The organism is Achromobacter sp. (assembly GCF_050285565.1).
GTDB lineage: Bacteria > Pseudomonadota > Gammaproteobacteria > Burkholderiales > Burkholderiaceae_B > Achromobacter.
In genome coordinates this window covers 1-56,908 of the sequence record NZ_JBLZXG010000008.1, presented here as the reverse complement: position 1 = coordinate 56,908, position 56,908 = coordinate 1, and the positions used below count along the sequence as shown (strand labels likewise).

The following is a 56,908-nucleotide window of genomic DNA, read 5'->3' as shown; positions in this document are numbered from 1 at the left end:
CCGCCCGTATGTTGCAGCGCGAGATTGAAGCCGTCGCGGATCTCGTTGCCCAGCGCCGCGCCCGGCCCCGACAGCGTGGTCAGCAGCCCCACCTTGATCCTGTCCGCCGCCGCCGCGCCCGTCGCCACCGTCATACAGGCCGCCGCCAACGCCCCCAGCGCGCCCAGGCGCCACCGTTTTCCATTCATGAGCCATTCCCCAGATAGCCGCCGGCGCCGCCGGCGCAATGCTGACAGAATCCGTCTGCCGTCGGTACACCCTGCCACCGATGAAAACTGCCAGCTTACGCGCCACGGCGCGGCCTTCCAACAACCCCCAGCTTAGGGCCGGCGCGCGCCCCGCTCTATCCGAATCGGCCCACGCCTATCCGGGATTCACTTAATTCCAAACGCTTGACGATTGCATTACGCTCGACGGCGATACGGGAGCGTTCCCGTCCCGGAGGCATCCATGCACGGCTGGTCCCGCATCGAGCTGGCGCCATTGCTCAAACGACGCGTCTTCAGTTCCACCCAGCCCGCCGAAACCCGCGAGCGCGTCTCCGAGGCGCTCAAAGATCATCGCCTGACCTGGAAGGGCGGCCGCGTCGACGCCGAACTGAACCGCGCCCGCTTCGGCGCCCTGAGCGTCTGTACGCTGCGCTACGGCGCCGAAGTCCACATCGAACCCGACCGCCTGCAGGATTTCATGCTGGTGCAGGTGCCGCTACGCGGCCGTGCCCGCATCGAGTGCGGCGCCGACTGCGTCGACGCCCACCCCGACTGCGCCGCCGTCATCGCCCCCAACCGCGCCCTGAAACTGCACTGGGAAGCCGGCTGCGAACAACTGCTGCTGAAGATCCCGCGCGGCAAGCTCGAAGCCATCGGCCACCGCGTCTTCGGCGACGCCGCCGCCCGCCCGCTGGACTTCAGCCCCGCCCTGCGCCTGGACACCCCCGTCGGCGCCGCCTGGCGCAGCATGATGACCAGCCTGATCCACCTGCTGCCCACCCTGGACGACGGCGCCCCAAGGCCCCCCGCCGCCTGGCTCGAACACCTGGAAGACACGCTGCTCCTGCACCTGCTCTACAACCAGCCCAACACCTGGCAACGCCACGCCGGCCTGGCCCCCGCCCTGCCCCGCCGCATCACCCAGGCCGAAGCCTACATGCGCGCCCACCTGTCGGCCCCCCTGACCCTCACCGACATCGCCCGCGGCGCCGGCGCCAGCCCCAGCGCGCTGACACGCCTGTTCCAACAACACCGCGAAACCACCCCCATGCAGGCGCTACGCGTCCTGCGCCTGGACGCCGCCCGCGAAAAACTGCGGCAAGGCGCCTGCGAAAGCGTGACCGAGGTGGCCGTCTCCGTAGGCATCAGCCACCTGGGCAGATTCTCCGAGTACTACCGCGACCGCTTCGGCGAACTGCCCCGCGAAACGTTCCAGGCCGGCAAATAGCCAGCCACCTGGCGCCATGCGCCAAACCCGCAGCCACGGGCACATAACCACTAACGTAGTTAAATCAACACATACGTGATAACGCGACCACCGCAAGCGCGCAGCGTCAGCCGCCCCCGCAAGACACCACGTAAGCTTCAAAAGGCCGCCCGCGCGGCCGCCTTGAAGCGGGCCCCGCAAACTGCTCTGAACAAGAATTACCGCCGCCAAGAACGCCAAGAAACGCGCCCTCCCCGGCATCCGCCATTAATTCTCATCGTGAGCGGGTGACGGGGCAGGCGGGGGATGGCGGGGCGTGTAGATGCGCCCGACGGAATCTGAAGGAACAGCCGAAGGCTGTGACGAAGATGAGGAAGGGGCAGTCCGGAGCGAAGGCTCCGGACCGCAATCGTAGCCCCGCCATCCCCCGCCTGCCCCGTCACCCGCGGCTAAAGAACCCAACCCAGCGCGCATCACCCGCCAGGCCGGCCCACATTCAAGCCGGCACAACAGCCGTCACTTCAATCTCCACCTTGGCCCGATCCTCCACCAGATCCGCCACCTCCACCGCCGTCATCGCCGGAAAATGCCGCCCGATCAATTCACGATAATGCTTGCCGATCTCCGGATAAGCCGCCACATAGGCATCCTTGTCCGTCACATACCACGTCATCCGAACGATATGCTCAGGCCTGGCCCCACCCTCGGCAAGAATCGCCACGATGTTGGCCAACGTCTGCCGCACCTGATCGGCCAGATCATCCGACTCGAACTGCTGCTGCCCGTTCCAGCCCACCTGCCCGCCCACGAACACCAGCTTGCTCCCCACCGTCATCTCGGTCAGGATCCCATTCGAATAGCCCCGCGGCGCCATCCAATCCGGCGGTTGCAGAATCTTCATAACGTCTCATCCTATTTTCAAAAAACAAACACCAGGGTGGCCCCCGCCGAACTCACTCGGCGGCAACCAGATAATCCTGCATGCGCTCGCGCAGATCCGCCGGCAACGGCATCGACTTCATCGTGCGCAGGTCCACCGTCACGATCGTCAGCGTCGCCGACAGCCGCAACTGCCCGTCCGGCCCCTCGAACCGCACCAGCGCCTTGAACGACGCGCCGCCGATGCGCTGCACCTGCAGCGTCTGGCGCAGCTTCTCGTGCCAGCGGCTCGGCGCGCTGAAATCGCACGTCACCGACGCCATCGGCGTGCCAATGTGGCGCTCCACGTGCAGCGCGTGAAATGGCAGCCCCATGCCCTTGTCGAACCATTCCTCGACAAAGTCATTGATCATCTCGAAATAGCGAGGATAGAAAACGATGCCCGCCGGATCGCAATGACGGAAGCGGACTTCGACCTGGCTGATGAAAGGTGCTGCCATGGCATTTCCTTGATGCAAAAAAATCACGCCATCTTGCGCAGCGCGAAACGCTGCAGCTTGCCCGTCTCGGTGCGCGGCAGCGCGGACACGAACTCGATGGCGCGGGGATACTTGTAGGGCGCGATATTGGCCTTGACGAACTGCTGCATCTGCGCCACCAGCGCGTCGCTCGGTTCAAAACCCGGCTTGAGCACCACGAAGGCCTTGACCAACTGACCGCGCTCCTCGTCGGGCGCGCCGACCACGCCGCATTCGGCCACCGCCTCATGGCGCAGCAGCGCGTCCTCGACCTCGGGGCCGGCGATGTTGTAGCCGGCCGAGACGATCATGTCGTCGTTGCGCGCCTGGTAGAACAGATAGCCGTCGTCATCCTGCACGAAGGTGTCGCCCGGCAGGTTCCAGCCATTCTGCACGAAGCGCCGCTGGCGCTCGTCGGCCAGGTAGCGGCAGCCGGTCGGCCCCTTGATCGCCAGGCGGCCCACCGTGCCGTTGGGCACCGGGTTCATGTCGTCGTCCACGATCTGCGCGATGTAGCCCGGCACCACCCGGCCGATGGCGCCGCGGCGCACCGACTCGGGCGGGCTGGAGACGAACACGTGGATCATCTCCGTGCCACCGATGCCGTCGATCATCTCGATGCCGCTGGCCTGCTTCCACAACTGCCGCGTCGCATCCGGCAGCGCCTCGCCGGCCGACACGCTCTTCTTGAGCGAGGACAGGTCGAACTTGCCCACCAGCGCCGCCATCTGGCGGTAGAACGTGGGCGCGGTGAAGACAATGGTGGCGCGGAAATCCTGGATCAGTTGCAACAGACTGTCCGGCGTCAGGCGCTCGGCCAGCACGGTGCTGGCGCCGACCCGCAGCGGAAAACACAGCAATCCGCCCAGGCCGAAAGTGAACGCCAGCGGCGGCGTGCCGCAGAAAATATCGTCCGGGCCCGGCTTGATGACGTGCTTGGGAAACAGGTCGCACATCGCCAGCACGTCGCGGTGAAAATGCATGCAGCCCTTGGGCGCGCCGGTGGTGCCGCTGGTGAAGGCGATCAGGCAGACGTCGTCGGCGGCCGTGTCGCAAGCCTTGAAGTCGTCCGGCTTGCCCGCGGCCAGCGCGTCCAGCGCATCCGGCGCGGCGTCATTGAAATACATGATCTGCGCCAGGCCCGGGCAATGATGCTCGTGGTCCGGCTGGGCGCAGAACTGCGCCTCTTCCTTCAGGCGCACGTCGCACAGCACCGCCTGGATCTGCGCCTTGTCGATGATCTGCTTAAGCTCCTTGGCGCGCAGCAGCGGCATGGTCGGCACCGTCACCAGGCCGGCCTTGATGGCGGCCAGCCACGAAGCGGCCATCATCCGGTTGTTGGGGCCGCGCAGCAGCAGGCGGTTGCCCGGCACCAGCTTCATGTCCTCGACCAGCACGCGGGCGATGCGGTTGGTCAACCCGGCCAGCTCGCGGTAGGTCATGGCGGCCGGCTTGCCGTCCTGCGCCCAGCGCAACGCGATGCGCTCGCCATGGCCGCGCTCGACCATGGCGTCCACCAGTTCCACCGCGCAATTGAAGCGCTTGGGATAGGCCACGTCCGGGCCGTCCAGCAGGAATTCTGGCCATTGTTCGCCCGGGGGCAGATTGTCCCGGGCGAAGGTGTCGATGTGGGCGGATACTTCCATGCAATTCCCCTTGCTGGTGCGGTGTGGTTGTGCCGAAAGCGCAAGCTCGATGGCTTCTTCAGGCTTTCAGCAGTTCGCGGGCGATGATCAACTTCTGCACTTCCGTGGCGCCTTCGTAGATACGCAGCGCTCTGATTTCCCTGTAAAGCTTCTCCACCGGCATCCCCGACACCACGCCCGCGCCGCCGAACATCTGCAGCGCGCGGTCGATCACGGTCTGCGCCGATTCGGTGGCCGTCATCTTGGCCATGGCCGCTTCGCGCGTGGTGCGTTGCTTCTGCACGTCGCGCATCCACGCGGCGCGGTAGGTCAGCAGCGCCGAGGCGTCGATGGCGGTGGCCATGTCGCCCAGCGCGGCCTGCGTCAGTTGCAGGTCGGCCAGGGTCTGGCCGAACATGCGGCGCGACTTGGCGCGCGCCAGGCCTTCGTCCAGCGCGCGGCGCGCAAAGCCCAGCGCCGCCGCGGCCACCGAGGCGCGGAAGATGTCCAGCGTCATCATGGCCAGCTTGAAGCCCTGCCCCGCTTCGCCCAACCGCTGCGACACCGGAATGCGGCAGTTTTCGAAGGTGATGGTGGCCAGCGGATGCGGCGCGATCAGCTCGATGCGCTCCGAGACCTCGAACCCCGGCGTGTCGGCATCCACCACGAAGGCGCTGATGCCGCGCGCCCCCGGCGCCTCGCCGGTGCGGGCGAACACGCAGTAGAAGTCGGCGATGCCGCCGTTGGAAATCCAGGTCTTGGCCCCGTTGAGCACGTAGTGGTCGCCATCCAGCCGGGCCTCGCAGGCCAGCGCGGCCACGTCCGAGCCGGCGTCCGGTTCCGACAGCGCGAACGCCGCGATGGCCTCGCCGGCCGCCACGCGCGGCAGGTAGCGCTGACGCAGCGCGTCCGAACCCATCAGCGAGATCGCGCCGCTGCCCAGGCCCTGCATGGCGAAGGCGAAGTCCGCCAGGCCCTCGTGGCGCGCGAAGGTTTCGCGCAGGATGCAGACCGAACGCGAATCCACCTCGGGCAGCGCGCCGCCCCAGGCGCCGCCGGGGCCGCCGGCGACCGCATAGCGCAGCCAGCCGGCCTGGCCCATGGCCTTGACCAGCTTGCGGCAGGCCGCGTCGGCATCGTGGTGGTCGACGTGGCCCAGGGCGCTCTCGCACCAGCCGTCGACCTCATGCGCCAGTTTGCGATGGGCGTCGTCAAAGAACGGCCAGTCGAGCCAGCTTGCGTCGCGCATCATCAGTTCCCCTCGAAGACGGGTTTTTGCTTGGCGACGAACGCCTCGTAGGCACGATGGAAATCGCGCGTCTGCATGCAGATCGCCTGGGCCTCGGCTTCGGCCTCGATGGCCTCGTCCACGCCCATGTTCCATTCCTGGTGCAGCAGTTTCTTGGTCACGCCGTGAGCGAAGGTCGGGCCCGCGGCCAGTTGCGCGGCCAGCTTGGCGGCGGCGTCCATCAGCGCGTCCGACGCATGCAGGGCGTTGAAGAAGCCCCAGCTTGCGCCTTCCTCGGCCGTCATGGCGCGGCCGGTGTACAGCAGTTCGGAGGCGCGGCCCTGGCCGATCATGCGCGGCAGCAGCGTGCAGGCGCCCATGTCGGCGCCCGCCAGGCCCACCCGCGTGAACAGGAAGGCCGTGCGCGCGGCCGGCGTGCCCAGGCGCATGTCGCTGGCCAGCGCCACCATCGCGCCGGCGCCGGCGCAGACGCCGTCCACCGCCGCCACGATGGGCTGCGGGCAGGCGCGCATGGCCTTGACCAGGTCGCCCGTCATGCGGGTGAAGTCCAGCAACTCGGGCATACTCATTTTGGTCAGCGGCCCGATGATTTCGTGCACGTCGCCGCCCGAGCAGAAGTTGCCACCGGCGCCCGTCACCACCACCACCTTGATGTCGGTCGCGTACACCAGCGCGCGGAACAGGTCGCGCAACTCGGCGTAGGAATCGAAGGTCAGGGGGTTCTTGCGCTCGGGGCGGTTGAGCGTGATGGTGGCGACCTTGCCGTCGGCCGACACCTGCCACAGGAACGTGCGCGCCGGGTAGCCGGCCAGCGGGCGCTTGTGGTGCTTCATGGTGTGCTCTTCGGGCTGCGTGCTCATGCTGTCTCCGTTCTGGAATCGTGGGGTTGGTCGGGCCGGCTCAGCCGGTCATCACTTCGCCGCCGTCGACGGCGATGGCCTGGCCGTTGATGGACGCGGCAGCCGGCAGCGCCAGCCAGGCGACCGTCTCGGCCACTTCGTCGGGCTGCACCAGGCGGCCCTGCGGGTTGCGCTCGGCCAGCTTGGCGCGGGCGGCTTCCGGCGTCATGCCGGTCTTCTCGACGATATTGGCGACCGCGCCGCGCACGATGTCGGTCTCGGTGTAGCCGGGGCAGACGGCGTTGACGGTGACGCCCTTCTGCGCCGTCTCCAGCGCCAGCGAGCGGGTCAGGCCGATCACACCGTGCTTGGCCGCGCAGTAGGCGCTGACGTAGGCATAGCCGATCAGGCCGGCGGTGCTGGCCACGTTGATGACGCGGCCCCACTTGGCGGCCAGCATGCCGGGCAAGGCGGCCTGGATGCAGTGGAAAGTGCCGGTCAGGTTGACCGCCAGCATCGACTGCCACAGCGCGGCATCGGTACGATCGAAGCGCTGGCTGACGGCCTGGCCGGCGTTGTTCACCAGCACCAGCACCGGCCCGAGTTCGGCCTCGGCCTGGGCGAAGGCCTGGCGCACCGAGGCCTCGTCGGCGATATCGGCGCTGACCGCCTGCACCTGGCCCAGGCTGGCCAGGCTGTCGACGGCCGCCTCCAGCGCGCCGCCGTCGCGGCCCAGCAGCGTGACGCGGGCGCCGCGCGCCAGCAGCGCGCGGGCGCTGGCCAGGCCGATGCCGCGGGCGCCGCCCGTCACCAGCGCGTGGCGTCCGGCCAGGGGAAGGGAGGACGGGCTCATTTGATGTCCAGTTGCGCCATGGCGGCGGCGCGTTCGAAATTGGTTTCCAACTGGCGTTTGCCGGCGAAGTACTGGCTCGGCCAGGCCACATCACGATAGCCCACCCGGGCCGCTTCGCGCAGCGTCCAGGAGGCGTCGGCCAGATGGGGACGGGCCAGCGCGCACAGGTCGGCGCGGCCCGAGGCGATGATGCCGTTGGCGTGGTCGGCCTCGAAGATGGCGCCCACCGCGATGGTGGGGATGCCGGCCTCGTTGCGCACGCGGTCGGCGAACGGGGTCTGGAACATGCGGCCGTAGACCGGCTTTTCGTCCTTGCTGACCTGGCCCGACGAGCAGTCGATCATGTCGGCGCCGGCGGCCTTGAAATGGCGCGCGATCTCGACAGCGTCATCGGGGGTGATGCCGCCCTCGACCCAGTCGCTGGCCGAGATCCGCACCGACATCGGCTTGTCCTCGGGCCAGACGGCGCGCACCGCGCGGAACACTTCCAGCGGGAAGCGCAGGCGGTTTTCCAGGCTGCCGCCGTATTCGTCGTCGCGCCGGTTGGTCAGCGGCGAGATGAAGCTGGACAGCAGGTAGCCGTGGGCGCAGTGCAGTTCGAGCCAGTCGAAGCCGGCGGCCTGGGCGCGGCGGGCGGCGGCCACGAAGTTGTCGCGCACGTCGTCCATGTCGGCGCGCGTCATGGCGCGCGGCGTCTGCGACACGCCTTCGATGTACGGCAGCGCCGAGGCCGACAGCAGCGGCCAGTTGCCTTCGGCCAGCGGGTGGTCGATCTTCTGCCAGCCCAGCTGGGTCGAGCCCTTGCGGCCGGCATGGCCCAACTGCACGCCGATGCGGGCGTCGCTGTTGCCGTGGACAAAGCCGACGATGCGGGCAAAGGCCTGCTGCTGCGCGTCGTTCCACAGGCCCGGGCAGCCCGGGGTGATGCGGCCGTCGGGCGAGACGCAGGTCATTTCGACCATCACCAGGCCGGCGCCGCCCATGGCGCGCGCGCCCAGGTGCACCAGGTGGAAGTCGCCCGGCACGCCGTCGGTGCAGGAATACATGGCCATCGGCGACACCAGGATGCGGTTCTTGAGCGTCACGCCGCGTGCCCGGTACGGCGTCAGCATGGGCAGCGGCGGCCGCTGGCCCGCCGGCGCCTGCGCGCCCGCATGCTCGGCGATCCAGCGCTCGAAGCCTTCCAGCCAGGCCGGATCGCGCAGCCGCAGGTTTTCGTGCGAGATGCGCTGCGAGCGGGTCAGCAGCGAATAGGCGAATTGCTCGGGTTCGAGTTCGGCGTAACGCGCCACGTTCTCGAACCACTCGGTGGAGTTGCGGGCGGCGTTCTGGATCTTCAGCACTTCGACGCTGCGCACTTCCTCGTAGTGCTTCAGGCCGCGCTCGACGCTGCCTTCGGCGCCGCTCAGGCAGCGCGCCAGTTCGATGGCGTCTTCCAGCGCCAGCTTGGTGCCCGAGCCGATGGAGAAGTGCGCGGTGTGCGCCGCGTCGCCCATCAGCACCACCGGCACGGCGCGCTTGCCGCGGCTGGTTTCCAGCTGGTTCCAGTGGACCCAGGTGTTGCAGATGACGCGCGGGAAGCGGATCCAGATGGCCGAGCCGCGCAGGTGCGCGGCGTTGCTGATGAGCGCGTTGCCATCGAGCCACGGCGCGAACAGCTTCTCGCAGTAGGCGATGCCCTCTTCCTGGCTCATCTGCTCGATGCCGGCGGCCTGCCAGGTTTCTTCGGGCGTCTCGACGATGAAGGTCGACATGCCGTCTTCGTAGCGGTAGGCGTGGGCCTGGAACCAGCCGTGCTCGGTCTTCACGAAGGCGAAGGTGAAGGCGTCGAACACCTTCTTGGTGCCGAGCCAGACAAAGCGGCAGCGGCGCTGGTCGATGTCCGGGTGGAAGGTGTCGGCGTAACGGGTGCGGATCTGGCTGTTGATGCCGTCCGAGGCGATGACCAGGTCGGCGTCGTATTGGCGCGCGATGGCCTGGTCGTCCTGCACGAAGTTCTCGAACACCAGCTTGACGCCAACGTCTTCGCAACGCGCCTGCAGGATGTTGAGCAGCTTCTTGCGGCCGATGCCGATGAAGCCGTGGCCGCCGCTGCGGATGCTGCGGCCCTTGAAATGGATGTCGATGTCGTCCCAGTGGTTGAAGGCGTCACCGATGGTCTGGGCGGAAACCGGATCGGCTTCGCGCAGGTTCTGCATGGTGGCGTCCGAGAACACCACGCCCCAGCCGAAGGTGTCGTAGGGCCGGTTGCGCTCGATCACGGTGACTTCGTTGGCCGGATCTTGCAGCTTCATCAGCAGGCCGAAGTACAGGCCGGCGGGACCACCACCAATGCATACGATTTTCATTGCCGTAACGCTCCAAGAAGTGCGGCCCGGAAGCTGGGAGGGTCGCTGCTATTTTTAGGCCTTGATAGTTTAGGCTTGAAATATATACCTGGAATGGGAGGATCGCAAATGGGGGAAACGTGGGGGGGGTGATTTCTGGGGACGGGCTTGATGTGCGCGGGAGGGTGGCCGTTGGGGCGGTTGGTGGAGGCTTGCAGCGGGATTGAGCTTCGCAGGCCGCCCCTCGGCCGCGCGGGCGGCCACGCCGGGCATCTGTGCATCTGAAAGTGTGGTGGTTGCGCTGCGCGCTGGCGGCGAGCGGTTTTCTAGTGACTCCGCTCCGAAGGGGGAGGCGGTAATGGCGGCGCGGTGGGGACTGGCTTGCGCGTGACGAGCGCTTGCGCCGCCGACAACAGTCGTGGTGCCGGCAGCCACGCAATAGCGCCGGCTTGCGCCCCCCCACACGCGCGAGCGTCATCATCCCGACGCAAGACACCACGTAAGCCGCAAAAGGCCGCCCGCGCGGCCGGCTTGCGGCGGGCCCCGCAAGACCCTACCCTCCACCCCGCTGTGCGCCCAAACGCCAAGCACACCGCTCGCCCCAGAGACCGTCATTACGTCTCATCGCGAGCGCGTGGCGGGGTCGGTGGGGGATGGCGGGGCGTGTAGATGCGCCCGAGGGAATCCGTAGGGAGCCGAAGGCGGACGAGGATGACGAAGGGGAAGTCCGGAGCGAACGCTCCGGACCGCAATCGGAGCCCCGCCAGCCCCCACCGACCCCGCCACGCGCGCCTCAAGAACCCGCTTCGACGCAAGCAAGCCTCACCCCCGCGCCCGCAACCACCCCTCAAGATCGTTGGCCGGCAACGGCGGCGAAAACAGAAACCCCTGCCCCGCCGCGCACCCCTGCTCGATCAGAAAGCGCCGCTGCTCCTCATTCTCGATCCCTTCGGCCACCACCGGCAGACTGAGGCTCTCCCCGATCCGGATCACCGCGCTCGTCAACGCCCGAGCCGCGTCATCGCTCTCCAGGCCCTGAACGAAACTGCGATCCAGCTTCAGCTCGTCCACGATCAGCCGCCGCAAGTGACCCAGGCTCGAATAGCCCGTGCCGAAGTCGTCCATCGACAGCCGTACCCCCAGGCGATGCAGCTCCGCGATCGTGCGCAGCGTGCCCGCCGTCGCGTCCAGCACCACCCCTTCGGTGATCTCCAGCATCAGATCCGACGCCACCAGCCCGAACTCCGCCAGCGTCGCCGCGATCATGCGCGGCAGGTTCAGATTGTGGAAATTGGTCGCCGACAGGTTGACCGACACCGACGGCACCCGCAGCCCGTTATGCCGCCAAATGGACAATTGCGAGCAGGCCTCGCGCACCGCCCAGTCGCCCAGGTCGCCAATCAGTCCGCACTCCTCGGCCAAGGGCACGAACCGGGCCGGCGAGATCTCGCCCAGCGTCGGATGGCGCCAACGGGCCAGCGCTTCCACCCCGTACAGGCTGCCGTTCCTCAGACCCACCTGCGGCTGGTAATGCAGCCGCAGCGCGCGGCCCTCCAGCGCGTCGCGCAGCGCCGCTTCCAGCGCCAGGCGTTCCTGGGCCTGGCGATTCATCTCCGCGCTGAAGAACGAAATGCGGTTGCGCCCGGCCGTCTTGGCCTGATACATCGCCATGTCGGCGTGGCGCAGCAGCGTATCCATGTCGCGGCCGTTCTCCGGGAACACGCTGATGCCGATACTCACCGATGGATTGAGCGTGACGCCGCCCACCACGAACGGTTGCGCCAGCGATACCAGGATGTGCTCGGCCGCCGCCGTCAGGCGGCCGTGCTCGAAATCAGGCATCAGCATCACGAACTCGTCACCCGACAGGCGGCCGACGATATCCGTGGCGCGCGCCAGGCGGCGCAGGCGCTGGGCGATGTCGCGCAGCAGCGCATCGCCGATGGGGTGGCCGAGCGTGTCATTGACCTGTTTGAAACGATCCAGGTCTAGGAACAGCACCGCCACGCGCTTGCGCTCCGGTTCGGCGCGGGCGATGGCCTGCTCGGCCTGCGCCAGCAGCAGGTTGCGGTTCGGCAGCCCGGTCAGTTCGTCGTAGAACGCCAATTGGCGGATGCGCGCGCGGGCCTCTTCACGCTCCAGCGCCAGGGCGCACAAATACACACACACATCGACCAGCCGGTGATGGAAATCGTCCGGCAGGCGGCGCTCGCGGAAATAGAAGCCGAACGTGCCAATCACCCGGCCGTCGCTCGACTTGATCGGCGAGGACCAGCAGGCCTTGATGTCCTCCGGCAGCGGCAGGTGGCGATAGTCGTCCCACAGCGGGTCGGTGGCGATATCGGGCACGATCACCGGCCGGCCCAGGAACGCCGCCGTGCCGCAGGCGCCCACCTGCGGGCCGATGGTCATGCCATCCAGGGCTTCGTTGTACGCCGGCGGCATGCTCGGCGACGCCAGCGGCCGCAGCTTGCCCGCCTCGTCCACCCGCAGCACGGTGGCCGCGACTTCGGGCGCCAGGCGCTCGACCTCGCGGCAGACCATGTTCATCACCTCGACCACCGAGGCTTCATTCACCATCGCCTGCAGCACCCGGCGCTGCAAGACCTCGTGCACCTTGGTGGGCGTGATGTCGGTCAGCACATCGACGATGTTGACCAGCGAGCCGCGCTCGTCGAACACCGAGTTGGCCATCACCGACACCCACAGCGGCTTGCCAGCCCGGTCGTAGACCAGCACGTCCTTGTGATAACCCTCGCGGCAGGCGATGCGGCGGTCCAGTTCCTCGCGCGTGCCGCCGTCGGGGCGCCCGCCGGCCAGCAATTCGCCGAGTTCCTGGTCGCGCGCATCGGCGCGCGAGAAACCCAGCATGCGCTGGAAACCATCGTTGACATAGACAATGCGGCCGTCGCGGCCGGACACGGCCACGGCGTTGCCGGTTTCGTTGATGCCCAGCAACAGCAGGCGGATTTCCTCCTGGCGTTCGGCATCGGCGATCGAACGGCGCGAGATCACCGCGATGCGGCGCACCTCGCCGCTTTCGTCGCGCATCGGCAGATAGGTAGCCTCGATCCACAACGACGCGCCACCCTGCTTGAGATAGCGGCAGGTGCCCGAGAAGAACTCGCCCCGGCGCAGCCGGGTCCAGATCTGTTCAGCGCTGGCGATGCCCTTGCCTTCGTCCATGCTGTCGCACAGTAAGTCATGGCGCAGGCCGGCGATATCGGCGCGGTTGTAGTCCAGCGCGGCCAGGAAGTTGTCGTTCGCGCTCAGGAGGAAGCCGGCGGCGTCGAAGTCGAACAGCAGCAACGCCCGGTCCATCGTCGCCAGATAGTTGCTCACCTGCCACGCGGCGCCATGCGGGGCCACGATCGAACCGCCTGGATGAGAATCAAGCATAAGGAGCTCCATACCGGAAGACTGCGGTTCCGGGTTCATTCAGCGCCGGGGAAAGCCAAGTGCGACACGATCACGTCCGCCCTGCTTGGCCAGATACAAGGCCTCATCCGCCCGGCTGAGCGTTTCCGAAAAGGTCTCTCCGAGTTGGTGATAGGCCATGCCAATGCTGACGGTCAGGCGCAGCACCTCGGCGCCGACTTCGATGGCCAGACCGCGAACCGCGCCAACCAGCCTGTCCATCACGCCCTGCGCCGTCTCGGGCGGGGTCGCCGGCAGCAACACCAGGAATTCCTCGCCGCCCCAGCGGCCGCACAGGTCGTATTCGCGCAGGCTGTCGCGCATGGCGCCGGCCAGTTCGACCAGGGCGCGGTCGCCGATCTCGTGGCCATGGCGGTCGTTGACCGCCTTGAAGTGGTCAACGTCCAGCATGGCGACCACGAAGGCCTGGCCGCCGCGGGCGGCGCGCTGCACCTCCTGCTTGATCATCTCCATCAGGGCGCGCCGGTTCAGCAACCCGGTCAGCGGATCGCGGCGCGAGGTCTCTTCCAGTGTCGCGTTCAGGTCGCGCATCATGCTCTGGTAGTGATCGGAGATGCGCGCAATGCGCGCCAGCCGCCGCAACTGGCGGTCGAACTGCTCGCACAGCCCCATTTCGCGCTGGTGCGCCATCGACTGATAGGCGTCCGAGAGGTGGGTGATGCGCTCGATCCGCGCCATCTGCTCGGTGGTGTGCCGCCACAGGTCCTGCAAGGCATCGCGCAAGGGGTGCCCGGCGTAGGCCGGATCCGCCAGCAGGGCGGCGATGCGTTCGTCCAGCTCGGCGTTGCCGGGCTTCATTGGCGGCCGACGACCGAAAACGGGAAGGAGCAGTCTTCCTTGAATTCCTCGGCCAGTTCGCCGACGCGCTCATTGCGCATGTCGTAGAACCAGGTCACGCTGACACTGCGGCCCTTGGCGTGGGCGGCTTCCAGCAGATCGAAGATGTCCATCACGGACTTGATGCTGCTGGTGTTCAGATACAGCAGTTCGAGTTCCAGGTTGAGCGGCGCGCTGCCGCTGAGCAGATAGGCTTCCACCCACTCGATCACGGGGCCGAACAATTCGAAGGAGTTCTCGGGGTAGGAGTCGCCGCGCATCACCAGCACGCCGGCGGCGGCGTCGGCAGTGATGGCGGGCGTGGACTGGGTCCCGGGAATGTCTAGGTCTTTCATCAATGACTCCGAAAATGGTCTAAGGCTCGGGCGCGCCGGTCAGATCACGACGCTCAGGCTGAAGAAGGCCCGGCCCTCGCCCGCCGCGGGCGTCAGGCTGGCTTCCAGCGGCGCGCCGGCGCGACGCGCGATATCGATCAGGCCGAGGCCCGCGCCCGAGGCGACGCCGGGCGCGCGCGGCTTGTGCAACTGCGTCTTGTATTCCGCCTTCAGGGCGGCCTTGTCCAGCGCGGCCAACTGCTGGATGCGCGCCACCAGGCAGCGGCCGTCCTCGGTCTTGACCAGATTGCCGGCCGACACCACGTAACGGCTTTCGTCGCGGCGCCCGATCACCACGGTGGCGCAGGCGTCGGCGTCGCCATTCTGCGCGGCGTACTGGCGGATGTTCTGGATCATCTCGATATAGACCGAGAACACGTCCATGGCTTCGGCCGGCCGCGCGTGTTCGGCGTTCAGGTAGTTCTTCAGCGCATTGCCGATTTCCTCGATCAGGCTGCGGGAGATCGGCCCGTTGAAGCACAACAGCGTTCGATTCTGGTCGAACCGCTCGCCCAAGGCGTAGAGATCGGAGGCATTCATGGGAGTTACCGCCCTGATAACGATTATTCGAAACGGAAAGACAACAAGGTAATGTCGTCGCGCTGCGGCCTTTCACCCTGGTATCGGGCCAGGGCTTCGGTAAAGGCCGCCGCCTGGTCGGTTAACGGCTGCCGCGCGTGTCTCTTGAGCATTTCGGCGAAACGCGTGTTGCCGAAGCCGAAGCCATGCTCGCCGCCGGCCTGGTCCAGGAAGCCGTCGGTCGCCAGGTAATACGTCCAACCCGGCTCCATGCGCAACTCGATGTTCTGGTAAGTGCCGACCCGCTTGTCGCCCAGCGCGCGCTTGCCGCCCGGCACTTCCCGCAGGGCCTCGCCGTCGCTGGCGTACAGGCTGATCTTGGCGCCGGCATAACGCAGGCTGCCGGATTGGCGGTCAATATATACCAGCCCCGCGTCGGTGTTGGTGGCCAGGGCGCGCGGCAACTGCGCGTCGGCGAGCATGGCGCGGATGGCGCTGTCGGTGCGCGTCAGGATGCCGGCCGGGTCAGCCGGGCCGGCCTCGGTGATGGCCAGGTCGATGGCGGCGCGCGCCAGCATGGTCATCAAGGCGCCCGGCACGCCGTGGCCGGCGCAGTCCATGATGCCCAGCAGGCAGTTGGCGCCGTCCGAGCGGAACACGTAGAAGTCGCCGCCGACCACGTCGCGCGGTTTCCACAGCACGAAATGGTGGGCGCCGAGCGACTGGGTCAGCTGGCGGTCGGGCAGGATGGCGCGCTGGATCAGGCTGGCGTAGTCGATGGAATCGCCGATCTTCTTGTGCGCGGCCGCCATGGCGCGGTTGGCGTCTTCCAGGGCGCAAGTGCGCTCGCGCACCTTGCTCTCGAGTTCGGCGGTGTGCTGGCGCACCTTGTCGGCCATCACGCCGAAGGCGCGGCTCAGATCGCCGATCTCGTCCTGCCCGCCCGGCGGCAGACGCACGTCGTAGCTGCCGTTGGCGATGGCGCGGGCCGACTGCTGCAGACGGCGCAGCGGCCCCAGCATCAGGCGCTCGATGGCGTAGCCGAAGCACAGCAGCAGGGCCGCGAACAGCAGCACCAGGCCGATCGCGGCCGGCCACAGCCAGTCGGTGTCCAGCACCCGGGCCGCGCCCAGGTCGACCACCGTCAGCACGTGCCAGCGCAGCTCGGGCATGTAGGCCACCGACACCAACTGGCGCACCCCGTCGATCGAGACCCACGCCGACTGCACCGATTGCGGATCGGCCTGGGCCGCGTGCAGGGCCGAGCGCAGCGCGTCGCGGCCGCTGCCGGGGTCGACCAGGTTGAACACCCTGCCGCGGCCATTGGCACCGTCGGCGCCGCCGGCCCCCGAGTTGTAGGCGATCAGCGTCGGATCCATGTGCGCCTGGATCGCGCCGTCCTCGTCGACGATGATGGGCGTCACGCCCGGCTGGCCGCTGTTGACGAAGTCGCGCAGGAAGCCGCCCACATCGAGACCGGCGCCGGTCAGGCCGATGACCTTGTCGCCGTCGCGCACCTGCACGTTGATCCAGACCCGCGTGGTCTTGAGCTTGAGATCCGGGTTGACGTTGATGTTGTAGCGCGCGCCTGACTTGAGCGAGTTGTAGAACCAGCCATCGTCGGCCGCCTCGCGGCTGAGCGTGTAGCGCGGCGCTTCCGACAGCGGCTGGTCATCGTTGAAGTAATAGTGGCCGGTGGCCGCGCTGGCGATGAAGTAGGCGCGGCCCAGCAGGTCGCGGCGATAGCCGTCGGCCTCGCGGAAGAACAGCTCGCGCGCGGCCGGATCGCTCTCGTTGCGCAGCCAGCGGCGCGTCACCTCGCTGTCGGCCAGGCGCTGCGACAGCGCCAGCTCGCGCGACACCGGCGCCAGAATGCGCTGGCGGTTCAACTGCGTGAAGTTGTCGGCGAAGGCGCGGCCGAAGTGGTCGCGCACGCCGTCCAGCACCTGCCAGCCGATCAGCGCGGCCGGCGCCAGCGCGACCAGGCACGCCAGCAACAGCGCCATCAATGATTTTTTGCGCAAACCCCATTTCGCCATGCGAAGTCTTCCCTGACAGCTTGATAAGACGTGACGCATCCACGCGGTACGCACGGCGCGCTAAGTGTAGAGAACCCCGGGATGAATGGAAACAGGCGTAAACGCGCGGATTTGCCAAAGGTCAGCCTATTGCCGGCCGATTCGGGCAAACCCCGCGTTTATTGCGTTTTATATCGAAAGAAAAGCCGCGCCGTGCGTTGCAACTGCGGCTTTCGCGCTACACGCCCAGGTAGCGTTCCCACAATCCGCGGTCGGCATCGAGCGCCGCGGAGTCGCCCGTCCAGACCACCTTGCCGCGTTCCAGGATGACGTGGCGGTCGGCCAGGCTCAGCAGGCGCTCGACGTATTTGTCGATCACCAGGATGGTCTGGCCGGCCTGGCGCAGGCGCGCCAGGCAGTTCCAGATTTCCTCGCGGATCTTGGGCGCCAGGCCTTCGGTGGCCTCGTCCAGGATCAGCAGGCGCGGGTTGGTGACCAGCGCGCGGCCGATGGCCAGCATCTGCTGCTCGCCGCCCGACAACTGGTTGCCCATGTTGCGGGCGCGCTCGCCCAGGCGCGGAAACAGCTCGAACACGCGCTCCGGCGTCCAGGGTTCGCCGATAGCGGGATTGCGCGCGGCCACGAAGGCCGTCAGGTGCTCGCGCACCGTCAGGTTGGGAAAGCACTGGCGCCCCTCGGGCACGATCGCCACGCCGGTGCGGGCGATGCGGTCGGGGCTCCAGCCGCTGATGTCCTGGCCGGCGAAACGGATCCTGCCGCCGCGCAGCGGCAACTGGCCGAACAGCGTGCGCAGCAGCGTGGTCTTGCCCATGCCGTTGCGCCCCAGCAGCGTCACCACCTGGCCCGCGCCGATCTCCAGGTCCACACCGAACAGTACCTGGCTGGCGCCATAGCCGCTCTGGGCCGATTCAATGCTGAGCATCAGGCAGTCTCCTGGCGCGCGGGCGCCGTCTCATCGTCGCCCAGGTAGGCCTGGCGCACGTCCGGGTTGGCGCGGATCTCATCGGGCGTGCCGGTGGCGATCACGCGGCCGTACACCAGCACCGAGATGCGGTCGGCCAAGCGGAAAACCGCCTGCATGTCGTGCTCGACCAGCAGCATGGCGGCGCGGCCGCGCAGCGATTCGATCAGGTCGGTCAGGCGCAGGGTCTCGTCGGGGCCCATGCCGGCCATGGGTTCGTCCAGCAGCAGCACGCGCGGGCGCGCGGCCAGGGCCAGGGCGAACTCCACCTTGCGCTGCTCGCCGTGCGGCAGGGTGCCGGCGGCGCGGTCCAGCAGGCTGGCGTCGATGGCGCATTCGCGCGCCAGCTCGCGGGCCTGCTCGTACAGGGCCGACTCGGCCGCGCGCGGCCGCCAGAAGCGGAAGCTGCTGCCGGCATGGGCCTGCACCGCCAGCACCAGGTTGTCGAGCACGCTGGACTGCTTGAAGATGTTGGTGATCTGGAACGAGCGCGACAGGCCCGCCGCCACCCGCTGGTGCGCGTTCATGGCGGTGACGTCGCGGCCGTCCACCGCCAGCGAGCCGGCATCGGCCGCCAGCGTGCCGGACAGCAGGTGGATCAGGGTCGACTTGCCGGCGCCATTGGGGCCGATCAGCGCATGGATCTCGCCCGGGTTCAGGCAGATCGAGACATTGTCGGTGGCCACCAGCGCGCCGAAGCGGCGCACCAGGTTGCTGGCCTGCAGCGCAGGCGCCTGCGAGGAAGAATGCGTCTGGTTCATGATCCCGCCTTGCCGGTTTGCGCGGCACGGCCGCCGAACAGCGGGCCGAGCAGGCCCACCAGGCCGCGCGGCGCGCCGAACACCACGCCCAGCAGCAGCACGCCCAGCGGCAGGTGCCAGTATTCGGTCCACTGGCGCAGGACTTCCTCCAGCACCAGCATCACCACCGCGCCGGCCACGCCGCCGTAGCGCAGGCCGATGCCGCCCACCAGCACCATGATCAGCAGATTGGCCGACTGGGTCCAGTGCATCAGGCTCGGGGAGATGAACAGGTTGTGGTTGGCCAGCAGCGCGCCGGCCAGCCCCGCCACGGCGCCGCTGAGGGTGAAGGCGGTGAGCTTGATGCGGTACACCGGATAGCCCATGGATTCCATGCGCGACTCGTTTTCACGGATGCCTTGCAGCGCGGTGCCGAAGCGCGACAGCGTCACCCGCCCGAACAGCCACATCATCACCGTGAAGATCACCAGCACCAGGTAGTAGAACGCCACGTCGTTGGCCAGGTCGATGCCGGGCAGCACCGAATAGCCCGGCAGGTTCAGGCCGTCCTCGCCGCCGTACTGGCGCAGCGAAATGAAAATGTAGAACAGCATCTGCGCGAACGCCAGCGTGATCATGATGAAGTACACGCCGCGCGTGCGCAGCGAGATCGCGCCGGTGATGAAGGCCAGCAACGCCGCCAGCAGCATCGCCACCGGCCAGGACACCAGCGCCGAACTCACCCCCGACATCGCCAGGATGCCGACCGCGTAGGCGCCAGCGCCGAAAAAGGCCGCGTGGCCCAGCGCCACCATGCCGCCGTAGCCCAGGATCAGGTTCAGGCTGGTGGCGGCCAGCGCGTAGATCAGCACGCGCCGCACGAAGGAAATGTAGAAGTCCAGGCCGAGCGCCGGCGCCACCAGCGGGAACGCCGCCAGCGCGGCCAGCAGGGCCAGGGTCCAGAGAGTCGAAGAGGTCCGCATGTTCAGCCTCGCGCCGGAAACAGGCCGGAAGGCCGGAACACTAGGACCGCCGCCATCAGCACGTAGATGGCAATGGCCGCCAACGTCGGGCCGACGCTGGAGGCGACCGCCGGCGAGAACACCTGGCGCAGCAGCATCGGCAGGAAGGCGCGCCCGGCCGTATCGACCATGCCCACCAGCAGCGCGCCGACGAAGGCGCCGCGGATCGAGCCGATGCCGCCGATGACGATGCACACCAGCACCAGGATCAGGATCTCCTCGCCCATGCCGACCTGCACCGAGGTGATCGGCCCCAGCAACGCGCCGGCCACGGCCGCCAGCATGGCGCCCAGCACGAACACGCCCAGGAACAGCAGCGGCACGCGCACCCCCATCAGGGTGGCCATCTGGCGGTTCGAGGCGCCGGCCCGCACCAGCACCCCGGCGCGAGTGCGCGTCACGAACCAGTACAGCCCCACGGCCGAGGCCACGCCGAACACGATGATCATCAGGCGGTAGGCGGGATACAGCAGATCGGGCAACAGGCGCACCGGCCCGGACAGCAGCGCCGGCATGTTCAACATGACCGGCGCCGGGCCCCAGATCATCTTGACCAGATCATTGGCGATGAGAATGACGGCGTACGTGCCCAGCACCTGCGCCAGATGGTCGCGCAGCGCCAGGCGGCGGATCAGCGTCAGTTCCAGCGCCACCCCGACCAGGCCGGTGGCGACGGCGGCCACCAGCACGGCGGCGGTGAAGGATCCCGTGCGCTGCATGGTTTCGGCGGCGACGTAGGCGCCTGCCATATAGAGCGAGCCGTGCGCCAGATTCATGATGTCCATGATGCCGAACACCAGGGTCAGCCCGGCCGCGATCAGAAACAACATCAACCCAAACTGCAGACCGTTCAACAATTGCTCGACGATGAGCGTGAACGTCATGAAAATCCCCTCTGCGGTAGACCCACCCCGGAGCGCTGCGCGCTTCCCCCTTCAAGGGGGCGTCGCGACGGATCGGCGAAGCCGGATCCGTGCGACCCCGCGGGCGGGGCCACATTGCATGTAGCCGTTCTTGGTTCTTTACAGTTTGCAGTCGCCGACGTAGACGTCCTGGTACTTGTCGAACACCTTGCCCACCAGCTTGTTGGTGATGCGGCCGCTGGCGTCCTTGTCGACCACGCGCAGGTAGTAGGCCTGGATCGGGTAGTGGTTCTTGCCGTAGGTGTAGCTGCCGCGCACCGAGGGGTAGTCGGCCTTGGCCAGCGCCTTGACGATGGCCTCGCGGTCGGAGGCCTTGCCGCCGGCCTGCTTGACGGCGGCGTCCATGGCCATGATGACGTCATAGGCCTGGGCGGCGTACACCGACGGGTAGCGGCCGTTGTATTCCTTGCGGAAGGCGTCGACGAAGGCCTTGTTCTGCGGCACATCCAGGTCGTGCGCCCATTGCGCCGTGTTGTACATGCCCAGCATCGGCTCGCCCACGGCCTGGATCACGTCCTCGTCGGCCGAGAAGCCCGGCCCGATCAGCTTGACGCTCTGCGACAGGCCGGCCGACACGAACTGCTTGACGAAGTTGATGCCCATGCCGCCCGGCAGGAAGATGTAGACGGCGTCCGGCTTGGCGGCGCGGATCTGGGCAATCTCGGCGGCGTAGTCGATCTGGCCCAGCTTGGTGTAGACCTCGTCGCCCGGGGCGGTCTTGTAGCCGCGCTTGAAGCCGGCCAGCGCGTCCTTGCCGGCCGGGTAGTCCGGCGCCATGATGAACATCTTCTTGAAGCCGCGGTCGGCCGCGACCTTGCCGGCGGCTTCGTGGAAGGCGTCGTTCTGGTAAGACGAACCGAACCAGTAGTTATTGCACTGAGCGCCGGCGAACTGGCTCGGGCCCGGATTGTTGGACAGGTACGGCACCTTGGCGGCGAACAGCGCGGGGCCGACGGCCAGCGCCACGTTCGAGCCGATCGGGCCGGTGAAGAAATCGACCTTGTCGCGCTGGATGTAGCGCGTGACCAACTGGCGGGCCTGGTCCGGGTTGCCGCCCATGTCGGTCTGCAGGAATTCGGCGGGCTGGCCGCCCAGCTTGCCGCCCAGTTGCTTGATGGCCAGGTTGAAGCCGTCGCGGGCCTCGGCGCCCAGGGCCGAAAACGGGCCGGAAATGTCATTCGCGATGCCGACCTTGACCGGATCGGCGTGCGCCAGTGCCGGAACCAACGCGGCGGCGGCAACGAGGGAAGTGATGAAACGCATGGTGGTGTGCTCCGTGCGCGAGCCGCGCAGAGGGTGTTTTTCTAGGACTGCGATTCGAAGGACTTCTATGCCCGGCCAGCCGCCCCGCTCAGGCGGCGCGTCAGACCGGCGCCCGCGGCAGCCGATCCCGGGGTGCGGCATGGGGAGAACTGGCGTGGTTCATAGTTTAGGTTTAAAGTATCCGGCAAAACAAGTCTAGGGTTTTTACCAGTGACACAAGAATACCGCCCGATCCACGCCTTCCCGGTAAGCTCCCGACCATGACAGACGCACCCGACCTGGAATCCCGCGCCGCCCCCGACGACCACCACGCGCTGCGTCTGTGGCTGCGCATGCTGACCTGCGCCAATCTCATCGAAGGCGAGATCCGCAGCCGGCTGCGCAACGAATTCGACACCACCCTGCCCCGCTTCGACCTGATGGCGCAATTGCAGCGCGCCCCCAAGGGCATGAAGATGGGCGAATTGTCGCGCCACATGATGGTGACCAACGGCAATATTACCGGTATCACCGACCAGCTCGAAAAAGAAGGCCTGGTGGTGCGCACCAAGGTCGAGTCCGACCGCCGCAGCTCGCTCATCAAACTGACGCCGCAGGGCCGCAAGAGCTTCGCCAGGATGGCGCGGGCGCACGAATCATGGGTCAAGGCCATGTTCGGCGAGCTGCCGGAGGCCAGCCGCAACGCGCTGTTCCAGGCGCTGGGCGAGCTGAAGTTGCAGGTGGTGGCCACCCGCTCGGCCAGCGCCAAGGACTGAACCGGCACCGGCGCCGTACCGGCCGGCCGCCATAAAAACCAAACCGGTTTGGCGCATAATTGCCGCCATGATTCCGGTATCTCTTCCTGGCGGTAATTATTACGTGTTGATGGCAGTGTCGCTGGCCTGCCTCTCCACGCTGCTGACCTGGCTGGCCATCCTGGCCACCAGCCGCGGCGCCCGGCTGTGGCTGGGCGACCATCGCCGCGGCGGCACCCTGCTGATGGCGCTGCTGGCCGTGGTCGGCGGCATCTTCCCCTACCAGCAACTGAGCCAATGGCTGGTGGCCCAGCGCGAAGCGCGCCTGGGCGCCAGCCTGAACCTGGTGCTGGCCCAGCCCACCCGGCTGGCCGGGCTGGACATGCCGGCCGGCACCGCGCTGCGGCTGGCCACGCCCGGAGAGCCGGCCTCGTTCGACCGCGCCACCTTCCCCGAAGGCCAGCCCGTGACGGTACAGGGCGTCAGCGCCACCCGCCTGTTCCACTACCCGGCCACCTCCCGCCAACCCGAAACCCTGTCCGTCGAAATCGCCCGCGACCAGGCCCTGGACGGCTGGCTCTGCGCCCACGGCCACCGCCTCGAATTCGTCCTGCTGGGTGGCCAGCCGCGCTTCGCCAGTTGCCATCTGGCCATCGGCAACACCCTGAACCAGCAGCCGATTCCGCCCGGCGCCTGGCTCAAGGTCGACGAGGCGGCGCGGGGCGCCGCCCCCGATCCGGCCAGCCCGGCGCCGCGCTGGCTGCTGCGCGCCGAAGGCAGCGAGCCGCTGTCGGTGGCCGGCCTGCCGCTGCTGAAGGTGGACATGACGCTGGACGCGCAGCGCCGCCTGCTGGCGTTCGAGGGCCTGCTGAGCCGCGAGAGCGCCTTCGGCGGCGTCACCTACCCCACCGGCACCCGCGTGCTGACCGCCAGCCCGCGCGTGCCCGGCGTGCAGCCCGGCGACCTGCTGTTCTCGCCCTCGCGCGGCCGCGCCGCGCGCCAGGCCGACGGCAAGGAGATCGCCGCCGGCATGTCGGTGTTGCAGGCGCCGGACGGCACCATGCGCCGGGTGCTGTCCAACCGCGAGGCCGGCGTGCTGGACGTGGCGGCCATGCGCACCGCGCCCTGACAGCCGGCTTTCACGCGGCCGCCGCCGGCGGTCGCAAAGCAGTGGGATAATACGAAGCTTTCCCCCGCGCGCCGCCTTGCCCTGGCGGCGATTTCCGTCCTGCTCATTCATGAGACGAAGTCATGGCCGTTAACCTGCAGATCCCCTCCGAGTCCGAAATTTTCCCTGTTGCCGGCGTTGAAATCGGCGTTACCGAGGCCGGCATCCGCAAAGCCAACCGACGCGACCTGACGGTTTTCCGCCTGGCCGAAGGCAGCAGCGTGGCCGGCGTCTTCACCCGCAACCGCTTCTGCGCCGCGCCCGTGCAGGTGTGCCAGGCGCACCTGGCCGACGGCGGCCCGATCCGCGCGCTGGTCATCAACACCGGCAACGCCAACGCCGGCACCGGCGCCGAAGGCCTGAAGAAGGCCCAGGACACCTGCGCCGAACTCGGCCGCCTGCTGGGCGTGCCCGCCGCCCAGGTGCTGCCGTTCTCGACCGGCGTGATCCTGGAACCGCTGCCGCTGGACCGCCTGTTCGCCGGCCTGCCGGGCGCCATCGCCAACCTGGGCGCCGACCACTGGTTCAGCGCCGCGCACGGCATCATGACCACCGACACGCTGCCCAAGATCTCGTCGCGCCGCGTCCAGATCGGCGGCAAGACCGTCACCTTCACCGGCATCAGCAAGGGCGCCGGCATGATCCGCCCCAACATGGCGACCATGCTGAGCTTCCTGGCCACCGACGCCGGCATCGCCCAACCGCTGCTGCGCAAGCTGGCGGTGGAAATCGCCGACGCCTCGTTCAACCGCATCACGGTCGACGGCGACACCTCCACCAATGACTCGTTCATCATCGTCGCCACCGGCAAGTCCGGCGTCCAGGTCAATGCCGAGTCCGACGCCGCCTATGCCGCCGTGCGCGAGGCGCTGACCGCCGCCGCGCTGGAACTGGCGCAGAAGATCGTGCGCGACGCCGAGGGCGCCACCAAGTTCATGACCATCCGCGTCGAAGAGGCCGGCAGCACCGAGGAAGCCCTCAAGGTGGCCTACGCCGTGGCCCACTCGCCGCTGGTCAAGACCGCCTTCTTCGCCTCGGACCCCAACCTGGGCCGCATCCTGGCCGCCGTGGGCTACGCCGGCATCGACGACCTGGACGTGTCGAAGATCCGCCTGTGGCTCGACGACGTGCTGGTGGCCAAGGACGGCGGCCGCAACCCCGCCTACCAGGAGGCCGACGGCCAGCGCGTGATGAAGCAGGCCGAGATCACCGTGCGCATCGCGCTGGGCCGCGGCCAGGTGAACGACACCGTCTACACCTGCGACTTCTCGCACGAGTACGTGTCGATCAACGCCGATTACCGTTCCTGATCGAGACCCGCCATCCGCCCGGCTGACCCCGGGCGCGGGATCCCGGCAAGGGCTTGCCGGGCCCCGCCGGATGGCGGCAGCAATGAAATCCAGTGGCTGCGCCTTACCCATCGCCGGTCACTGCCCCCGGGGAATCCGTGGCATCACCGCGGTCCCTGGCAGGTGACAAGCGTTGAGCGGCGCGCGTCCCCACGACGCCTGACGGCGGGATACGCGCCCTCTTCTTCCGACGATGCCCGCGAATGCGACGCGGGCCCGGTGCCGGGCCCGCCCGTTCGCTCTTCCAGGATCACACCGTGACCGCGACCGAATTCTCCACCCTCCTCCAGCGCGCCGAGCGCGTCCTGGCCCAGCTCGAAGCCTGGCTGCCGCCCGCGCCTCCCGACATCGACTGGAGCGCCCACGCGTTCCGCTGGCGCAAGCGCGGCTCGCGCGGCTGGCTCGACGCCGTGCGTCACGTGGCCCGCATCGAACTCGAAGACCTGCAACACATCGAACGCCAGAAAGGCATCATCGACCGCAACACGCGGCAATTCATCGACAACAAGCCCGCCAATAACGTCCTCATGACCGGCGCCCGCGGCACCGGCAAAAGCTCGCTGGTCAAGGCCATGCTCAGCGCCTACGGCGACCGCGGCCTACGCCTGATCGAAGTCGACAAGTCCGACCTGGCCGATCTGGCCGACATCGTCGAACTGGTGGCGCCGCGCCCCGAGCGCTTCATCGTATTCTGCGATGACCTGTCGTTCGAGGAAGGCGAGGCCGGCTACAAGGCGCTCAAATCCGTGCTGGACGGCTCGGTGGCGGCCTCGGGCGACAACGTGCTGATCTACGCCACCTCCAACCGGCGCCACCTGATGCCGGAATACATGAGCGAGAACCTGCAGGCCAAGCACCAGCCCGACGGCGAAATCCACCCCGGCGAAACCGTCGAGGAAAAGATCTCGCTGTCCGAGCGTTTTGGCCTGTGGCTGTCGTTCTATCCCTTCAAGCAGGACGACTACCTCGATATCGTCTACCACTGGCTGCGCGAACTGGGCTGCCCGCCAGACCAGATCGAGCCGTCCCGCACCGAGGCGCTGCAATGGACGATCGAGCGCGGCTCGCGTTCCGGCCGCGTCGCCTATCAATTCGCCCGTGACTGGGCTGCCCGCCATGTCTGACAAAATCATCGATGTCGCCGCCGGCCTGATCCTGCGCCCGGACGGCATGCTGTTGCTGGGCCAACGCCCCGAAGGCAAGCCCTGGTCGGGCTGGTGGGAGCTGCCCGGCGGCAAGCTCGAACCCGGCGAGACCGTGCTGCAGGCGCTGGCGCGCGAACTGCAGGAAGAGATCGGCATCCGCGTGACCCAGTCGCGGCCCTGGGTGACCTACGTGCACGCCTATCCGCACACCACGGTGCGGCTGGCGTTCTGCCACGTCACCGGCTGGGAAGGCGAGCCGCGCAGCCTGGAAAACCAGCGCCTGGAATGGGTCGATCCGGCCAACGCGGCGGTGGTCGGCGACCTGCTGCCGGCCACCCTGCCGCCGCTGCGCTGGTTGCAGTTGCCCACCGCCTACGGCATCAGTTCCATCGGCGCGCGCGCCGGCCTGACGGCGTTCCTGGGGCGGCTGGACGCGGCGCTGGCGCGCGGCGTCAAGCTGGTGCAGTTGCGTGAGCCGCAATGGCCCGACGGCCCGGCCTCGGCCTCGCTGCACGAAGCCTTGCGGCAGATCATCAAGCGCTGCCATGCCGCGGGCGCGCGGGTGCTGGTCAACAGCGCCCATCCGGCCGCCTGGTGGCGCGAGGCCGACGGCGTGCACCTGCGCGGCGCCGACGCCGCGCGGCTGACGGCCCGGCCCGAGCTGCCGGCGGGCGCGCTGGTGGGCGTGTCGGCGCACGACAACGCCCAGGTGGTGCATGCGCGCGAACTGGGCGCGGACTTCGCCGTGCTCGGCCCGGTGCTGGACACGCCCAGCCATCCCGGCGCGCCGACGCTGGGCTGGGATGGCTTCGTCGCCGGCAACCGGGATGCCGGCATCCCCGTGTTCGCGCTGGGCGGACAATCCTCCCAGACGGTCTCGCAGGCGCTGCGCCACGGCGCGCACGGCATCGCCGGCATCCGCGGGCTGCTCTGACGCAGGCGGGACTGGCCCGCCAAGCCCCCGGCCGGATGGCCGGTTCACCGGCGCCCGTCCGCGCCCCCTCACCATCAAGGAGCCAGCCCATGTCCCGACGCGAGAACACCGAGCGCCAGATCCTGCAGGCCCTCGAAGATCAGATCAAGGAAACCGGCATGGGCGGCGTGGGCATCAACGCCATCGCCAAACGCGCCGGCGTCAGCAAGGAACTCATCTACCGCTATTTCGACGGCATGCCCGGCCTGATGCTGGCCTGGATGCGGGAACAGGATTTCTGGACCCGCAACCCCGACCTGCTGGCGGCGGACGAGTCCAGCCAGCGCAGTCCCGGCGACCTGGTGCTGTCGATGCTGCGCGCGCAGATCGACGCGCTCGCCGGCAACGAGACACTGCGTGAAGTGCGGCGCTGGGAACTGATCGAACGCAACGAGGTGTCCGCTCCGCTGGCGGACCGCCGCGAACGCGCCGCGCGCGGTTTCATCGACCGCATCGACGGCCTGACGCCCGACATGGACGTGCCCGCCGTCGTCAGCGTGATGCTGGCGAGCGTACTGTATCTGATGCTGCGCGCCAAGACCGAAAGCCATTTCCTGGGCGTGCCGCTGCGCTCACCGGAAGGCTGGCAGCGCATCAGCGACGCCCTGGAACACCTGGTCAAGCACGGATTCCCGGACGCGCTCAACCAGCAATCCCTGGCCCGCCTGGAGGCGCGCCGCCAGCCGCCACGGCCGCCCGCCGATCCCGCGCCCTGACGGCCCGCCGCGCCGTCCCGCTTACCTGGCGGGGGCCGGCGGGGCGGCCGGCGCGGCCAGCCCGTCCCAACCGCCGCCCAGCGCGACAATCAGGTTGACGCTGGCCACCAGGCGGTTGCCGTACAGGCCGAGAGCGTTGCGCTCGCTGTTGAGCGCGGTGGCGTCCACCACGGCCACGCTCAGGTAATCCACCAGCCCGGCCTTGTACTGGTTCTGGATCAACCGCAGCGATTCGCGCGCCGATTCCAGGGCGCGGCGCTGCACGGTCTGCTCGTTCTCCAGCACGCGCAACTGGATCAGGTAGTCCTCGACCTCGCGCAGCCCGGTCAGCGCCGCCTGCCGGTAGGCCGCCGCCTGCGCGTCGTAGGACGCGCGCGCCTGCTCGACCTGCGCCTGGCGCGCGCCGCCGTCGAAAATCGTCAGCGCCAGCGCCGGCCCCAGCGACCAGAAACGCGCTGGCGCGGTCAGCAGCTCGGCGAACTGGCCATTGCGGAAACCGCCGTCGGCCGACAGGGTCAGGCTGGGGAACCAGGCCGCCTGCGCCACGCCGATCTGCGCATTGGCGGCGGCCGCGCGGCGCTCGGCGGCGGCCACGTCGGGACGGCGCTCCAGCAGCTCGGATGGCAGGCCCACCGGAATCTGTGGCAACTGCAACGAGAATGGCGCCGGCGGCAGACTGAAGTGCGACGGCGCCTGGCCCATCAGCACGGCGATGGCATGTTCGTACTGGCCGCGCTGCCAGTCCAGGTCGATCGACTGCGCGCGCGTGCTTTCGACCTGGGTGCGCGCCACGGCCACATCCGACTGCCCCGCCACGCCGACGTTGTAGCGGTTCTGCGTTAGTTGCAGCGACTTCTCGTAGGCCGCCACGGTGGCGTCCAGCAGGCGCTTCTGTTCGTCTAGCACGCGCAATTGCAGATAGGCCTGCACCAGCGCGGCCTGCGCGCTCAGGCGGGTCGCGGCCAGGTCGGCCAGGCTGGCCGCGGCGCTGGCCTCGGAGGATTCGACGCTGCGGCGCACCCGGCCCCACACGTCCAGCTCCCAACTGACGCTGCCGGTCAGCGAATACTGGTTCGAGACGTTGCCACCGCCCGAGGACGACGCCGATGACGACCCGCCACCGCCGTTGCCGGAACGGGTCACGCCGGCGCCGGCGCCCACGGTGGGGAAAAACCCGGCGCGCGCCCCGCGCACCAGGCCCAGCGCCTGGCGGTAGTTGGCCTCGGCCTGGGCGATGGTCTGGTTGGAGGCGTTCAGGCGCTCGACCAGGCCGTTCAGCGTGGCATCGTCATAGACCCGCCACCATTGGCCGCGATCGGCGTCGTCGCGCGGCTCGGCCCGCTTCCAGCCCGGCACCTCGTCCTGGCCTTCCTTGTAGGCGGCGCCCACGTCCAGCGCCGGCCGCTGGTAGTCGGGGCCGACGGCGCAGGCGGCCAGCGCCGCGCACAGCGCCAGCGTGATGCCGGCGCGCGGCAGGAAGGCGTGGAAAAAAGGCTTGGTGTTGCGGATCATGGTTGTTCTATCGAAGCGGCCCCGCCACGCCGGGCGCGCCCGCGCGCGGCCCAGAGGCGGAAACGGTCAAGGTAGAGATAGACCACCGGAGTGGTGTACAGCGTCAGGATCTGGCTCAGCACCAGGCCGCCCACGATGGTAATGCCCAGCGGCTGGCGCATCTCGACGCCGGCGCCGGTCGCCAGCACCAGCGGCAGCGCGCCGAAGATGGCGGCCATGGTGGTCATCATGATGGGGCGAAAGCGCGTCAGGCAGGCCTGGAAGATGGCTTCGCGCGGCGCCATGTGCTGGTTGCGCTCGGCCTCCAGCGCGAAGTCCACCATCATGATGGCGTTCTTCTTGACGATGCCGATCAGCAGGAACACCCCGATCAGCGCGATCAGCGTGAAGTCGGTGCGCACCAGCAGCAGCGCCAGCAGCGCGCCCAACCCGGCCGACGGCAGGGTCGACAGGATCGTTAGCGGATGCACGAAGCTCTCGTACAGGATGCCCAGCACGATATACATGGTGACCAGCGCCGCCAGGATCAGCCACGGTTGCTGCGACAGCGTCTGCTGCAGCACCGCCGCCGTGCCCTGGAAACCCGCCTGGATCTGATCCGACGGCAGGCCGATGCGCGCCACCGCGGCGTCGATGGCGGCGGTGGCCTGGCCCAGCGACACGCCCGGCGCCAGGCTGAACGAGACCGTGTCGGCCACGAACAGGCCCTGGTGCTGCACACTGAGCGGCGCGTTGGCGTTCTCGAAGCGGGCGAAGGCAGCCATCGGCACGCGCGTCCCGGCGGCGGTGATCACCTCGACCTGCTTGAGCGACTCGATATCCTGCGCGAACTTCGGGTCCACCCCCAGCACCACGTGATACTGGTTCAACGGCCCGTACATCACCGACACCTGGCGCTGACTGAAGGAATTGTTGAGCACGGTGGAGATCGTCGCCATGCTCACGCCCAGCCGCGTGGCCGCGTCGCGATCAATCACCAGATTGATTTCGCGGCCCTTGTCCTCGACATCGGTATCGACGTCGGTGATCTCGGGAATCTTCGCCATGGCCTGCTGCACCTTGGGCATCCAGGTGCGCAGCAATTGCAGGTCGCCGGACATCAGCGTGTAGTCGTACGAGCCCTGGCTCTGGCGGCCGCCGACGCGGATGTCCTGCTGCGCCACCAGGAACATGCGCGCGCCCGGCATGTTCTGCAAGCGCGCCCGCAGGCGGTTGATGACCTGTTCGGCCGAGACCTTGCGCTCGCCCAGCGGCTTGAGCTGGATCTGCATGAAGCTGCTGTTGCTGCCGCCGCGCCCGCCCGCGTAGCCGGTCATGCTCTGCACCGCCGGATCGGCCAGCACCACCTTGCGCAACGCCTCCAGCTTGGGCACCGTGGCCTGGAACGAGGTGCCCTGATCCACCCGGAAAAAGCCCAGCAACTGGCCGGTATCCTGCTGCGGGAAGAAGCCCTTGGGCACGGCGGTGTATAGATACACGTTCAGGCCCACCGCCGCCGCCAGGACCAGCATCATCAGGCGGCCGTGCGCCAGCGCCCACGCCAGGCTGCGCCGATAACCGTCCTGCATCCAGGCGAAACCGCCCTCGGCCCAGCGCGCCAGCCGGCCCGGCGGCTTGGGCTCCTTGGGCTCGGCCTTGAGCAGGCGCGCGCACATCATCGGCGTCAGGGTCAGCGACACCACCAGCGACACCATGATCGACGCCGACAGCGTCACCGCGAACTCGCGGAACAGGCGCCCCGCCACGCCGCCCATCAGCAGGATCGGGATGAACACCGCCACCAGCGACAGGCTCATCGACAGCACCGTGAAACCCACCTCGCGCGAGCCGCGCAGCGCCGCCCGCATCGGCGTCATGCCATTCTCGACATGGCGCATGATGTTCTCCAGCACCACGATGGCATCGTCCACCACGAAACCGGTGGCCACGATCAGCGCCATCAGCGAAATGGTGTTGAGTGTGAAGCCGCACAGGTACATGACGCAGAAGGTGCCGATCAGCGACACCGGCACCGCGACACTGGGAATGATGGCCGCGCGCCAGCGCCGCAGGAACAGCAGCACCACCAACACCACCAGGCCCACCGCGATGATCAGCGTCAGCTCGGCCTCGTGCAGCGAGGCGCGGATGCTGGGCGTGCGATCCTGCGCCACCGTCAGCTGCACGTCGGCCGGCATCAACGCCAGCAGCACCGGCAACTGGGCCCGCACGGCATCGACCGTCTCGATGATGTTGGCGTCGGCCTGGCGCCGCACGATCATCAGGATCGCGTTGCGCTGGTTGTAAAAGCCGGTCTGGTACAGATCCTCGACCGAGTCCTCGACCTTGGCCACGTCCGCCACCCGCACCGGCGCGCCGTCGCGCCAGGCCACGATCAGCGGCCGGTACTGTTCGGCGCGGCTGAGCTGGTCATTGACCATGATCTGCCAGTGGTAGCGGTCGTTCTCCAGCACCCCCTTGGGCCGGTTGGCGTTGGCATTGGCCAGCGCGGTGCGCACCTCGTCCAGCGACACGCCGCGATTGGCCAGCGCGCCCGGCAGCACGGTCACGCGCACCGCCGGCAGCGAACTGCCGCCCACCGTGACCTCGCCCACCCCGTTCACTTGCGACAGCTTCTGCGCCACGATGGTCGAGGCCAGGTCATACATCTGCCCCTGGCTCAAGGTATCGGAGGTCAGCGCCAGCGTCATGATGGGCGCGTCGGACGGATTGAATTTGTGATACGTGGGGTTGCTGCGCAGGCTGGTGGGCAGCAGCGAGCGGGCCGCGTTGATGGCCGCCTGCACGTCGCGCGCGGCGCCATTGATGTCGCGCGACAGATCGAATTGCAGGGTCACGCGGGTCGAGCCCTGCGTGCTGCTGGAGGTCATCTCGGTCACGCCGGCGATGCTGCCCAGCGAACGCTCCAGCGGCGTGGCGACGCTGGAGGCCATGGTTTCGGGACTGGCGCCCGGCAGACTGGCCGACACCGAAATGGTGGGGATGTCCATCTGCGGCAACGGCGCCACCGGCAGCAGGAAGAACGACAGCATGCCCGCCAGCACGATCGCCAGCGACAGCAGCGTGGTCGCCACCGGCCGCACGATGAAGGGCGCCGACAGAATCACGGCGCTTCTCCGGCGCGCGCCTCGCGCTGGCCGCGCCAGCGCCGCGACAGGCGATCGAACATCAGGTAGATCACCGGCGTGGTGAACAGCGTCAGCACCTGGCTCAGCAGCAGGCCGCCCACCATCACCAGACCCAGCGGCTGGCGCAGCTCGGCGCCGGTGCCCGAGGACAGCATCAGTGGCAGCGCGCCGAACAGCGCGGCCAGCGTGGTCATCAGGATCGGCCGAAAGCGCAGCAGCGCCGCCTCATGGATCGCCGCGCGCGGCGACAGGCCGCGCTTGCGCTCGGCGTCGAGCGCGAAGTCGATCATCATGATGGCGTTCTTCTTGACGATGCCGATCAGCAGGATGATGCCGATGATGCCGATCATGTCCAGCTCGGTGCCGCTGATCAGCAGCGCCAGCAGCGCCCCCACCCCGGCCGACGGCAGCGTCGACAGGATGGTGATGGGGTGGATGTAGCTTTCGTACAGCACGCCCAGCACGATGTACATGGTGACGATGGCCGCCAGGATCAGCCACAGCGTGCTCGACAGCGAATTCTGGAACGCCAGCGCCGCGCCCTGGAAGCGCGTTTCGACGCTGGCCGGCATGCCGATCTCGGCCTCGGCCGCGGAGATCGCCTCGACCGCGGCCGACAGCGAGGCGCCGTGCGCCAGGTTGAACGACACCGTGACCATCGGGAACTGGTCGAGCCGGTTCACCGCCAGCACCGTCTTGCCTTCGGTGATGCGGGCGATCGACGACAGCGGCACCTGCGCGCCCGTGGAAGTGGGCACGTGGATCTGGCCCAACGCCGCCGGATTCATCTGGAACTGCGGCTGCACCTCCAGCACCACGCGGTACTGGTTGGACTGGGTGAAGATGGTGGAAATCAGGCGCTGGCCGAAGGCGTCGTACAGCGCCTCGTCCACCATCGAAGCCGTGATCCCCAGGCGCGAGGCGGCGTCGCGGTCGATCTCGACCCAGGTCTGCAGGCCGTCGTCCTGCAGGTCGTCGGTCACGTCCTTCAGGCCGGGCACCTGGCGCAGCCGGTCGATCAGCCTGGGCGCCCATTCGCTCAGCACCTTCAGATCCGGATTGGACAACGTCATCTGGTACTGGGTGCGGCTGACCCGGTCCTCGATGGTCAGGTCCTGCACCGGCTGCATGTAGACCGTCAGGCCGTCCTGCTTGCCGAAGGCCTCCTGCAGCCGCGCCATGACGGTCGGCAGGTCGCCATTGCGTTCGGACTGCGGCTTGAGCGCGATCTGCATGCGGCCGGCGCTGAGGGTGGCGTTGCTGCCGTCCACGCCGATGAACGACGACACCGCCTGCACGTCGGGGTCGGCCAGCGCCAGCCGTGCCGCCGCCTGCTGGCGCTCGGCCATGGCGGTGAAGGATATGGATTGCGGCGCCTGCGTGATGGCCTGGATCAGCCCGGTGTCCTGCTGCGGGAAGAAGCCCTTGGGCACCAGGATGTACAACAGCACCGTCAACGCGAAAGTGGCCAGCGCCACCAGCAGCGTCAGCGGCTGATGGCGCAGCACGCGTTGCAGCATGCGGTCGTAGGCGGCGATGGTGCGGTCGATGAAGGCGCCGGTGATCTGATGGAAGCGGCCATGCTTCTGTTCGGATTCGGCGCGCAGCAGGCGCGCGCACATCATCGGTGTCAGCGTCAGCGACACCACCAGCGAAATCAGGATCGACACCGCCAGCGTGATGGCGAACTCGCGGAACAGCCGCCCCACCACCTCGGTCATGAACAGCAGCGGGATCAGCACCGCGATCAGCGAGAAGGTCAGCGAGATCAGCGTGAAACCGATCTGCTCGGCGCCCTTGAGCGCGGCCTGCAGCGGCGTCTGGCCCTCTTCGATGTGGCGGGCGATGTTCTCGATCATGACGATGGCGTCGTCCACCACGAAACCGGTGGCGATGGTCAGCGCCATCAGCGTCAGATTGTTGATGGAGAATCCCGCCAGGTACATGATGCCGAACGTGCCCACCAGCGACAGCGGCACCACCACGCTGGGAATCAGCGTCGCCGTCAGGCTGCGCAGGAACACGAAGGTCACCATCACCACCAGCGCCACCGCCAGCAGCATCTCGAACTGCACATCGGCCACCGAGTCGCGGATGGTCTGGGTGCGGTCGGACACCACCGCCACGTCCAGCGTGGCCGGCAGCGCGGCGCGCAGTTGCGGCAACAACGTCTGGATGCGGTTGACCACGTCGATGACGTTGGCGCCGGGCTGGCGCTGGATGTTGAGCAGAATGGCCGGCTTGTCGCCGGCCCAGGCGGCCTGGCGCGTGTCCTCGGCGCCCTCGACCGCGCGCGCCACGTCCGACAGGCGCAGCGGCGCGTTGTTCTTGTAGGCGATGATCAGGTCGTTGTAGTCGGTGGGTGACTTGAGCTGGTCATTGGCGTTGATGGTGGTCGAGCGCAGCGGCCCGTCCAGGTTGCCCTTGGGCTGGTTGACGTTGGCGCCCACCACCGCGGTGCGCAGGTCGGTCAGCCCCAGGCCGTTGGCCGCCAGCGCCTGCGGATTGACCTGCACCCGCACGGCCGGGCGCTGCCCGCCCGCCACGCTCACCAGGCCCACGCCCGGAATCTGCGACAGCTTTTGTGCCACCCGCGTGTCCACCAGGTCGCGCACCTGCGGCAAGGGCATGGTGGGCGAGGTGATCGCCAGCGTCAGCACCGCCGCGTCGGCCGGGTTGACCTTGTTGTAGGTCGGCGGCACCGGCAGGTCGCTGGGTAGCAGGTTGGACGCCGCGTTGATGGCGGCCTGCACCTGCTGCTCGGCCACATCCAGCGGCAGCGTCAGGTTGAACTGCATGGTGATGACCGACGCGCCGCCCGAGCTGGTCGACGACATCTGGTTCAGGCCCGGCATCTGGCCGAACTGCCGTTCCAGCGGCGAGGTCACCAGCGACGTCATCACGTCGGGACTCGCGCCCGGATACAGCGTGGTCACCTGGATGGTGGGATAGTCGACTTCGGGCAACGCCGACACCGGCAGCAGGCGGTAGGCGATGAAGCCGGCGATCAGGATGGCCACCATCGACAGGGTGGTGGCCACGGGCCGCAGGATGAACAGGCGCGACGGGCTCACGGCGCGGCCCCTTGATCAGCGCGTGGCGGGCGTGGTGCCCGCCGGCGCGCCCCCGCCCAGCGACTTGTCCTGGGCGGCGGGGATCACCTCGTCGCCGCCCACGACCTCGACCTTGGCGCCGGCGCGCAGCCGGTCGGTGCCTTCGGTGACCACCCGGTCGCCCGGCTGCAGGCCTTCGTTGACGGCCACCATGCCATTGTTGACGGCGCCCAGCTTGACCTGCCTGACCTGCACGGTGTTGTCCGGCTGCACCAGGAACACGAAGGCGCCGGCCGACCCCTGCTGCACCGCCGCCGTCGGAATCGCGGTCACGCCCTTGCGCGTCAGCACGTGCAGGCGCACGTTGACGAACTGGTTGGGAAACAGCGCGTCGTCCTCGTTATCGAACTTGGCCTTGAGCTTGAGGGTGCCGGTGGCGACGTCGATCTGGTTATCCAGCGTCTCCAGCGTGCCGCTGGCGATGCGGCGGGTGTCGGCGCGGTCGTAGGCGTCCACGGCCAGCGTCCTGCCCTGCGCCAGTTCCGCGCGCACCTGTGGCAACTGCGTCTCGGGCAACGTGAACACCACCGAGATCGGCTGGGTCTGCGTGATCACCACCAGGCCATTGGTATCAGCGCTGGACACCAGGTTGCCGCGGTCGACCTGGCGCAGGCCGAGCCGGCCGCTGATCGGCGCGGTGATGCGGGCGTAGTCCAGTTGCAGGCGGGCATTGTCGACATTGGCCTGGTCGCTCTTGATGGTGCCTTCGTACTGGCGCACCAGCGCGGCCTGGGTATCGACCTGCTGCTTGGCGATGGAGTCCTGCTTGAACAGGGCCTGGTAGCGCTGCAAGTCGCGGCGCGCGTTTTCGAGCAGCGCCTGGTTCTGCATCTGCGTGCCGCGGGCCTGATCCAGCGCGACCTGGAAAGCACGCGGGTCGACCTGGGCCAGCAGATCGCCAGCCTTGACCCGCTGGCCTTCCTGGAAGGCCACGTCGACCAGTTCGCCGCTGACGCGGCTGCGCACGGTGACGGTGTTGTAGGCGGTGACGGTGCCCAGGGACTTGAGGAAAATGTCGATGTCCTGGGTGACGGCGTTGGCCACCCGCACTGGCACGGCCAGGTTGGCCATGGCGGCCGCCATGTTGGGCCGCCCGCCCGCGCCCGGCCGTGCGCCGCCCGCGCCGCCCGGCTTGGCCGCCGGCCGCAGCGCCAGCCAGGCAACGCCGGCCACCACCAGCAATAGCACCGCCAACCCGATGATTCTGCGGCGGGTCCAACGGGAGGTCGACGAAACGGGACGGCTATCGGACATGGAAACGGTTCCGGCACTGACGGAGAAAGCCGTATTGTGACCCAGGCGGTCACCATTTCCGTCATTGCCCGTTGCCGCTGAAATAGGCCGCAACAGGAATCGGGGCAGGATCGCCGCGTGGCGCCATGCCCGGACGCCCGCGCCCCCGGGTCAGGAATTGCAGAGCGTCATCTGGAAAGGAATGCTGCGAGCCACCTGCTGGGGCTTGAATTCGCCGTCCTGGGTGGAAAAGCGGATCCAGATCATGTACTTGTTGGCGCTGATCTCGGGGAACACCCCCTGGGCCTGATCCACCCATACGCGCAGCAACTGGTACTGCTTGCCACCCAGCATCTGCTGGTAGGCGCCCTGCTCGGCGACGATGTCGGTCTTGCGGCCGGACTCGCGCAGCAGGCGCAGCGCCATGGTCAGGCCGTCGAACAGGGGGATGAGGGGCGCCAGCCAGGCCTGCAGGTCGGCGCAGCGCGCGGCCTCGGGCTTGTGCTGCCAGGCGTAATACGACGGCATATCCACCTGGGTGGCGCCGCCGGGCACCGACAGGCGGCCGCGCAGGCTGGTGAGCCATTCGTTCTCGCGCAGCGACTGGCCGGTCTTGCCGGGCGCGGCGAGGGTCGAGGAGACTTTCTCGAGTTCGCGCAGCATGCCTTCGAGCGCGTCCTGCGCCACCCCGGGGTGATCGCGCAGGCCCACCAGCGCCACGCGCTGGCGTTCGAGATCCTGCAGCACCGCGCCCTTGACGTCGGTGCGCTCGCACACGTCGAGCAGATCGAACAACGAAGTGACCGCGACCTGGTGCAGGCGTGAATCTCCTTCGCGGGCAAAGAAGAACAACCTGTCGAACAGGTATTCGAGCCGCAGGTAAGCGCGGATGCGCTCATTGAAGGGATATTCGAAAACAATCACGCTTGTAAACAGGCCCATCGGAGGTCGGCCCGCGGGCCGAGATTATTCAGGGGTGCCGGCCAAGCCCGGGGCTTGCCGGCCCGTGGTGGCCGCCAGGGCTAGCCAGCGGTCATGCAGGGTCTTCGCCTGCGCGCGCAATTGCTCCGGCGAGGTCGCGCCGCCATTATCGATGACGTCATCCGCGACTTCGAGCCGGCTCGCCCGCGCAGCCTGTGCCGCCATGATACGCCGGATGGCAGAGTCCGTCAGCCCGCTGCGCGACCGCACGCGCGCCACCTGGGTGTCGGGATCGCAATCGACCACGCAGATGCGGTCGACGCGATCGCGCCAGCGCGCGATCGACTCCACCAGCAGCGGCACCACGAACACCAGATAGGCCCCGCGCGCGGCCTCGGCCTGGCGTTCGGTCTCCAGACCGATGGCCGGGTGCAGGATGGCTTCCAGCCGCAGGCGCACCCGCGGATCGGCGAAGGCGCGTTCCCGCATCCAGTCGCGGTCGAGGGCGCCCGCCGGCGTCAACGCGTCGGGCCCGAACTCGCGTTCGATGGCGGGCATGGCCGCGCCGCCGGCCGCCGTCAAGGCGCGCGCGATCTCGTCGGTATCGACCACCGACGCGCCCCACTCGCCCAGCATGTCGGCCACGCGCGACTTGCCCGAACCGATGCCCCCTGTCAGACCGATCTTGAACATGCTCTTCATTCCTTCGCGGCCGCGATCCGGCCCGACCGGCGCGCCGCGCGCGCCTTCAATGCAGCAACCATCCCAGGCCCTGCTCGCCGCCCAGCAGCAGGACCGCCACGCCCGCCAGCGCCAGGTAAGGCCCGAACGGCAAGGCCTGGCCGCGACGGGCCCGGCCACTGAGCGTCAGCGCGCCGCCCACCACCACGCCCGCCACCGACGCGGCCAACAGCAGCATCGGCAACGCGCCGACGCCGAACCAGGCGCCCAGCGCCGCCAGCAGCTTGAAGTCGCCGTAGCCCATGCCCTCGCGCCCCGTCAGCAGGCGGAATGCATGAAAGATAACCCACAGGAACAGATAGCCGGCCACCGCGCCCACCACCGCCATCGACAACGGGGTAAAGGCATCGAACAGGTTCACCAGCAGGCCGGCCCAGGCCAGCGGCAAGGTGATGGCGTCCGGCAGCAGGGTCGATTCAAGGTCGATCCAGGCCAGCGCCACCAGCGCCGCCGACAGCCCCATGGCGCACAACGCGATGGGAGTGGCGCCAAAGCGCCAGGCGCAGGCGGCGAACAGCGCGCAGGTGATCGCCTCGATAGCCGGATAGCGCCAGCCGATCGGGGCCCGGCAGGCGCCGCAGCGGCCGCGCAACGCCAGCCAGCCCAGCAGCGGCAGGCGCCGCCAGCCGGTCACGGGCGCTTGGCAGTGCGGGCAATGCGCGCCCGGCGCCCACAGGCCATAGTCGGCGGGCGGCCTGGGTTTGCCCGCCGCCTCCTGGCATTGGGCCTGCCATTCGCGCTCCATCATGCGCGGCAGCCGGTGGCTCACCCGGGTCAGCCAGCCGCCGACCACCAGCCCGGCCAGCGCGGCCAGCGCCACAAACAGCGCCAGCGGCAGCGGAAAGACGTGCCACAACGTACTCATGCCGACCCTCGCGGCGCGGCGCGGCGGAGCCGGCGCCTGGCTACGGCGTCGGACAGGCGGGCGGACAGCCCGGAGCCGTGTCGTAATTTGTGCATAAAGTGCCGGCAACGCCTTTCAGGTAAGGGGGAGAACGTATCGAATCTTCGCATAAGTGCGTAAAATCGGAGACAGACTCAATTTACGGATCAGCTGCCATGACCGCGCGCGTCGAACTCCTTACCCGCCCCCGCAAACTCGGCATCGTGGGGCTGCTGCTCGCGGGCACGGCGCTGGGTGCCGCGGGCTGCGCCCAGCAACGCACCGAAGGCTATTACGATCCTCCGGCCGAAAGCACCGTGACCGACGCCCAGTACCAGGGCTCCGGCGCCGGCTACCGCACCGTGCTGCGGGCGCCCTCGCAGGTACAGATCGCGCTCAAGCCGGACCAGAAGAAAACCCCGAACCAGGCCGCGGCCAGCCAAGGCGTCACCACCGAGGACGGCCAGGCCGTGCCGGAAGGCGCCGACAGCGGCGGCGCGGCCACGGCCGCTGCCACCGCGGCGCCCGCTCCGGCCGCCACGCACAGCGCCGCCGCCAACAGCCTGGTGCCGCAGCCGCAGACCTACATGGGCACCCTGCCGTGTTTCTCGCCCGCCATGCAATGCACGGCGCAGCGCGTGACCCTGACACTGGCCCCCAACGGCCGCTGGCGCGGCCGCACCGCCTACCTGGAAAACGACCCCAACAAGGCTGCCCCGGTGGTCGAGCAAGGCTGCTGGGACGCCACCGACGAGCGCCCGCCGCGCGTCATCCTGCTCGACGGCAAGGGCAATGTGCGGGTCGAGTTCATCGTGGCCGCCAACAACGTGCTGCGGGTGCGCTCCATCGGCGGCCAGACGCCCAACCTGAACTACAACCTGACGCGCCAGCCGGATCTGGATCCGATCGACGAGCTGGCCAAGGCCAGCGCGCCCCAGTGTCCCTGAACCCGGCCGGCCGGGCCATGCCCCCGGCCTGACCGACCGCTTGCGCCAAGGGCCTGCCGGATCTCACGTCCGTCAGGCCCTTGTGTTTGTGGCCGGCCGTTTGTGGCCGGCCGCGCGCGCCGCACGCTCGAAGTTGCCCGCGCGGGATGTCCTGATGTAAGTGCCTACTTAGTCCAGAAGCCTTTTTTGATGAGTGCTGCGGAGCAATCCGCGATGACGACGGCAACCGGCGCGGGGCGGGCCGTGTACGCGCTGGCGCCTGCCGGCGCGCCCCCGGCGCGCGTGTCGGCCACGGCGCTCCCGCCCAGATGTCCGTAGGCGCACAGCCGGCAGGCCAACTGCATGGCATTGCGCACCTGTAGCTTGGCGAAGATGCGGGCGCGATGAGCTTCGACCGTGCGCAGGGAGATCCCCAGGTCGATGGCGATGACTTTGTTCGGGCGCCCGGCCACGACATAATGGACGATTTCGCGCTCGCGCGGCGTCAGGCTGGACAGGAGGGCGGCGAGATCGGGACGGGGAACGGGCATGGAACGGCTCTGCAATGAAAGATTGCAGAGAGTCTGCCCGGCCGCCGCCGGCGCCGTAAGCTGGCAATTTTGCCAGGGTGGCGGCGTGGCCCGCGGCAAACGGGCCCGCGCCGCCGCGCGGCCTCAGGCCGTGTAGGACAGTTCCAGGTTGTCGATCAGGCGCGTCGCGCCCAGGCGGGCGGCGGCCAGCACCACCACCGGCTCGCCGGCCAGCAGGTCGGCGGCTTGCGGGCGCTTGAGATCGCGCTGGCGCCGCAGCGCGATGTAGTCCACCTGCCAGCCGCGGCGGGTCAGGGTCTCGGCGGCCTCGCGTTCCAGCGCGGCGGCGTCGCGCTCGCCGGCCGCCAGGCGCTGGCCGACGTTGTGCAACGCGGCGTACAGGGCCGGGGCCTCGGCGCGCTCGGCGTCGCTCAGGTAGCGGTTGCGCGAGGACAGCGCCAGGCCGTCGTCGGCGCGCACGGTCTCGTGCGCCAGCACTTCCACCGGCAGTTGGAACTGGCGGCACATATTGCGCACCACCATCAACTGCTGATAATCCTTCTTGCCGAATACCGCCACCCTCGGCTGCACACAGGAGAACAGCTTGAGCACCACGGTGCTGACGCCGGCAAAGAAACCCGGACGGAACTCGCCTTCCAGGATGTCGCCCAGGTCGTCCGGCGGCTGCACGCGGAAATTCTGTGGCTCGGGATACATCTCGCGCTCATGGGGCGCGAACAGCACGTAGACATCGCGCGCGCGCTCCAGCTTCTCGATGTCCGCGGCCAGGGTGCGCGGGTATTGGTCGAAATCCTCGTTGGGGCCGAATTGCAGCCGGTTCACGAAGATGCTGGCGACCACCGGGTCGCCGTGCTGGCGCGCCAGTTTCATCAGCGCCAGGTGGCCTTCGTGCAGGTTGCCCATGGTGGGCACGAACGAGACGCGGTTCTGACCGCGCAGGTGATCGCGCAATTCCTGGATGGTATGGACGACTTTCAAGGGGGGATCTCCGGGGTTGGGCGCACAGCCCGGGGGGGAATCGGATCAGGCCGCGACCGCCGCGACGCTGGTGTAGGCCAGGCGCACGTAGATCGGCGCGTAGGGCTCGGCCTGGGTGATTTCCAGCAGCGACTCGCGCGCCAGTTCCAGCATGGCGATGAAGTGCACCACCACCACCGCGGCCGGCGCGCCCTCGCGCACCCGTTCCATGAACAGGTCGCCGAACTCCATGAAGCGCACGTCGTTCAGACGCCGCAGGATGTGCGTCATGTGGTCGCGCACCGACAGTTGTTCGCGGGTGATGTGATGATGCTGGTTGAGCTTGGCCCGCTTCATGATGTCGGCCCACGCGGCGCGCAGGTCGTCGACGCTGACCTCGGGCAGCATGCGCTCGACGCTCAGGTCGGCGACCGCGTGGCTGCTGACGAAGTCGCGGCCCAGCTGCGGCAGGGCATCGAGCTTCTGCGCGGCCAGCTTCATCTGTTCGTATTCGAGCAGGCGGCGCACCAGTTCGGCGCGCGGATCCTCGGGCTCTTCGCCGGTATCGGTCTTCTTGACCGGCAGCAGCATGCGCGACTTGATCTCGATCAGCATGGCCGCCATCAGCAGGTACTCGGCGGCCAGCTCCAGGTTGTGGATGCGGATCTGCTCTACATACGACAGGTACTGCCGCGTGACATCCGCCATGGGGATGTCCAGCACGTTGAAGTTCTGCTTGCGGATCAGGTAGAGCAGCAGGTCCAGCGGCCCCTCGAAGGCCTCGAGGAACACCTCCAGCGCATCCGGCGGAATGTACAGATCCGTCGGCATCTGGAACAGCGGCTCGCCGTACAGGCGCGCGAAGGCGACGCTGTCAACGGTGTCGGGCGTGCTGTCGACGGGCGGTTCCACTAGGGCGGCCAGGGCATCGCCCGGGACGGAGGGGGGATGGGCCATGGCTGCCGCAACGGGTTCAGTCGGCCTGATACACGTACGGCTTTTGCGGCACGCGGGCCGCGCGGAAGCCTTCCAGCAGTTCCGCGTCCTGCGGCTTGTCCCACAGACGGGCGCGGCCTTCGCGCTGGCGCTCTTCGGTGCCGGGGTGCGACTGCTTGTAGTCTTTGAGGAACTTGGTGATCTCGGATTCGTAGTTGGTTGCCATGGCACCAATTTCAGTGGGTTTCGGATACCCGGAGTTTACTGCACGCCGGCCCGAGACCCGGCGTTACAATCTTCCGGGTCCCACCGCCCCCCTCCGCCATGTCCGCCGAATCCGCAGCCGCAGCCAATCCCGCTCCTCCCTCGACCCCGGACGCGGTGCGCGCGGCGCGCATGATTCCCTTCATCGTCGGCTGCGCGCTGTTCATGCAGATGCTGGACGCCACGGTGGTCGCCACCGCCCTGCCGGCCATGGCGCGGGCCCTGGGTTCGACCCCGGTGCGGCTGAACGTGGCCATCACCTCGTACCTGCTGTCGGTGGCGGTGTTCGTGCCGGTCAGCGGCTGGGCCGCCGACCGCTACGGCGCGCGCCGCGTGTTCATCGCCGCCATCGGCCTGTTCACCCTCAGTTCCGTGGCCTGCGCCCTGTCGCAGGACCTGCCGCAACTGGTCATCTCGCGCGTCGTGCAGGGCATGGCCGGGGCCATGATGGTGCCGGTGGGCCGCATCATTCTGCTGCGCACCGTGCCCAAGCAGGATCTGCTCAAGGCCATGTCGTTCCTGTCGATCCCGGCGCTGCTGGGGCCGGTGATCGGGCCGCCGCTGGGCGGCTTCATGGTCACCTACATGTCCTGGCACTGGATCTTCCTGATCAACATTCCCATCGGCGTGCTCGGCATTGCGCTGGTGCTGCGCTACGTGGCCGAGATCAAGGAAGAATCGGCGCCGCGCCTGGACTGGGTGGGCTTCCTGCTCAGCGCCGTATGCCTGGCGACCCTGGTCAGCGGCTTCGAGGCCATCGGCCGCGACGTCATGCCGCTGCCGCTGCTGCTGGGCCTGATCGCGGTGGGCATCGCCTGCGGCCTGCTCTATGGCTGGCACGCGCGCCGCACCGAACACCCCATCATCGACCTGGCGCTGATGCGCATCCCGACCTTCGCCATCTCGACGCTGGGCGGCAACCTGTGCCGCTTCGCGGTCGGCGCCACGCCCTTTCTGCTGGCCATGCTGCTGCAGGTGGGTTTCGGCCTGTCGCCGTTTTCGGCCGGTCTGATCACCTTCGCCAGCGCGGCCGGCGCGCTGCTGATGAAATTCGTCGCCACCCCCATCGTCAGGCACTTCGGCTTTCGCCGCGTGCTGACCGTGAACGCGGTGCTGACCGGCGCCTTCATCGTGGTCTGCGCCACCTTCACGCCCACCACGCCGGTGTGGCTGATGATCGCCATTCTGCTGATCGGCGGCTTCTTCCGCTCGTTGCAGTTCACCGGCGTAAATACGCTAACCTATGCCGACATTCCCCCGGCCAGGATGAGCCGCGCCAGCAGCTTCGCCGCCATGGCGCAGCAACTGGGCATCAGTCTGGGCGTGGGCGTGGCGGCGGTGACGCTGAACATCAGCATGACCCTGCGCGGGGCCGACACACTGGCGGTGGGCGACGTGATCATCGGCTTCATCGTCATCGGCCTGCTGTGCGCGGCCTCGGTCTTTTCCTTTAGACGCCTCGACCCGCTGGCCGGGGCACACCTGAACGGCGCCAAACAACGTGACGACGAATGAATTTATCCTGGCCCTGGATCAGGGCACGACCAGCTCCCGCGCCATCGTGTTCGATCGCGACGGCGTGGTGCGCGGCATCGGCCAACGTGAATTCCGCCAGCACTACCCGCGGCCGGGCTGGGTCGAGCACGACCCCGGCGAAATCTGGCACAGCCAGCTCGACGTGGCGCGCGAAGCCTTGCGCAACGCCGCCGCCAGCGCCGCCGACGTGGCCGCCATCGGCATCACCAACCAGCGCGAGACCACGCTGATCTGGGATCGCGCCAGCGGCCGCCCGCTGGCCCGCGCCATCGTCTGGCAGGACCGCCGCACCGCGCCCATGTGCGACCAGTTGCGCCAGGACGGCCACGCCGATTTCCTGCAAGCCCGCACCGGGCTGGTGCTGGACGCCTACTTCTCGGGCACCAAGCTGGCCTGGCTGCTGGATCACGTGCCCGGCGCGCGCCAGAAGGCCGAGCGCGGCGAGCTGGCCTTCGGCACCGTCGACACCTGGCTGATCTGGCAACTGACCGGCGGCGCCGTGCACAGCACCGACCCCAGCAACGCCTCGCGCACCATGCTGTTCGACCTGCACACGCAGGACTGGAACGACGAGATCCTGGCGCTGCTGAACATCCCGCGCAGCGTGCTGCCGTCGCTCGCGCCCAGCAGCGCGGTGGTGGGCGAGTCGTTGCCCGAGTGGCTGGGAGGCTCGATTCCCATCGCCGGCGTGGCCGGCGACCAGCAGGCCGCCACTTTCGGCCAGGCCTGCTTTGCGCCCGGCATGGCCAAGAACACCTACGGCACCGGCTGCTTCATGCTGATGAACGTGGGCGACAAGCCGGTGCAATCGCGCAACCACCTGCTGTCGACCGTCGGCTGGGGCCTGCCGGTCGCGGGCCAGGACGGCTGGCGCCCGGCCTACATGCTCGAAGGCGGCGTGTTCGTGGCCGGCGCCGCGGTGCAATGGCTACGCGACGGCCTGGGCATCATCCAGCGTTCCGAGGAAATCGAATCGCTGGCCGCCAGCGTGGCCGACACCGACGACGTCTTCATGGTGCCGGCCTTCGCCGGGCTGGGCGCGCCGCACTGGGACCCCTACGCCCGCGGCACCCTGGTGGGCCTGACGCGCGGCACCACCCGCGCCCACATCGCCCGCGCCACGCTCGAATCGATCGCGCTGCAAAGCGCCGAACTGCTGACCTGCATGAACGGCGACAGCGGCATCGCGCTGACCGAGCTGCGCGTGGACGGCGGCGCGGCCCGCAACGACCTGCTGATGCAGATGCAGGCCGACCTGCTGGGCGTGCCGGTGGTGCGGCCCCGAGTGCCCGAATCGACCGCGCTGGGCGCGGCCGGGCTGGCCGGCCTGGCGGTCGGCTTCTGGTCTGGCCAGGACGAGTTCGCCTCCAAGTGGCAGGCCGAGCGCACCTTCGAGCCGGCCTGGCCGGACTCGGTGCGCGAGGCCCGCATGCGGCGCTGGCGCCAGGCGGTGGAATTGTCCAAGGGCTGGGCCAACACGGCCACATAGGCGGCGGCCGGGCGCTCCCGCCCCGCGCCACCGCCACCTGTATCACCGGCGGCTCACGGCCGCCGTGCCCGCGCCTGCATCACCCGCAACGCCATGCGATAGCCGGCGAACACGTAGAACGCATTGCTGTTCATCAGCAGCCAGGCGCCCGCGCCGCCCAGCAGCGCGACCACCGGCCCCACCGCCCGCATGTCGCCCTGCGACCAGGCGATCAGGCCCAGCGCGCCCGCCTCCGCCAGCGTCAGCGCCACGCGCTTGAGCAACACCAGGCCCAGGCTATGACCGCCCATGAATGCCACCACGCCGATCGCCAGCGCCAGTGCCGTGACGGCGCAGGCCAGCACCAGCGCGAAGGCCGCCAGCGCCGGCCCGGCCGGCCGCAGCAGCAGGCTCAACAGGCCAATGCCGACGCCGAGGCCGCCGGCCATGGTCAGCACCGCCAGCGCCAGCGGCGACCACAGCCCCGGCGGCGCGGCGCGCGCGTCCATCTCGGCAACGAAGCGGTGCATGGCGGCGGACGCGTCCGCCGCGGCGTCCTCGCGCAGCGCCGCCTCCAGCCGCCGGCATTGTGCGATCAGCGCATTCAACCCGGGGCCGGACGATGGCATCACAGCCTCGTCACGCCCGGGGCGTGTTCGGCCACCGTATTGCGCAAGGCCGCCATGGCCTCCTGCACGGCGGTCGGCCGGAACGCATCCTCGCGCCAATACATGGCCACCGAGCCGAAGCCCGACAGCCGCACCGGAATGATGCGCATCGCCTTCATCTGCGTGAAGCGCAGCGCGGCGCGGTGCGAGGCCACGCCGATCATATCGCTGTTGTTGATCAGGGTGAGGTTGATGGTGACCGAATTGGATTCGACGTGATCGGCCGGCGGCGCCTGGCCGGCCGCGGCCAGCGCGGCGTCGACCGCGTTGCGGATCGGGGTGCCCTTGGGCCACAGGATCCAGCGGTACGACAGCAGCTCGGGCCAGCCCGGCTGCTCCCGCGCGAACAGCGGATGGCGCGGCCGCGCCACCAGGTGGATCGGCTCCAGGTACAGGGCCTCGAAACGGATGGCGGGATCATGGTGCTCGGGGGCCGAGCGGCCCACCACGATGTCCAGGTCGCCCTGCGCCAGTTGCGCCAGCAGGCGGTCGGTGGTGCCCTCGACCAGTTTCACGCGCGCTTGCGGCATGCGTTCGAGCAGCTTCATCACCGCCAGCGGCACGGTGTCCGACGCCGACGCGCCCGAGGCGCCGATCACCACCCGGCCACCGCCGCCCTCGCGCAGCGCGGCCATGTCGGCGCTGGCGCGATCCAGTTGCGCCTCGACCCGCTGCGCGTGCGCGATCAGCACGTCGCCATGCGGCGTCGGCCGCAGGCCGCGCGCGTGGCGCTCGAACAGCGGCAGGCCGATGTCGTCTTCCAGATCCTTCAGCCATTTCGACAACCCCGGCTGGGTGGTGTTGAGCATCGCGGCCGAATGGCTGATGTTGCGGGTCTGGGCCAGACTGAGCAGCATTTTCAGATTGCGCAGGCGCAACCGGTGAGTCCAGTCCATGGAATCCCCTTGTCTCTTTTATCCATATTGTTATTGGTATGGATAATAAGATAATTTCATTTCAAAACACATAGCTCGTTCCGCATAATCGTCTCCCTATCAGGCCTCGCCGCGCCCGCCGCGACGGGCCACAGAAGCCGGCCCCGACGCCGGCCACCAGGAGACAACCATGCCCGACGGTCACCCCCCCGGCGCGGATCGCGCCGCCTATTACGCGCGCATCGCCCAAAAGCACATGGCCCCGTTATGGGAGTCGCTGCACAACCTGGTGCCGCGCCAGCCGGCGCCGCGGTGCGTGCCCGCCATCTGGAAATACGACGAGGTGCGCGACGACGTGCTGGCCTCCGGCTCGCTCATCAGCGCCGAGGAAGCGGTGCGGCGCGTGCTGATCCTGGAGAATCCCGGCCTGCCCGGCCAGGCCAGCATCACGCAGAGCCTGTATGCCGGCCTGCAACTGATCCTGCCCGGCGAGATCGCGCCCAGCCACCGCCACACCCAATCGGCCCTGCGCTTCATCGTCGAGGGCCGCGGCGCCTACACCGCCGTCAACGGCGAGCGCACCACCATGCATCCGGGCGACTTCATCATCACGCCGTCCTGGACCTGGCACGACCACGGCAACGCCGAGACCGTCGACGGCGGCGAGCCGGTGGTCTGGCTCGATGGCCTGGACATCCCGCTGCTGCGCTTCCTGGACGCCGGCTTCGCCGAGAACTATCCGTCGGCCACCCAGCCCGTCACCCGCCCCGAAGGCGACAGCATGGCGCGCTACGGCCATAACATGGCGCCGGTGCGCCACCGCGCCGCCGGCGGCACCTCGCCTATCTTCAACTACCCCTACGAGCGCAGCCGCGAGGCGCTCGACGCGCTCTACCGCCACGGCGAGCTGGATCCCTGGGACGGCGTCAAGCTGCGCTACCTGAACCCGGCCACCGGCGGCTACCCCATGCCGACCATGGCCACCTTCATGCAGTTGCTGCCGGCCGGCTTCCAGGGCAAGGCCTATCGCAGCACCGATTCCACTGTCTACAGCGTGGTGGAGGGCCGCGGCATTGCCCGCGTCGGCGACGCCGAATTCCATTTCGGCCCGCGCGACGTGTTCGTGGCGCCGTCGTGGCTGCCGGTGCAGCTGGCGGCGCTGGAAGACGCCACGCTGTTCAGCTATTCCGACCGCCCGGTGCAGGACGCCCTGGGCCTGTGGCGCGAAGAACGCATCGCCTGACGCCGGCGGGCCGCCGCGCCCGCCCTTCCCCTTTCCGTTCCGCCTTCAAAGGTTGATTCATGTCTTACGTGTTTGCTCCCGCCGGCCCCGTTGCCGTGCCCGTCGCCGGCAGCCAGGACCGCTTCCCCGTGCGCCGCGTCTATTGCGTTGGCCGCAACTACGCCGCCCACGCCCGCGAGATGGGCTTCGATCCCGACCGCGAACCGCCGTTCTTCTTCTGCAAGCCGGCCGACGCCGTGGTGCCGGTGGCGCAGGACGCCACGCTGACGCTGCCCTACCCGCCCGAGACCGCCAACTTCCACTATGAAATCGAGCTGGTCGCGGCCATCGGCAAGGGCGGCGCCAACATCGCGGTCGAATCCGCGCTGGAACACGTGTGGGGCTACGCCGTCGGCCTGGACATGACGCGCCGCGACCTGCAGATGAAGATGCGCGAGGCCGGCCGTCCCTGGGAACTGGGCAAGGCCTTCGACCAGAGCGCGCCCATCGGCCCGCTGGTGCCCGCCGCGCAGGCCGGCGACATCCATCGCGCCGGCATCTGGCTGCAGGTCAATGGCGCCGACAAGCAGCGCAGCAATGTCGGCATGCTGATCTGGTCGGTGGCCGAGACCATCGCCTACCTGTCGCGCTACTTCCGACTGGAAGCCGGCGACCTGATCTACACCGGCACGCCCGAAGGCGTAGGCCCGGTGACGCGCGGCGACAGGATGGTCGGCGGCGTCGACGGGCTTGGCACGCTCAGCGTGCAGATCGCCTGAGGAAGCGCATCCATGCAACTGCACAGCTTCTTCAACAGCTCCACCTCGTACCGCGTGCGCATCGCGCTGGCGCTCAAGGGCCTGCCGTTCGACATCGTGCCGGTGAACCTGCGCCAGCAGGAACAGCGCGCCGCCGACTACGTGGCGCAAAACCCATCGGCCGGCGTGCCGCTGCTGACGGAGGGCGACTTCCAACTGTCGCAATCGCTCGCCATCATCGATTACCTGGACGCCACCCACCCCGAGCCGCGCCTGATCCCAGCCGCGCCGCGCGAGCGCGCCCGCGTGCTGGAACTGGCCAACGCCATCGCCTGCGACATCCATCCGGTCAACAACATGCGCATCCTGCGCTACCTGCAGGAAGAACTGGGCGCCACCGACGCGCAGAAGAACGCCTGGTACCACCACTGGATCGGCGAGGGCCTGACCGCGGTCGAGGCCCTGCTGGCGCGCCACGGCCACGGCGCCTATTGCTTCGGCGAGGCGCCGACGCTGGCCGACTGCTGCCTGGTGCCGCAGGTGGCCAACGCCCAGCGCATGGGCTGCGACCTGTCGGCCTACCCGCGCCTGGTCGGCGTCTATGAACACTGCCTCGCGCAACCGGCATTCCAGCAGGCCGCGCCCGCCAACCAACCGGACTACATCAAGTGACCACGCAAGCTTCCCCGGGCCAGGAACCCGACACCCTGGGCGCGCCGCTGCGCGAATACACCGATCCGGCCTACCGCCCGCTGTGCGCCAACCTGGCCGAAGTGCGCGCCAACATCGACCGCCTGGACGACCAGATCGTGCGCCTGATGGCCGAGCGCGCCATGTACGTCAAGGACGCCGCGCGCTTCAAGCGCGACGCCTTCCAGGTCAGCGCGCCGGCGCGCCAGGCCGAGGTGTTCGAGAAAGTGCGGCGCCTGGCCGAGCGCCACAACCAGGGCTTCGAGAACCTGGACCAGGTGGTGGACGCGGCCTACCGCGCCATGGTGGCGGCCTTCATCGCCAACGAACAGACCTATTTCAACAATATGAAGATCGCGGGAGACAAACATGCATAAGCCTTCAACCCTGGCGCGGGTGCGCCGCTTGGCAACGGGCGCGCTGGCGCTGGGCCTGATCGCGCTGGCGCCGCTGGGCGCGGCGCAGGCCGCCGACGCCTGGCCGTCGCAGCCGCTCAAGGCGCTGGTGCCGTTCGGCCCGGGCTCCAGCCCCGACCAGGTGGCGCGCATCGTCGGCGAGAAGGCCGGCGCCATTCTCGGCCAGACCGTGGTGGTGGAGAACAAGCCGGGCGCCAGCGGCAACATCGGCACCTTCGCCATCGCCAACGCCAAGCCCGACGGCTACACCTTCGGCGTCTCGATCACCGGACCGCTGGTGAACAACACGCTGCTGTTCGACAAGCTGCCGTACGCGCCCGCCACCGACCTGGCGCCGCTGACGCTGGCGGTGCACCAACCCAACGTGCTGGTGGTGCCGGCCAGCGCCGGCATCGACAACATCGGCCAGTTGCTGGACGCGCTCAAGAAGAACCCGGACAAGTACAACTTCCCCTCGCCCGGCGCCGGCACCGTGTCGCACCTGGCGGTGGAGCTGCTGTTGCAGCGGATCGGCGCGCGCGCCACGCACGTGCCGTATCCGTCGTCGCCGGCCGCGCTGACCTCGCTGCTGTCGGGCGACACGCAGTTCGCCGCGCTGCCGCCGATCGCGGTCATGAGCATGGTCAAGGACGGCCGCCTGAAGGCGCTGGCCGTGACCTCGTCCAAGCGTTCGGCGCTGCTGCCCGAGATTCCCACGCTGGCCGAAGTGGGCGTGCCCGGCATCGAGGGCTCGGCCTGGATCGGTTTCGTGATTTCGTCCAAGGTGCCCGCCGACATCCAGAAGAAGCTGTCGGACGCGCTGATCCAGGCGATCCGCGATCCCGAGGTGGTCAAGCGGCTGCAGGCGCAGTTCATGGACCCGGTGGGCAGCACCCCGACCGAGTTCCGCGCCTACATGGACGATGAGCTCAAGCGCTGGGAACCGCTCATCACCAAGCTCGGCATCAAGGGCCAATAAGCAGGCCCGTGAACGGGCGCCTCGCCGCCCGGCATTTCGCAACACCAGACGCAGTCCGCAGGACAAGCAAGGAGACAAGCATGACCCTCACCGAACCCGCCCGCCAGGTGCCGCTCTACGGCGAATACGACGTCGTCGTGCTGGGCGGCGGCCCCGCCGGCATCCTGGCGGCCGCCAGCGCCGCCCGCAACGGCGCCAGCGTGCTGCTGGTGGAACGCTATGGCTTTCTCGGCGGCATGGGCACGGCGGCGGGCGTCTCCAACTTCTGCGGGCTGCACGCCAACGTGCGCGGCGCCATCCGCCAGGTGGTGCATGGCATGACCGATGAACTGCTGGACCGCATGCGCGCGCTGGACGGCCTGAACGAGCCGCACCTGATCCTGGGCAAGATCCACGCCCAGGCCTATGACATCTCGGCCTTCAAGTGCGCGGCCGATGGCATGGTGCAGGACAGCGGCGCGCAGATCCTGTTCCATGCGCTGGCCACCGGCCTGGCGCGCGACGCCGCCGGCAACGCCGACGCGCTGTTCCTGGAAACCAAGTCGGGCCGCTGCGCGGTGCGCGGCAAGGTCTTCATCGACTGCTCCGGCGACGCCGACATCGCGCAATGGGGCGGTCTGCCGTTCGAGAAGGGCGACGCGCAGGGCCACATGCTCTACCCCACGCTGATGTTCAAGGTCGGCAACGTCGACGGCGCCCGCGCCCAGGAAGCCTGGAAGACCATTCCGCAACTGATGGACCAGGCCGCCGCCAGCGGCGAATTCACCTTTCCGCGCCGCGGCGCCATCGTGCGGCCGCAAAAGCATGACTACGAGTGGCGCGTCAACGTGACGCAACTGGCCAACGCCGACGGCAGCGCGGCCGACGGCACCGACGCCGCCTCGCTCTCGGCCGGCGAGCTGGAAGGCCGCCGCCAGATCACGGAATATCTGAAGTTCCTGCGCGCCAAGGTGCCGGGCTTCGAGAACGCCTACGTGCTCGACATCGCGCCGCAACTGGGCATCCGCGAAACCCGCCGCATCGTCGGCGAGGCCATGCTGACCAAGGAAGACGTGCTGGGCTGCGCCGATTTCGAAGACAGCATCGGCGTCAATGGCTGGCCGCTGGAAATGCACACCGCCGGCGACGTGCAATGGCTGTGGCCGCCGATTCCCGAATCGCGCGGCTACAACCAGTTGCCGTTCCGCATGATGGTGCCGCGCCGCGGCCCGGGCATCGCCAACAACGTGCTCGTGGCCGGGCGCTGCGCCTCGATGACCCACGAGGGCCAGTCGGCCGCGCGCGTCAGCGGCAGTTGCTTCGTCATGGGCGAGGCCGCCGGCACCGCGGCCGCCATGGCGCTGCGCGACGGCCACGCCCCCGCCGACGTGCCGGTGGCGGCGCTGCAGGCGCAGTTGCAACGGCAAGGCGCCTTCCTCGGCCGCCAGGAATGAACCCGCAAGGAACCCGGTAATGAACGCAACCCCCGCAAAGAACCCGCCCCAATCCGTCATCGTCGTGGGCGGCGGCATCGGCGGCCTGGCCGCGGCGCTGGCGCTGACGCGCCAGGGCATCGCGGTGCAACTGCTGGAGCAGGCCGCGCGCATCGGCGAAATCGGCGCCGGCATCCAGCTCGGCCCCAACGCCTTCGCCGCGCTCGACGCGCTGGGCGTGGGCGCCACCGCGCGCCAGCGCGCCGTCTTCACCGACCACATCATCATGATGGACGCGGTCGACGCGCGCGAGGTGGTGCGCATCGACACCGGCGCCGCCTTCCGCGAGCGCTTCGGCGGCCCCTACGCCGTGATCCACCGCGCCGACATCCACCTGTCGATCCTGGAAGCGGTGCAGCAGAATCCGCTGATCCGCTTTCGCACCTCGACCCAGATCGCTGGCGTGACACAGGATGGCAGGCGCGTGGAAGTCACCGACACCGAAGGCAACCGCTACCAGGCCGACGCCGTGGTCGGCGCCGACGGCGTCAAGTCGGTGATCCGCGAACACCTGATCGGCGATCCGCCGCGCGTGACCGGCCACGTGGTCTACCGCGCCGTGGTCGAACGCGACAACATGCCCGAGGAACTGCGCATCAACGCGCCGGTGCTGTGGGCCGGCCCGCACTGCCACCTGGTGCACTACCCGCTGCGCGGCGGCCAGCAATACAACCTGGTGGTGACCTTCCACAGCCGCGAGCAGGAACAATGGGGCGTGCGCGAAGGCAGCAAGGAGGAAGTGCTGTCGTACTTCCAGGGCATCCACCCGCGCCCGCACCAGATGCTGGACCGGCCCACGTCCTGGAAGCGCTGGGCCACCGCCGACCGCGAGCCGGTCGAGCAATGGGGCCAGGGCCGCCTCACGATCCTGGGCGACGCCGCCCATCCCATGACCCAGTACATGGCCCAGGGCGCCTGCATGGCGCTGGAGGACGCGGTGACGCTGGGCGAGGCCGTCAAGCGCTGCGACCACGACCTGCAGGCCGCCTTCCGCCTGTACGAATCGGTGCGCATCCCGCGCAGCGCGCGCGTGGTCTGGTCGACCCGCGAGATGGGCAGGCTCTATCACGCGCGCGGCGTCGAGCGCACCGTGCGCAACATGCTGTGGACCGGCCGCGGCCAGTCCCAGTTCTACGACGCGTTGCAGTGGCTCTACGGCTGGAAGGTGGAGAACTGTCTCGCGGGCCCCAACCAGCCATAAGCAGACAGAAAGCACAGGAGACAACCATGACGACACGCATCACCCGCGGCGGCGCCGCGCTGCTGCTGGCACTGGCCGCCAGCGGCGTCCAGGCCCAGCAGAAACCCGTGGACATCGGCTTCATCGGCACGCTGTCGACCCCCGCCGGCTACATCGGCGAGGACGAACGCGACGCCTTCATGCTGGCGGTCAAGGAAGGCGGCGGCAAGCTGGGCGGCGTGCCGGTCAACGTGCGGGTCGAGGACGACGCGCTCAAGCCGGCCAACGCCAAGCAGATCGCCGACAAGATGGTGCAGGGCGGCGTGCGCCTGTTCACCGGCGTCAACTTCTCCAACGTCATGGCCGCGGTCGGGCCCACTGTGCTCAACGCCGGCGGCTTCTACGTCAGCCTGAACGCCGGCCCCTCCAACTACGCCGGCAAGGCCTGCAACCCCAACTACTTCGCCGTCGCCTTCCAGAACGACTCGTACGCCGACACCGCCGGCATCGCCGCCAATGAGCTGGGCGCCAAGCGCGTCGTCGTCATGGCGCCCAACTACCAGGCCGGGCGCGACGCGGTGGCCGGCTTCAAGCGCACCTACCAGGGCGAGATCGCCGAGGAAATCTACACCAAGCTCGAACAGGCCGACTTCTCGGTCGAGCTGGCGCGCATCCGCGCGCTCAACCCGGACGCCATCTTCCAGTTCCACCCGGGCGGCGCCGGCATCAACCTGACCAAGCAGTATGCCAACTCCGGCCTGGCCGACAAGATCAAGATGATCACGCCCATCTACTCGATGGACGAGCGCATGCTGGCCGCCACCGGCAACGCCGGCAAGGGCTTCTACCTGAGCTCGCTGTGGAGCGCGGACCTGGACAACCCGCAGAACAAGCACTTCGTCGCGGCCTTCACCAAGGCCTACAACCGCGCGCCGACCGCCTACGCGGCCCAGGCCTACGACACCGCCAACCTGATCGCGTCGGGCCTGAAGGCGGTGGACGGCGACATCAGCGGCAAGGCCGACGCCTTCCGCGACGCGCTGCGCCGCGCCGACTTCCCCAGCGTGCGCGGCAAGTTCAAGTTCGGCCCCAACCAGCACCCGGTGCAGGACTGGTACCTGCTGCACATCGAGACCGGCGCGGACGGCAAGCTGGTCTACAAGAACCTCAAGGTCATCGCCCGCGACCACACCGACGTGCACGCGGCCGACTGCAAGATGTAGCAAGCGACCGCGCGGGGCAAGGGGTCGGTTGAAACGCTTCCCACGCCGGCATGAAGCCCGGCGCGTTCCAGCCGGAACGCGCCGGGCGCGCGAGCCTCAGTTCAGGCTGGCGCCGGAGATCTTCACGATCTCCTGGTACTTGGCCTTTTCGTTCTTGACGAATTCGGCGAACGCTTCGGGCGTCATGGGCGGCGCTTCCGAACCCATCGTCAAGAGGCGCTGCTTGACGTCGGGCTGCTGCATCGCGTCCGAGTAGGCCTTGTTCAGCTTGGCCACCACCGGCGCCGGCGTGCCGCCGGTCGTGAAGACGCCGAACCAGGTGCCCAGGTCAAAGCCCTTGATGCCCGATTCCTCCACCGTCGGCACGTCGGCCAGCAGCGACGAGCGCTTGGCCGTGGTCACGGCCAGCGCCTTGACCTTGCCGTCCTTGATCAGCGGGGCCGAGGCCGCCAGGTTGTCGAACATGAAGTCCGACTGGCCCGACAGCAGCGCCAGTTGCGCCGGCGCCGCGCCCTGGTAGGGAATGTGCTCGACGTTGATGCCGGCGCGCGCCTTGAGCAGCTCGCCCGACAGGTGGCCGGCGCTGCCGTTGCCGCCCGAGCCGTAGTTCAGCTTGCCCGGGTTCTTCTTGGCGTAGTCGATCAGGTCGGCCAGCTTCTCGATCTTGTTCTTGGTGGCGAATTCGACGTTCATCACCAGCACGTTCGGCACCGACGCCACGATGGTGACCGGGGCGAAGTCCTTCACCGGGTCATAGGGCAGGTTGGCGAACAGCCAGGGGTTGATGGCGTGGGTCGCGACGGCGCCCATCACCAGGGTGTAACCGTCGGCCGGGGCCTTGGCCACCAGGTCGGCGCCGATGTTGCCGCCGGCGCCCGAGCGGTTTTCCACCACCACCGGCTGGCCGAGCGAGCCGCGCACCTTTTCGGCCAGCATGCGGGCCATGGTGTCGAGCGGGCCGCCGGGCGGGTAAGGCACCACGAAGCGCAGCGGCTTGGTGGGGTAGTCGGTGGCCTGGGCCAGCGCGGGCGCGCCGAAGGACAGCGTGGCCGCCAAGGCGGCGGCGCCGCCCAGCAGGACGCGGCGCAGGGCGCTGCGGGGGGTCGGTTTCATCTCGTGTGCTCCTCTCATTGCATCGATGGCGGTCGGTAGCATACCGCAGTGGAGTGCACGCCGTAACAAAGGGATACCGGGAAACCCGGGTGCTTTTCGCTCGCCAGCCGCCGGGCGCCAAAAAGAAAAAGCCGCCTTTCCGGGAAAGGCGGCTTCGGATCCGGGCATGGCGCGCAGTGACGCGCGCCGCCCGCCCTCAATGCAGGATCTGGCTCAGGAACAGCTTGGTGCGCTCGTTCTGCGGGTGGTCGAAGAAC

The 56,908-nt window shown here is 68.6% G+C and carries 50 protein-coding genes (1 of these 50 cut by a window edge); 18 read left to right on the top strand and 32 right to left on the bottom strand.

Annotated features, from left to right (window positions below):
- On the bottom strand, window positions 1-188 hold the 5' end (the start) of the coding sequence (locus ACN6O8_RS17800; protein WP_427992336.1) for an ABC transporter substrate-binding protein. 997 nt of this gene lie to the left of the window's left edge; only the first 188 of its 1,185 coding nucleotides appear in the window; the start codon lies at window positions 186-188; its stop codon lies off the left edge, out of view.
- A gap of 262 nt (window positions 189-450) precedes the next feature.
- On the opposite strand from ACN6O8_RS17800, the gene ACN6O8_RS17795 reads away from it, so the two are divergent.
- Window positions 451-1,437, top strand: a complete 987-nt coding sequence (locus ACN6O8_RS17795; protein ID WP_427992335.1) for an AraC family transcriptional regulator — start codon at window positions 451-453, stop codon at window positions 1,435-1,437.
- Between the two features lie 475 nt (window positions 1,438-1,912).
- Here ACN6O8_RS17795 and ACN6O8_RS17790 read toward each other — a convergent pair whose 3' ends face one another.
- The 17 genes from ACN6O8_RS17790 to ACN6O8_RS17710 all read right to left on the bottom strand — a co-directional run bounded on the left by ACN6O8_RS17790 (window position 1,913) and on the right by ACN6O8_RS17710 (window position 21,822).
- The gene (locus ACN6O8_RS17790; RefSeq protein ID WP_006388562.1) at window positions 1,913-2,317 is read right to left on the bottom strand and encodes a RidA family protein; all 405 of its coding nucleotides are present in this window, start codon (window positions 2,315-2,317) and stop codon (window positions 1,913-1,915) included.
- A gap of 52 nt (window positions 2,318-2,369) precedes the next feature.
- Window positions 2,370-2,795 (bottom strand): acyl-CoA thioesterase, encoded by a 426-nt coding sequence (locus ACN6O8_RS17785; RefSeq protein ID WP_026384894.1) that lies wholly within the window; start codon window positions 2,793-2,795, stop codon window positions 2,370-2,372.
- Window positions 2,796-2,818: 23 nt separating this feature from the next.
- Window positions 2,819-4,459, bottom strand: coding sequence for an AMP-binding protein (locus ACN6O8_RS17780; RefSeq protein ID WP_427992334.1), 1,641 nt, complete (start codon window positions 4,457-4,459; stop codon window positions 2,819-2,821).
- A 58-nt stretch (window positions 4,460-4,517) separates the two neighbouring features.
- Window positions 4,518-5,687, bottom strand: a complete 1,170-nt coding sequence (locus tag ACN6O8_RS17775; RefSeq protein ID WP_427992559.1) for an acyl-CoA dehydrogenase family protein — start codon at window positions 5,685-5,687, stop codon at window positions 4,518-4,520.
- A gap of 2 nt (window positions 5,688-5,689) precedes the next feature.
- A complete protein-coding gene (locus ACN6O8_RS17770) occupies window positions 5,690-6,547 on the bottom strand; it encodes an enoyl-CoA hydratase family protein (protein ID WP_427992333.1) in 858 nt (285 codons plus the stop codon).
- A gap of 40 nt (window positions 6,548-6,587) precedes the next feature.
- On the bottom strand, window positions 6,588-7,379 hold the full coding sequence (locus tag ACN6O8_RS17765) for an SDR family NAD(P)-dependent oxidoreductase (protein ID WP_427992332.1): 792 nt from the start codon (window positions 7,377-7,379) through the stop codon (window positions 6,588-6,590).
- Entirely contained in the window at window positions 7,376-9,727 is a 2,352-nt protein-coding gene (locus tag ACN6O8_RS17760) for a bifunctional salicylyl-CoA 5-hydroxylase/oxidoreductase (RefSeq protein ID WP_427992331.1), read from the bottom strand. Before ACN6O8_RS17760 ends, ACN6O8_RS17765 begins: the two co-directional genes overlap by 4 nt.
- An 801-nt stretch (window positions 9,728-10,528) precedes the next feature.
- Window positions 10,529-13,105, bottom strand: coding sequence for a sensor domain-containing protein (locus ACN6O8_RS17755; protein ID WP_427992330.1), 2,577 nt, complete (start codon window positions 13,103-13,105; stop codon window positions 10,529-10,531).
- A 39-nt stretch (window positions 13,106-13,144) separates the two neighbouring features.
- Window positions 13,145-13,942 carry a biofilm regulation diguanylate cyclase SiaD gene (gene siaD / locus ACN6O8_RS17750; protein WP_427992329.1) on the bottom strand — a complete coding sequence of 266 codons (798 nt, stop codon included), beginning with the start codon at window positions 13,940-13,942 and terminating at the stop codon, window positions 13,145-13,147.
- A complete protein-coding gene (gene siaC / locus ACN6O8_RS17745; protein ID WP_427992328.1) occupies window positions 13,939-14,316 on the bottom strand; it encodes a biofilm regulation phosphoprotein SiaC in 378 nt (125 codons plus the stop codon). Before siaC ends, siaD begins: the two co-directional genes overlap by 4 nt.
- A 39-nt stretch (window positions 14,317-14,355) precedes the next feature.
- A complete protein-coding gene (gene siaB, locus ACN6O8_RS17740; RefSeq protein WP_427992327.1) occupies window positions 14,356-14,895 on the bottom strand; it encodes a biofilm regulation protein kinase SiaB in 540 nt (179 codons plus the stop codon).
- A gap of 23 nt (window positions 14,896-14,918) precedes the next feature.
- Window positions 14,919-16,913 (bottom strand): biofilm regulation protein phosphatase SiaA, encoded by a 1,995-nt coding sequence (gene siaA, locus ACN6O8_RS17735; protein ID WP_427992326.1) that lies wholly within the window; start codon window positions 16,911-16,913, stop codon window positions 14,919-14,921.
- A 217-nt stretch (window positions 16,914-17,130) separates the two neighbouring features.
- On the bottom strand, window positions 17,131-17,835 hold the full coding sequence (locus ACN6O8_RS17730; protein ID WP_427992325.1) for an ABC transporter ATP-binding protein: 705 nt from the start codon (window positions 17,833-17,835) through the stop codon (window positions 17,131-17,133).
- Complete coding sequence (locus ACN6O8_RS17725) at window positions 17,835-18,635, bottom strand: ABC transporter ATP-binding protein (protein WP_427992324.1); 801 nt, start codon at window positions 18,633-18,635, stop codon at window positions 17,835-17,837. Before ACN6O8_RS17725 ends, ACN6O8_RS17730 begins: the two co-directional genes overlap by 1 nt.
- Window positions 18,632-19,597, bottom strand: a complete 966-nt coding sequence (locus ACN6O8_RS17720; protein WP_427992323.1) for a branched-chain amino acid ABC transporter permease — start codon at window positions 19,595-19,597, stop codon at window positions 18,632-18,634. Before ACN6O8_RS17720 ends, ACN6O8_RS17725 begins: the two co-directional genes overlap by 4 nt.
- A gap of 2 nt (window positions 19,598-19,599) precedes the next feature.
- Window positions 19,600-20,520, bottom strand: coding sequence for a branched-chain amino acid ABC transporter permease (locus ACN6O8_RS17715; protein WP_006388547.1), 921 nt, complete (start codon window positions 20,518-20,520; stop codon window positions 19,600-19,602).
- A gap of 138 nt (window positions 20,521-20,658) precedes the next feature.
- A complete protein-coding gene (locus ACN6O8_RS17710; RefSeq protein WP_427992322.1) occupies window positions 20,659-21,822 on the bottom strand; it encodes an ABC transporter substrate-binding protein in 1,164 nt (387 codons plus the stop codon).
- A gap of 260 nt (window positions 21,823-22,082) precedes the next feature.
- Here ACN6O8_RS17710 and ACN6O8_RS17705 point away from each other — a divergent pair, with 260 nt between their 5' ends.
- The 6 genes from ACN6O8_RS17705 to ACN6O8_RS17680 all read left to right on the top strand — a co-directional run bounded on the left by ACN6O8_RS17705 (window position 22,083) and on the right by ACN6O8_RS17680 (window position 27,907).
- Window positions 22,083-22,577: a MarR family winged helix-turn-helix transcriptional regulator gene (locus tag ACN6O8_RS17705; protein ID WP_427992321.1), complete on the top strand. Its 495-nt coding sequence runs from the start codon at window positions 22,083-22,085 to the stop codon at window positions 22,575-22,577.
- Window positions 22,578-22,644: 67 nt separating this feature from the next.
- Entirely contained in the window at window positions 22,645-23,685 is a 1,041-nt protein-coding gene (locus ACN6O8_RS17700; protein ID WP_427992320.1) for a hypothetical protein, read from the top strand.
- 122 nt (window positions 23,686-23,807) lie between these two features.
- A complete protein-coding gene (gene argJ, locus ACN6O8_RS17695; protein WP_427992319.1) occupies window positions 23,808-25,034 on the top strand; it encodes a bifunctional glutamate N-acetyltransferase/amino-acid acetyltransferase ArgJ in 1,227 nt (408 codons plus the stop codon).
- A 296-nt stretch (window positions 25,035-25,330) separates the two neighbouring features.
- The gene (locus ACN6O8_RS17690; RefSeq protein WP_427992318.1) at window positions 25,331-26,197 is read left to right on the top strand and encodes an ATP-binding protein; all 867 of its coding nucleotides are present in this window, start codon (window positions 25,331-25,333) and stop codon (window positions 26,195-26,197) included.
- Entirely contained in the window at window positions 26,190-27,152 is a 963-nt protein-coding gene (locus ACN6O8_RS17685; RefSeq protein WP_427992317.1) for a Nudix family hydrolase, read from the top strand. The genes ACN6O8_RS17690 and ACN6O8_RS17685 overlap by 8 nt, the downstream gene beginning before the upstream one ends.
- A gap of 89 nt (window positions 27,153-27,241) precedes the next feature.
- On the top strand, window positions 27,242-27,907 hold the full coding sequence (locus tag ACN6O8_RS17680) for a TetR/AcrR family transcriptional regulator (protein ID WP_427992316.1): 666 nt from the start codon (window positions 27,242-27,244) through the stop codon (window positions 27,905-27,907).
- A 21-nt stretch (window positions 27,908-27,928) separates the two neighbouring features.
- Here the strand turns inward: ACN6O8_RS17680 and ACN6O8_RS17675 are convergent, their stop codons facing one another.
- The 7 genes from ACN6O8_RS17675 to ACN6O8_RS17645 all read right to left on the bottom strand — a co-directional run bounded on the left by ACN6O8_RS17675 (window position 27,929) and on the right by ACN6O8_RS17645 (window position 39,411).
- Window positions 27,929-29,419: an efflux transporter outer membrane subunit gene (locus ACN6O8_RS17675; RefSeq protein ID WP_427992315.1), complete on the bottom strand. Its 1,491-nt coding sequence runs from the start codon at window positions 29,417-29,419 to the stop codon at window positions 27,929-27,931.
- On the bottom strand, window positions 29,416-32,526 hold the full coding sequence (locus tag ACN6O8_RS17670) for a multidrug efflux RND transporter permease subunit (RefSeq protein ID WP_427992314.1): 3,111 nt from the start codon (window positions 32,524-32,526) through the stop codon (window positions 29,416-29,418). The genes ACN6O8_RS17675 and ACN6O8_RS17670 overlap by 4 nt, the downstream gene beginning before the upstream one ends.
- Window positions 32,523-35,621: an MdtB/MuxB family multidrug efflux RND transporter permease subunit gene (locus tag ACN6O8_RS17665; protein WP_427992313.1), complete on the bottom strand. Its 3,099-nt coding sequence runs from the start codon at window positions 35,619-35,621 to the stop codon at window positions 32,523-32,525. The genes ACN6O8_RS17670 and ACN6O8_RS17665 overlap by 4 nt, the downstream gene beginning before the upstream one ends.
- Window positions 35,622-35,636: 15 nt before the next feature.
- Window positions 35,637-36,914: an MdtA/MuxA family multidrug efflux RND transporter periplasmic adaptor subunit gene (locus tag ACN6O8_RS17660; RefSeq protein WP_427992312.1), complete on the bottom strand. Its 1,278-nt coding sequence runs from the start codon at window positions 36,912-36,914 to the stop codon at window positions 35,637-35,639.
- Between the two features lie 150 nt (window positions 36,915-37,064).
- Window positions 37,065-37,817, bottom strand: coding sequence for a cell division protein ZapD (zapD, locus tag ACN6O8_RS17655; RefSeq protein WP_427992311.1), 753 nt, complete (start codon window positions 37,815-37,817; stop codon window positions 37,065-37,067).
- A gap of 42 nt (window positions 37,818-37,859) precedes the next feature.
- Complete coding sequence (gene coaE / locus ACN6O8_RS17650) at window positions 37,860-38,507, bottom strand: dephospho-CoA kinase (RefSeq protein WP_427992310.1); 648 nt, start codon at window positions 38,505-38,507, stop codon at window positions 37,860-37,862.
- Between the two features lie 55 nt (window positions 38,508-38,562).
- A complete protein-coding gene (locus ACN6O8_RS17645) occupies window positions 38,563-39,411 on the bottom strand; it encodes a prepilin peptidase (protein WP_427992558.1) in 849 nt (282 codons plus the stop codon).
- Between the two features lie 203 nt (window positions 39,412-39,614).
- On the opposite strand from ACN6O8_RS17645, the gene ACN6O8_RS17640 reads away from it, so the two are divergent.
- On the top strand, window positions 39,615-40,385 hold the full coding sequence (locus ACN6O8_RS17640; protein ID WP_427992309.1) for a copper resistance protein NlpE N-terminal domain-containing protein: 771 nt from the start codon (window positions 39,615-39,617) through the stop codon (window positions 40,383-40,385).
- Between the two features lie 164 nt (window positions 40,386-40,549).
- Here ACN6O8_RS17640 and ACN6O8_RS17635 read toward each other — a convergent pair whose 3' ends face one another.
- From ACN6O8_RS17635 to ACN6O8_RS17620, 4 genes are all read right to left on the bottom strand, one after another.
- Window positions 40,550-40,915 carry a response regulator transcription factor gene (locus tag ACN6O8_RS17635; protein ID WP_427992308.1) on the bottom strand — a complete coding sequence of 122 codons (366 nt, stop codon included), beginning with the start codon at window positions 40,913-40,915 and terminating at the stop codon, window positions 40,550-40,552.
- A gap of 123 nt (window positions 40,916-41,038) precedes the next feature.
- On the bottom strand, window positions 41,039-41,893 hold the full coding sequence (gene panC / locus ACN6O8_RS17630; protein WP_427992307.1) for a pantoate--beta-alanine ligase: 855 nt from the start codon (window positions 41,891-41,893) through the stop codon (window positions 41,039-41,041).
- Between the two features lie 45 nt (window positions 41,894-41,938).
- Window positions 41,939-42,829, bottom strand: a complete 891-nt coding sequence (locus tag ACN6O8_RS17625) for a segregation and condensation protein A (protein ID WP_427992306.1) — start codon at window positions 42,827-42,829, stop codon at window positions 41,939-41,941.
- A 16-nt stretch (window positions 42,830-42,845) separates the two neighbouring features.
- The gene (locus ACN6O8_RS17620) at window positions 42,846-43,034 is read right to left on the bottom strand and encodes a DUF3460 family protein (protein ID WP_006386935.1); all 189 of its coding nucleotides are present in this window, start codon (window positions 43,032-43,034) and stop codon (window positions 42,846-42,848) included.
- A gap of 98 nt (window positions 43,035-43,132) precedes the next feature.
- Here ACN6O8_RS17620 and ACN6O8_RS17615 point away from each other — a divergent pair, with 98 nt between their 5' ends.
- Entirely contained in the window at window positions 43,133-44,587 is a 1,455-nt protein-coding gene (locus ACN6O8_RS17615) for a DHA2 family efflux MFS transporter permease subunit (protein ID WP_427992305.1), read from the top strand.
- Window positions 44,574-46,097, top strand: coding sequence for a glycerol kinase GlpK (glpK, locus tag ACN6O8_RS17610; RefSeq protein WP_427992304.1), 1,524 nt, complete (start codon window positions 44,574-44,576; stop codon window positions 46,095-46,097). Before ACN6O8_RS17615 ends, glpK begins: the two co-directional genes overlap by 14 nt.
- 53 nt (window positions 46,098-46,150) lie before the next feature.
- Here the strand turns inward: glpK and ACN6O8_RS17605 are convergent, their stop codons facing one another.
- Window positions 46,151-46,705: a hypothetical protein gene (locus tag ACN6O8_RS17605; RefSeq protein ID WP_427992303.1), complete on the bottom strand. Its 555-nt coding sequence runs from the start codon at window positions 46,703-46,705 to the stop codon at window positions 46,151-46,153.
- A complete protein-coding gene (locus ACN6O8_RS17600) occupies window positions 46,705-47,640 on the bottom strand; it encodes a LysR family transcriptional regulator (protein WP_035359946.1) in 936 nt (311 codons plus the stop codon). Before ACN6O8_RS17600 ends, ACN6O8_RS17605 begins: the two co-directional genes overlap by 1 nt.
- 169 nt (window positions 47,641-47,809) lie before the next feature.
- On the opposite strand from ACN6O8_RS17600, the gene gtdA reads away from it, so the two are divergent.
- The 8 genes from gtdA (at window position 47,810) to ACN6O8_RS17560 (ending at window position 55,538) form a co-directional block, all read left to right on the top strand.
- On the top strand, window positions 47,810-48,862 hold the full coding sequence (gene gtdA, locus ACN6O8_RS17595) for a gentisate 1,2-dioxygenase (protein ID WP_427992302.1): 1,053 nt from the start codon (window positions 47,810-47,812) through the stop codon (window positions 48,860-48,862).
- Between the two features lie 59 nt (window positions 48,863-48,921).
- Entirely contained in the window at window positions 48,922-49,620 is a 699-nt protein-coding gene (locus ACN6O8_RS17590) for a fumarylacetoacetate hydrolase family protein (protein ID WP_427992301.1), read from the top strand.
- 12 nt (window positions 49,621-49,632) lie between these two features.
- Entirely contained in the window at window positions 49,633-50,271 is a 639-nt protein-coding gene (gene maiA / locus ACN6O8_RS17585) for a maleylacetoacetate isomerase (RefSeq protein ID WP_427992300.1), read from the top strand.
- A complete protein-coding gene (locus ACN6O8_RS17580; RefSeq protein ID WP_427992299.1) occupies window positions 50,268-50,666 on the top strand; it encodes a chorismate mutase in 399 nt (132 codons plus the stop codon). The genes maiA and ACN6O8_RS17580 overlap by 4 nt, the downstream gene beginning before the upstream one ends.
- Entirely contained in the window at window positions 50,659-51,663 is a 1,005-nt protein-coding gene (locus tag ACN6O8_RS17575) for a Bug family tripartite tricarboxylate transporter substrate binding protein (protein WP_427992298.1), read from the top strand. Before ACN6O8_RS17580 ends, ACN6O8_RS17575 begins: the two co-directional genes overlap by 8 nt.
- 80 nt (window positions 51,664-51,743) lie before the next feature.
- A complete protein-coding gene (locus ACN6O8_RS17570) occupies window positions 51,744-53,096 on the top strand; it encodes an FAD-dependent oxidoreductase (protein WP_427992297.1) in 1,353 nt (450 codons plus the stop codon).
- 19 nt (window positions 53,097-53,115) lie between these two features.
- Complete coding sequence (locus tag ACN6O8_RS17565; RefSeq protein ID WP_427992296.1) at window positions 53,116-54,336, top strand: 3-hydroxybenzoate 6-monooxygenase; 1,221 nt, start codon at window positions 53,116-53,118, stop codon at window positions 54,334-54,336.
- Between the two features lie 26 nt (window positions 54,337-54,362).
- Window positions 54,363-55,538 carry an ABC transporter substrate-binding protein gene (locus ACN6O8_RS17560; protein ID WP_427992295.1) on the top strand — a complete coding sequence of 392 codons (1,176 nt, stop codon included), beginning with the start codon at window positions 54,363-54,365 and terminating at the stop codon, window positions 55,536-55,538.
- Window positions 55,539-55,634: 96 nt separating this feature from the next.
- Here ACN6O8_RS17560 and ACN6O8_RS17555 read toward each other — a convergent pair whose 3' ends face one another.
- A complete protein-coding gene (locus ACN6O8_RS17555) occupies window positions 55,635-56,651 on the bottom strand; it encodes a Bug family tripartite tricarboxylate transporter substrate binding protein (protein ID WP_427992294.1) in 1,017 nt (338 codons plus the stop codon).
- Between the last annotated feature and the right edge of the window lie 257 nt (window positions 56,652-56,908).

Excerpts from the sequence above, each read along its gene's own strand:
- ACN6O8_RS17795 (WP_427992335.1), top strand. The coding sequence starts at position 451 with ATGCACGGCTGGTCCCGCATCGAGCTGGCGCCATTGCTCAAACGACGC.
- ACN6O8_RS17790 (WP_006388562.1), bottom strand. The coding sequence starts at position 2,317 with ATGAAGATTCTGCAACCGCCGGATTGGATGGCGCCGCGGGGCTATTCG.
- ACN6O8_RS17785 (WP_026384894.1), bottom strand. The coding sequence starts at position 2,795 with ATGGCAGCACCTTTCATCAGCCAGGTCGAAGTCCGCTTCCGTCATTGC.
- ACN6O8_RS17780 (WP_427992334.1), bottom strand. The coding sequence starts at position 4,459 with ATGGAAGTATCCGCCCACATCGACACCTTCGCCCGGGACAATCTGCCC.
- ACN6O8_RS17775 (WP_427992559.1), bottom strand. The coding sequence starts at position 5,687 with ATGCGCGACGCAAGCTGGCTCGACTGGCCGTTCTTTGACGACGCCCAT.
- ACN6O8_RS17770 (WP_427992333.1), bottom strand. The coding sequence starts at position 6,547 with ATGAGCACGCAGCCCGAAGAGCACACCATGAAGCACCACAAGCGCCCG.
- ACN6O8_RS17765 (WP_427992332.1), bottom strand. The coding sequence starts at position 7,379 with ATGAGCCCGTCCTCCCTTCCCCTGGCCGGACGCCACGCGCTGGTGACG.
- ACN6O8_RS17760 (WP_427992331.1), bottom strand. The coding sequence starts at position 9,727 with ATGAAAATCGTATGCATTGGTGGTGGTCCCGCCGGCCTGTACTTCGGC.
- ACN6O8_RS17755 (WP_427992330.1), bottom strand. The coding sequence starts at position 13,105 with ATGCTTGATTCTCATCCAGGCGGTTCGATCGTGGCCCCGCATGGCGCC.
- siaD (WP_427992329.1), bottom strand. The coding sequence starts at position 13,942 with ATGAAGCCCGGCAACGCCGAGCTGGACGAACGCATCGCCGCCCTGCTG.
- siaC (WP_427992328.1), bottom strand. The coding sequence starts at position 14,316 with ATGAAAGACCTAGACATTCCCGGGACCCAGTCCACGCCCGCCATCACT.
- siaB (WP_427992327.1), bottom strand. The coding sequence starts at position 14,895 with ATGAATGCCTCCGATCTCTACGCCTTGGGCGAGCGGTTCGACCAGAAT.
- siaA (WP_427992326.1), bottom strand. The coding sequence starts at position 16,913 with ATGGCGAAATGGGGTTTGCGCAAAAAATCATTGATGGCGCTGTTGCTG.
- ACN6O8_RS17730 (WP_427992325.1), bottom strand. The coding sequence starts at position 17,835 with ATGCTCAGCATTGAATCGGCCCAGAGCGGCTATGGCGCCAGCCAGGTA.
- ACN6O8_RS17725 (WP_427992324.1), bottom strand. The coding sequence starts at position 18,635 with ATGAACCAGACGCATTCTTCCTCGCAGGCGCCTGCGCTGCAGGCCAGC.
- ACN6O8_RS17720 (WP_427992323.1), bottom strand. The coding sequence starts at position 19,597 with ATGCGGACCTCTTCGACTCTCTGGACCCTGGCCCTGCTGGCCGCGCTG.
- ACN6O8_RS17715 (WP_006388547.1), bottom strand. The coding sequence starts at position 20,520 with ATGACGTTCACGCTCATCGTCGAGCAATTGTTGAACGGTCTGCAGTTT.
- ACN6O8_RS17710 (WP_427992322.1), bottom strand. The coding sequence starts at position 21,822 with ATGCGTTTCATCACTTCCCTCGTTGCCGCCGCCGCGTTGGTTCCGGCA.
- ACN6O8_RS17705 (WP_427992321.1), top strand. The coding sequence starts at position 22,083 with ATGACAGACGCACCCGACCTGGAATCCCGCGCCGCCCCCGACGACCAC.
- ACN6O8_RS17700 (WP_427992320.1), top strand. The coding sequence starts at position 22,645 with ATGATTCCGGTATCTCTTCCTGGCGGTAATTATTACGTGTTGATGGCA.
- argJ (WP_427992319.1), top strand. The coding sequence starts at position 23,808 with ATGGCCGTTAACCTGCAGATCCCCTCCGAGTCCGAAATTTTCCCTGTT.
- ACN6O8_RS17685 (WP_427992317.1), top strand. The coding sequence starts at position 26,190 with ATGTCTGACAAAATCATCGATGTCGCCGCCGGCCTGATCCTGCGCCCG.
- ACN6O8_RS17680 (WP_427992316.1), top strand. The coding sequence starts at position 27,242 with ATGTCCCGACGCGAGAACACCGAGCGCCAGATCCTGCAGGCCCTCGAA.
- ACN6O8_RS17675 (WP_427992315.1), bottom strand. The coding sequence starts at position 29,419 with ATGATCCGCAACACCAAGCCTTTTTTCCACGCCTTCCTGCCGCGCGCC.
- ACN6O8_RS17660 (WP_427992312.1), bottom strand. The coding sequence starts at position 36,914 with ATGTCCGATAGCCGTCCCGTTTCGTCGACCTCCCGTTGGACCCGCCGC.
- coaE (WP_427992310.1), bottom strand. The coding sequence starts at position 38,507 with ATGTTCAAGATCGGTCTGACAGGGGGCATCGGTTCGGGCAAGTCGCGC.
- ACN6O8_RS17640 (WP_427992309.1), top strand. The coding sequence starts at position 39,615 with ATGACCGCGCGCGTCGAACTCCTTACCCGCCCCCGCAAACTCGGCATC.
- ACN6O8_RS17635 (WP_427992308.1), bottom strand. The coding sequence starts at position 40,915 with ATGCCCGTTCCCCGTCCCGATCTCGCCGCCCTCCTGTCCAGCCTGACG.
- ACN6O8_RS17625 (WP_427992306.1), bottom strand. The coding sequence starts at position 42,829 with ATGGCCCATCCCCCCTCCGTCCCGGGCGATGCCCTGGCCGCCCTAGTG.
- ACN6O8_RS17620 (WP_006386935.1), bottom strand. The coding sequence starts at position 43,034 with ATGGCAACCAACTACGAATCCGAGATCACCAAGTTCCTCAAAGACTAC.
- ACN6O8_RS17615 (WP_427992305.1), top strand. The coding sequence starts at position 43,133 with ATGTCCGCCGAATCCGCAGCCGCAGCCAATCCCGCTCCTCCCTCGACC.
- ACN6O8_RS17605 (WP_427992303.1), bottom strand. The coding sequence starts at position 46,705 with ATGCCATCGTCCGGCCCCGGGTTGAATGCGCTGATCGCACAATGCCGG.
- ACN6O8_RS17600 (WP_035359946.1), bottom strand. The coding sequence starts at position 47,640 with ATGGACTGGACTCACCGGTTGCGCCTGCGCAATCTGAAAATGCTGCTC.
- gtdA (WP_427992302.1), top strand. The coding sequence starts at position 47,810 with ATGCCCGACGGTCACCCCCCCGGCGCGGATCGCGCCGCCTATTACGCG.
- ACN6O8_RS17590 (WP_427992301.1), top strand. The coding sequence starts at position 48,922 with ATGTCTTACGTGTTTGCTCCCGCCGGCCCCGTTGCCGTGCCCGTCGCC.
- maiA (WP_427992300.1), top strand. The coding sequence starts at position 49,633 with ATGCAACTGCACAGCTTCTTCAACAGCTCCACCTCGTACCGCGTGCGC.
- ACN6O8_RS17575 (WP_427992298.1), top strand. The coding sequence starts at position 50,659 with ATGCATAAGCCTTCAACCCTGGCGCGGGTGCGCCGCTTGGCAACGGGC.
- ACN6O8_RS17570 (WP_427992297.1), top strand. The coding sequence starts at position 51,744 with ATGACCCTCACCGAACCCGCCCGCCAGGTGCCGCTCTACGGCGAATAC.
- ACN6O8_RS17565 (WP_427992296.1), top strand. The coding sequence starts at position 53,116 with ATGAACGCAACCCCCGCAAAGAACCCGCCCCAATCCGTCATCGTCGTG.
- ACN6O8_RS17560 (WP_427992295.1), top strand. The coding sequence starts at position 54,363 with ATGACGACACGCATCACCCGCGGCGGCGCCGCGCTGCTGCTGGCACTG.
- ACN6O8_RS17555 (WP_427992294.1), bottom strand. The coding sequence starts at position 56,651 with ATGAAACCGACCCCCCGCAGCGCCCTGCGCCGCGTCCTGCTGGGCGGC.